The sequence below is a fragment of the Kitasatospora sp. NPDC101108 genome, assembly GCF_055584725.1.
This window is the reverse complement of record NZ_JBVJLM010000009.1, coordinates 1-57,058: the sequence shown is the minus strand read 5'-3', so window position 1 is coordinate 57,058 and position 57,058 is coordinate 1. Positions and strand designations below refer to the sequence as shown.

The following is a 57,058-nucleotide window of genomic DNA, read 5'->3' as shown; positions in this document are numbered from 1 at the left end:
GGCTGCACGAGGAGTCCCGGCTGACGACGGCCCGGATCGTCGCCTCGCCGAGCGTGGTGAACCGGCTGCTGCCCGCCGTGGTCAGCCGCGCCGAGCAGGAGCTGCCCGCGCTCGACACCGCCGAACTCGCCGTCGACACCGGGCAGGTCTCGGCGACCCTGGCCGCCGAGCTCGCCGACATCGGCCTCGGCCGCTTTCTGGAGGACACGCCCGGCTACCGGCTGGAGCGGATCGCCGACGAGCCGGTCCGGGTCGCCGTCGGCCGGGACCACCCGCTGGCCGGGCAGGCGAGCCTGCGGCTGACCGAACTGCGCGATCTCCCCCTGCTGTTGTGGCCGCGCGAGCAGCACCCCCGGTACTACGACCACGTGCTCGGCCTGTGCGCGGAGCACGGCGTCGACCCGCCGGTGCTGGTCAGCCCGCCGCGGATCGTGGGCTCCCGGCTCTACCTGCTCGCCCGCAACCGCGCCTTCTCGCTGGTGCCCGGCTCGATGACCGGCCACCTCACCGAGGACGTGGCCACCGTACGGCTGGAGGGGCGGGCCACCCTGCCGCTGGAGATGCAGTGGCGCACGGACGACCGTCGGCCCCCACTGGCGACGCTGCGCAACGTGATCCGGCAGGAGACGGCGAAGCTGGAGGACCGGTAGCGGCCACCGGACCTCCAAGCAGCCGCACGGCACCCATCGGCCGCGTCGGCCGCAGCGCCCGCAGCACCCGCAGCGGCCACAGTGCCCACGACAGCCGTAGTACCCGCAGAAGCCACTGCAACTACAGGAGTTGTGAAGGCCGCGGGACCTCCGGCAGCGACCCTTGACGCTCACATGCCAGCGCCGAAAGGATGCCCGGATCACCCACCCGGCCCGTCGCGCGCCGACGGGCCGCCCGACGACCCCGGGGACCCACCTTGGCCCTGCGCCCCCTGCTCCGCCGCGCCGCCGGACTGATCGGCGCCGTCGCCCTCTCCCTGGCCGGCATCCTCACCGCCGCCGCCCCCGCCCACGCCGACTTCGGCAGCGACTACCACGACCCGATCACCGCCACCAAGCCGCTCACCCGCCCCGACACCCGCTCCTGCACGGTCGACGTGATGCACGACCGGGAGTTCCGCAACGGCTACGGCAACCCGCCCGACACCCCCTACACCGCCACCCTCACCCCGCCCGCCGACTGCGCCGGTCCCTGGTCCGCCGTCGTCCTCGACCTCCACGGACAGGTCGCCGGACGGCAGTTCGACCGGATCTTCAGCGTCCGCATCGGCGGCGTCCAGGTGCTGCTGTCCTCCACCCCGGAGCCGTCCAAGGACGGCATCCAGTGGAACGTCGAACGCGATCTGACCCGGTACGCCCCGCTGTTCAAGGCCGGACCGCAGCCCTTCTCCTTCGACCTCGCCAACGTCACCGACTCCACCTACACCGGCGTCTACAGGATCTCGGCGAGCCTGACCTTCTACACCGCGAACGACCGCTGGCCCGCCGCCCGGGCCGCGGACCAGGTGCTCACCACCGGCCCGTTCTCGCTCACCCAGAACGCCCCGAGCGCCACCAAGGACCTCACCTTCCCGCCGAACCTGGAGCGCCTGAGCGCCGAGGTCTACGCCCGCGGTGGTGGCGCCTGCGAGGAGTTCGCGTACGCCTCCGCACCGGACGCCTTCGTCGCCGCCAACCCGTCGATCGGCGCCTGCGGCAAGGGCCCCTTCCGCGAGCTGCGGCTCACCGTGGACGGCCGGGTGGCCGGCGCGGTCTGGCCGTACTCGGTGATCTACACCGGCGGCTGGGACCCGCTGCTGTGGCGACCGGTCCCGGGCATCTTCGCCTTCGACCTGCCCGCCTACCGGCTCGACCTCACGCCGTACGTCGGCCTGCTGCTCGACGGCCGCCCGCACAGCCTCGGCATCACGGTCAACGCGACCGAGGCGCAGAGCAACGACGTCTGGACCGGCCAGGTCAACCTGTTCGCCGAGGTCGACCACGGCACCGACCGCACCTCCGGGCAGCTCACCGACTACCGGGTCGCCCCCGAAGCGGCCGTCGGCACCGAGCTCACCGACCACGGCGGCGGCAGCGGCGACTGGACCGTCACCGCCGCCCGGCACGACCTCGCGCGCGGCTGGGTGCAGACCTCGCACGGCCGGATCACCACCGAGGTCCGGGACGACCTCACGTTCAGCTCCGCCCAGCAACTGCGCGACAGCGGCAACGACGTGACGCTGCACAACGGCACCGACCTGACCCGCACCACCGCCACCTGGGGCGGCGGACCGCACCGCACCACCACGGTGCACGAGGGCGAACCGCTGGACGTCACCTACAAGGTGACCCACGACGCGGCCGGGAACACCGACCAGAACACCGCGATGGACCTCGGCTACCACCGCGAGGCCACCACCGCGACCGGCAACCACGTCACCGAGCGGTCCACCGTCGACCACACCCTGCGACCGACCGCCCGGCGCCACGACGGCGACCGCACCGTCCGCACCGGCAGCAGCACCGAGGACTACCGCAGCACCGGTCCGGACGGGCCGTACCACCGGACGCTGAGCTTCGTGGACGGGTGGCCGAGGCCGTAAGTGGCAGCCGAAGCCCGTGAGCGGCGGCCGGAACGCGAGGTCCGAGCACCGGCCGCCGACTTGCGAAATTTGCCTGAATTCGGCCCGTTGACCCCTGGTGCACCCGCCGTGGGAGGCGCATGATGGGAGATGGACCTGCGAGGTAGCTGAAGGAAGTTCGACCGCAGGAGGCAGTGGCGACAGGTCGAGACGGATCAGGGTCTGCCGCTGGTACTACCTCGGTCGACGATCGAACTACCGGCCCGGAGGACACCATGTCCGGAGGCCACCCCCACCTCGCAGGTTCCGCGCGTCCACGGAGCATCCCCTCGGTTCCGTGGACGCGCGCATGCGCGCGACCGCACCCGTGACCGCCTGCTACTGCGGCACCGGGTACCCCATCTCCCAGGCGTGCACCGCGATCCCGACCCGGTTCGCCACGCCCAGCTTGCGCTGGATGCTCGCCACGTGGGTCTTCACCGTCCCCGCGGAGATGAACAGTTCGGCCGCGATGTCGGCGTTCGTCCGGCCCGCCGCGACGTGCCCGGCGATCTCCACCTCCCGCTCGGTCAGCGCCGCCACCGGCGCGGACGACCGCGCGGCCGACCGCGCGGGCCGGCGCGGCGCCGTCACGTGCTTCAGCAGCCGGACCGTGACCGACGGGCTGATCAGGCTCTCGCCGTCCGCCGCCGCCCGCACCGCCTCGGCCAGCAGGGACGGACCGGAACGCTTCAGCAGGAACCCGGACGCGCCGTGCTGCAGCGCCGGGTAGACGTACTCGTCCAGGTCGAAGGTGGTCAGCACCACCACCCGCACCGAGCCGGACAGCCGTCTGGTCACCTCCAGCCCGTCCAGCCTGGGCATCCGGATGTCCACAAGCGCGACGTCCGGCCGCAGTTCGGCCGCCAGATCCAGCGCGGCCACCCCGTCGACGGCCTCGCCCACCACCTCGATGTCCGGCTGCGCCTCCAGGATCCGCCGCACGCTGCGCCGCACCGCCTCCTGGTCGTCCGCGATCAACACCCGGATCACCCGCGGACACTCACCGTTCGCACTCGCCACGTCCGGCAGTCTCCCGCACCACCCGACGCGCGGGAAAGTTCACGCCGCCGGCGGAGGCGCCGGCCCGTCGGCCGGGGGCGCCAACCGGTGCCCCCGGCCGACGGGCCTAGATGTGCGTCCACCCACCGTGGGCGAGGAGTCCGATGGGGCCCGCGGCGAGCAGCGCGGCGATCACCGTCCCCACCCAGCCGCGGTTCCGCCGGCCCGTGAGCAGCAGCATGACGCCGGACGGGAAGGCGAAGACGAAGATCGGCAGCGGGATCAGGAGGAACGGGGTCGAGAACAGGGCCTCGATCCCGAGTTGCAGCCAGCCGACGCCGAGGCAGGCGCGCCTGAACCCCGGCTCGCGCGGTACGGCCAGAGGCAGCAGGGTCAGCCCGAGGAACCCGCCGAACAGCACCCAGTACCACCCGGTCTCGCCCCGTCCGGCAACTCCCCACGGCACCCACGCGACACCGGCCAGTGCGACGAGCACCCGTCCGCCGGGCCTGACCCGCCCCCACACGGGCGCCGCCCGCGGTGCGACGGGCCGGTAGAACAACCCGGCCTCGTTCGCATAGCCCGGCTGCGCCGGCAGTGACTCGCTCATCCGATACCCCCGAACATGATTTGAACGCGTTCAATGGCTTGAACGCGTTCAACTTACCGCGCTGTCCGTCCCGACGAGAGCCCGGGGTACGGGTTGCCGCTACCGCCCCGGCAGGGTGCAGCACACCTGCCAGCCCGACGGGTCGCGCGCGCCCGAGGTCAGGGTGCCGCCGTGGGCGGCGGCGCGGGCCGCCAGGCCGGCCAGACCGGTCCCGCCCGCACCGCGGCGGCGGGGCAGCCGGAGCCTGCCGGCGGCCGGCCCACCCGCGTCACCGACGGTCACCCGTACCGCGCGGCCGTCCGGCTCGGAGGCCACCCGGACCGTCACCTCGGTGGCGTGCGGGGCGTGCCGGCGGACGTTGGTCAGGGCCTCCAGGACGACGGCGTACGCGGTGGCCTGGGCCTCGGCGGAGAGCAGTCCGACGGCCTCCGGGGCGAGGTCGACGGTGGCCCGCGGACCACCCTTCGTGCCGAAGCGGGCCACCAGCTCCGGCAGGTCGGCCAGACCCAGACGTCGGGTGGTTCCGGCCGCCTCCTGGTCCTCGCGCAGCGCGCCGACCATCTCGTCCATCGAGTCGAGCGCGCGCAGCCCCGCCTCCTCCAGCCGGCGCAGCAGCGCGGCGGTCTCCTCCGCTTCCTGGCCCGGGAGTTGGCCGGCCTGGGCCTCCAGCACGATGCCGGTGATCTCGTGGGCGACGAAGTCGTGCAGCCCACGGGCGACTTCGAGCCGCTGCTCGCGCCTGGCCCCGACCACGGCCCGCTCCCGGCGGGCGTCCAGGACGCGCAGGTAGAGGCTCGCCCCGGCGACCCCGAGCACCGGCAGCAGCGAGAACAGCACGCCACCCACGGGCCCGGCCGCGCCGCCCTGGGGCATCCGGAGGGCGAAGCGCAGCGGCAGCACCACGGCCGCGAGGCCGACCGCTCCGCCGATCGGCCCGGCCCAGCGGTCGGGCAGCCTGCGGACGGCCCGGAAGAGCAGGACGATCAGCGCCAGCCATTCGAACGGGGTCCAGAACGCGGGCAGCCGGTACGGCCCCGAGTAGCACAGGTCGACCAACAGCGAGGCCACAGCGGCCGCGCCGGCCGCGGTGGCGAGCGTGACCCGACCGAGCGGCCACGGGAGCAGCACCACCACCGCGACCGAGGTGGCCGTCAGGGCGAGCAGCAGGGCCGCGCCGTGGTCCCCCGGGTGCGCGAGCGCGACAGGCGTGAGCAGCAGGAGTGCGGCGGTGACGGCGGGCCAACACCGGGGCCGGGACCGGGGCCGGTCCGGGCGGGTCAGCAGATCGGTACGCACACCGCCGAGCCTACGGGCAGCACTCCCGGGGGAGTCGGTACTCCTCCCCGCGACGGAGTCAACTCCCCTCTCCGGGGGGAGGTCCGCCCAGCCCGCCGGTGCCAGACTCGATGCCGTCGGCACGACTCGCGGATCGGCTGGGTCCGGGGCTGCTGCGGCCCACCGGTCGCGGCCTGCCGGGCAGGGTACCGTTCATCCGCACCACCGGTGGCGACTCACCGCGCACGGCTGACCAGCGCCTGCCCCCCGGCCCGACCAGGGCCTTCCGGCGTCCGGCCGGGCCGGGGTGTCACCGACCGCCCGACCACCGGACCCCCTGGAGGCCCCGATGCTCCCCGACCGCCCGACCGTCCCGGGGTTGGCCGTCCCCGGGTTGCCCGAAGCCGGGCCGGCGGAAGCCGGACCGACCGAAGCCGGCGCGGGGTCCAACGACCGCACAGGGGACGGCCGTTGAACCCCGCGCCCCGACCCCGACCCCGGTCCCGGTCCTGGCCAAGCCCCTCCCGCCGGCCGGACCGCTCGCCCGACCACCCCGACTACGCCCGACTCGCCGCCGCCGGCCCGTACTTCGCCCTCGACACCTCGGGAACGACCCCGCCGCCCGGCTTCCGCCCCCTCCCCGAGCTGTACGGCACCGGCCCGGACGCCCCGCTCGCGGCCCGGGTCCGGGTGGTCGCGCAGCGCCTGGGCACGGCCGAACTCCGGGTCGCCGCCTCGATCCTGCACCTCGGCCTGGCCGCCCGCTTCTGGTCGGTGGGACTCGGGTCGGCCGTCCTGCTGGGGACGGTCCCGACGCTGGAGCGCGCCTGGGTACGGATCCCGGACCAGGGACCGATCGATCTCTGGACGCCGCCGGAACCGGCCCGCCCCGCCTCTGAGAGCCTCGCCGATCAGCTCCACCAGGCCGTCCTGATCGGTCAGTTGGAGCCGCTGGCCGCAACGGTTCGCGCCGCCGTGCCGCTCTCTGCGCGCCTGCTGCACGGCAACGCCGCCTCCGCGCTGGCCGGCACGCTCCGGGTGCTGGACGCCCATGCGGCGGGCCCGGCCCGGGAGTTGGTCGCGCAGCTGCTGGACCGTCCGCCGTTGAAGGGCTCCGGCGAGCTGGTCACCGGCCCGCGCGGGCCGGTGTTCCGGCGGACCAGCTGCTGCCTCTACTACCGGATCGGCCCGGGCGCCGGGCTCTGCGGGGACTGCTGCTTCACCCGCCCGCCGGCCCGGCGGCAGTAGCGCGGGACCGAGAACAAGATCGAGAACGAGAATCACGGGCGAGATTCACGAGCGGGAATCACGAGCGGGAATAACGGGCGGGAATCACGAGCGAGATCGAGAGCGAAACGGGCCCGCGCCCGGCTTGTCCAAGGCCGGGCGCGGGCCGCCGGTCCCCACCCGGCGCGATGCCCGTGGCGCCGGGTGAAGTCTTCGAGGCCCCCGCAGTCGTACGGTCCTCAGACCGCGACCGCCTCCTCCATCTCCTCCTCGGCCTCCGCCGACATTCCCGCCGACGCCCCGGCCGTCCCCACGGAGCGGCGCCCGCGGCCCTCGTACATCGCCGCGGCCACCAGGGCCGCGCCGCCCAGCAGCAGCCAGACCACCAGCGTCAGCACGTGACCGCCGAGCCCGGCACCGCCGTCGAAGTACATGATGCTGCGCGCGCCCTCCAGGTAGCCGGCCCCGGTCCAGAAGCCGTGCAGGGCCCCGAAGAAGCCGTTCTGCAGCTCGGGCCGGTAGATGCCGCCGGAGGAGGTGAAGTTGAGCATCACGAACAGCACCATCAGCGCGAGCGTGGTCCACCTCTTCAGGAAGCTGTGCAGGCCGATGCCGATCAGGACGATGCCCGCGGAGTAGAGCCAGCCGAGCGCCCAGATCGCGGCGTAGTCGTGGTCGACGACGTGGAAGACCGGCCCGGCGGTGACGATCCCGATCACGCTGACCACCACCGAGACCGCCACGCCGACCAGCGCCCGGATCCGCAGGCTCAGCCCCGCACCGGCGGCGCCGATCGCCGCGACGCTGGCGTACGAGCCGATGCTCAGCGCGACCAGCAGGAAGAAGAGGCCCTGGCCGGTCGGGTCGCCCTCGGCGAGGGTGGTGAGGTCGGTGACGTGCAGTGGCACGCCCTGCTTGTCGGTGACGTTGGTGAACACTGCCGTGGCGGCCACCACCGAGGTGTCCGAGTTGCCCTTGGCCACGATCAGCTCGGGGTTCCTGGCGTCGGGCACGAAGGCGCCCACCAGGTCCCGGTCGCGCAGCTGCTGCTCGGCGGCGGCGCGGTCGTCGACGGTGCGGACGTCCAGCGCGTCGCCCGCCTTGCCCTGGATCGCCTGGGCGAGGCCGTGCGCCTGGGGGCCGGCGCCGACCACGGCGACCTTGAGGTGGTGGGGTTCCGGCTGGTGGAAGGCACCCTGGTAGGCGAGGGCCATGCCGAGGCACATCAGCAGCGGGGTGAGCAGGTGGACGGCGAGGTGCTTGAGCGAGTGCCCCAGGGTGGGCGCTGCGGCGGTGGTCTGGGGTGTGCTCATGGCGTTCGTACCGTCCTCCGGCGACATGCGAAAACCTCCGATCAAGGTGGCAAATACAACTAATTCAGGTGGTAAATGCAACCATCTATGAATGTAGCTTACAACCATCCGATGCCGATCGGAAGCCGCCCGTCCGCTCAGGCCAGCTCGAACACGCCGTACGAGAAGCCGTCCGCCCGCAGTTCGCCGTCCACCACCCGCACGCCCTGCACCTCCAGCGGCCGCCCGACGCCCCGGCCGGGGCCGTCCGCCAGCCGGACCGCGCCCGGCTCCCGGCACGGGTTGACGGCGACCAGGTACCGCCCGGACCGGACGTACACCAGCGGGTACCCGGCGTGCCGCACCTCCACCCCGCCGGACGAGCCCAGCCCCGGGTGCGCTCGGCGCAGCGCGATCAGCCGCCGGACGGTGTGCAGCAGCGACGTCGGGTCGGCGCGCTGGGAGAGCACGTCCGGGCGCCGGGGGTCCGGGTCCACCGGCAGGTAGAGCCGCTCGGGGAGCGCGGTGGAGAACCCGGCCGTGGGGCCCGGCGTCCACTGCATCGGGGTACGGGAGCCCGCCCGGTTGTAGCGCGGTCCGAGCACGCTGCCCTCGACGTCCGGCAGCCCGGGCAGGTAGCGCATGCCGATCTCGTCGCCGTAGTACACCGCGGGCAGCGTCGGCCAGGTGAACAGGAAGGCGAAGGCGGGGGCGAGTTGTTCGCCCGAGCGGGAGCCGGAGGCGAGCCGGGAGAAGTCGTGGTTGGCGGTGGGCAGGACGATGTGCCCGTTGCCCTCGGTGAGTTCGGCGGCGCAGCGCCAGGCGTCCAGGAAGGTCTGCGGGGTGCCGCGCCCCTCGGCCTCGAAGTAGCACGGGCCGTGCTGCCAGAACTCCTCCACCGTGCCGCCGCCGTTGTTCCACAGCGAACGCAGCGGGAGGCCGTGGTCGTCCCCGCCGAAGTGCAGGAAGAAGTCCGCGTGGAAGCCCGCCGCAACGGCGGCGGCCGGCTCGCCCCACTCGGCGAACAGCGCGGCCCGGGGGTGGGAGCGGTCGAGCCAGTCGCGAAGTTCGGTCCAGAGCTTGGCGGTCTCGATCCGGCCCGGGTCGTCCTTGACCAGTGAGTACGCCATGTCCACCCGGAATCCGGCCACCCCGAGGTCCAGCCAGTGCGCCATGATCCCGCGCAGGGCCGCCCGGTTGGCGCGCGGGCCCTCGGCGTCCACCGGCTGGCGCCAGGGCTCCTCGGAACTGCCGCGGGCGTAGCCGAAGTTGAGCGCCGGCTGACAGTCGAAGAAGTTCGGCAGGTACCAGCCGGGGCGGCTGCCGGGTGAGGCGACGAAGCCGTCCACCTGCCGGTCCGACCAGATGTAGCGGTGGTCGGCCGGGTCCTCCGCGGCGGCCAGGAACCATGGGTGGCGGTCGGAGGTGTGCCCGGCGACCAGGTCGAGCAGGATGCGGATGCCCTTGGCCCGGGCGGCCTCGACCAGGGCGACCAGGTCCTCGGTACGGCCGTAACGCGGCGCGGGCGTCAGGTAGTCGGTGACGTCGTATCCGGCGTCGCGGAACGGCGAGGCGAAGCAGGGGTTGAGCCAGACCGTGTCCACGCCGAGCCAGGAGAGGTGGTCGAGGTGCTGGGCGATCCCGGCGAAGTCACCGATGCCGTCGCCGTCGGAGTCCGCGAAGGTCTGCGGGTAGATCTGGTAGAGGACGGCGTCGGCCAGCCAGTCGGGGCCGGGGCGGGTCGAGGTCATGGGGGTGGGTCCTCCTGCCGGGTCCGGGGGCCGCGCGGGCCGAGAGCCGAGGGGCCGGGCTGAGCCGGGTGCCACCGATTCTCGTCCAATCCCGGCCGTCCCGACAGCCCTCCTCGCGCCTTCACGGAACCACCCCCGTACCTGCCCGCACCCCCACCGCCCCGGCACGCCGGCCCGCTCCGCTCCACCACCCGGCCGCCGGCGCCCCCGCCACGCCCCCGGCCGCCCGGTGCCCCCGCTACGCCCCCGCCGCCGCGCACGCCTGGGTGAACTCCCGGGCCCGCCTGGTGATCTCCGCCCAGTCCCCCGCCTCGACCGCCGCCGGCGGCACCACGTCCGTGCCCGCGCACACCGCGAGCGCCCCCTGCGACAGGAACTCGGCCGCGTTGCCCGCGTTGACCCCTCCCGAGGCCACCAGCGGCACGTCCGGGTACGGGCCGCGCAGGTCCTTGAAGTAGCCGGGCCCGAACGACCGGGCCGGGAAGATCTTCACGGCCGCGGCGCCCAGGTCGACGGCCCGGGCCACCTCGGTCGGGGTGAGCGCCCCCAGCACCACCGGCACCCCCCGGGCCCGGCCGGCCTCCGCGACCGCGGGCCGGCAGCCGGGCGTGACCAGGAAGGACGCCCCGGCGTCGATCCCCCGCTCGGCCTGCTCGGCGGTCAGCACCGTCCCGACCCCGACCCGCCATCCGGCGGCGGACGCCCGGGCCAGATGGTCCGTCACCTGTGGTGTGGTGTACGTGAATTCGGTGAAGGCGATGCCGCCTTCGGCGAGTGCGGCGCACAGCGCGGCGGCGTCCGGGATCCGGGGTGCGCGGACCACCGCGATCACCGGGTCGTCCGACAGCTCGGAAAGGTCGTTCATCGGGCCAGAGTCCCTCGGTCGGTGCGGCGCAGGGCGCGCCCGGGCCTGGCGCCCGTGGTGCGACCCTGCCGGACGACGGCGGTGCCGTTGACGTACACGTACTCGATGCCCTCGGCGGGCATCCGGGGTCGCTCGAAGGTGGCGGCGTCCCGGACGCGTTCGGGGTCGAGGAGCACCAGGTCCGCGTGGAAGCCGGGGGCGATCCGGCCGCGCCGGTCCAGTCCCAGCCGGGCCGCGGGTCGGCCGGTCATCCGGGCGACCGCCTCCTCCAGGGTGAGCACGCCCAACTCCCGGCTGTAGTGGCCGAGGTAGCGGGCGAAGGTGCCCCAGGCCCGCGGGTGCGGCCGGGCACCGACCAGCAGCCCGTCGCTGCCGACGGTGTGCGCCGGGTGGCGCATGACCGCCCGGACGTTCTCCTCGTGTCCGACGTGCTGGAGCACGGTGGTGCCCAACTCGTCCTGGCGCAGCAGGTCGAGGAAGGTCTCCGTCCCGCTCCGCCCCTGTTCGGCGGCGAGTTCGGCAACGGTCCGGCCGACCGCCCCGGCGAGCCGCTCCGAGCGGACACCGGAAATCTGGATCGTCGCCCAGTCCGCGACCACGCCGTGGCAGCCGTCGCTGCCCTGCTCCTCCATCGCGCACCGGATCCGCTCGCGGTCCGCCGGGGTGGCGAGCCGGACCAGGGTCGCACCCGGTCCGCCCTCGGTGGCCCAACTCGGCAGCAGGGCGGCCAGGGTGGTGGATCCGGGCAGGTAGGGGTAGCTGTCCAGGGTGACGTCGACGCCCTCGGCGAGCGCCCGGTCGACCAGCTCCAGCAGCTCGCCGGCCCGGCCGCGGTTGACCCCGAAGTTCATCGTGGCGTGGGTCAGGTGCAGCGCGCAGCCGGACCGCCGGGAGATCTCCACCATCTCCGCGTATCCCTCCAACGCGCCGCGCCCGTAGGAGCGTTGGTGCGGCGCGTGGAAGCCGCCGTAGGCCGCGACCACGGTGCACAGCTCGACCAGTTCGGCGGTGTCCGCGTACATCCCGGGGGTGTAGCTGAGGCCGCTGGACATGCCGACCGCGCCGTCCAGCAGGCCCTGCGCCAACTCCTGGCGCATCCGGTCGAGTTCGGCCGGGGTCGGCGGGCGATTGTGCCAGCCCACGGCGAGCATCCGCAGCGAGCCGTGCGGAACCAGGTAGCAGGCGTTGACGGCGGGCCGGGTGCGGTCGATCCGGTCCAGGTAGCCGGCCACGTCGCGCCAGTCCCAGTCGAGGTCCGCCGGATCACCGTTCCAGCCCGCCAGTTGGCGGCGCAGCGCGGGCAGGGTGGTGTCGTCCACCGGGGCGTAGGACAGGCCGTCCTGGCCGAGGACCTCGCAGGTGACGCCCTGGGTGACCTTCGCCGGGTGCTCGGGTTCGAGCAGCAGGGCGAGGTCGGAGTGGGCGTGCATGTCGATGAAGCCGGGGGCGAGCACCAGTCCGTCGGCGTCCACGGCCGAGGGGCCGTTCAGGCCCGGGCCGATCTCGGCGATCAGCCCGTCGGCGATCCGTACGTCGGCGCGGTAGCGCTCGGCGCCGGTCCCGTCGACGACCGTTGCCCCTTTGAAGACCGTGTCCCCTTTGACGGCAGTCGCCCCTGTGACGACCGTCGCCCGATCCGTGGAGCCCACGCCTCTCTCCGTCTCCGCCTCCGCCATCAGAAGAACGTCCTGACCAGCCCGGTGACCTTCGGCTCGGCCGCGTCCGCGGAGTCCAGCACCGGAACGGCCGTCCACTTGTCGAAGGCCGTGCACGGGTGCGAGACCCCGAGCCGCACCACCGCGCCGACGGGCGCAAGGTCGCCCGCGTCGCGGAGGAAGGCGTGCTGGTCGTTGAGCGCGGTGATCCGTGCCGCCGTACCCGTCAACTCCGCTCCACCGCGGACCCGTTGCGGCTCGGGCAGTCCTTCGTCGAAGGGCAGGTCGCGCTTGCCCGTGTCCAGCAGCGCCAGCTGCGGCTCCGGCCGGGAGACCACCCGGCCCCAACCGTGCAGCGCGCCGCGGAACCGGGAGCCGCCGCAGCGGGCGAGCGGCGAGACGCCCCGGTAGAAGCCGTCGTCGTGGGCGATGTACGCGCCCGAGCGCAGCACCACCAGCGCCTCCGGCAGGGCGGCCAACTCCTCGACCACCAGGTCGAAGTAGGCGCTGCCGCCGGCCGAGACCACCGGCGGCGCACCGTCCGGGTAGGCGCCGGCGAGCCGGCCGTGCAGCTCGCCGAGCGCCTTCAGATAGCCGCGTACGGTGGCCAGCCCCTCGGCCGTGGCGTCGTGCGCGAGGGCACCCTCGTACCCGCCGACGCCGGCCAGTCGCAGGGTGGGCGCGCGCCGCACGGCGGCGGCGACCTCGACGGCCGCGTCCACTCCGCGCACGCCGGTCCGCCCACCCGGACCGCCGAGTTCGACCAGCACCTCGACCGGCCGTTCGGCCCCGGCCGCGCGCAGGGCTTCGTCCATCAGCCGTACGCCCCTGGTGGAGTCCGTCCAGCAGAGGAAGGCGAAACCCGGGTCGGCGGCCAGTTCGGCGGCGAGCCAGGCGATTCCGGCCGGGTCGAGCAGGGTGTTGGCGAGCAGGATCCGCCGGACGCCGAAGGCGCGGGCGACCCGCATCTGCGGCAGGTTGGCGAGGGTGATGCCGTGGCTGCCGGCGGCGAGTTGGGCCTGCCAGAGCTCGGGCGCCATGGTGGTCTTGCCGTGCGGGGCGAGGGCGACGCCCGCCTCGGCGCACCAGTCGGCCATGGTGCGGACGTTGTGGTCGAGCGCGGCGCCGTCGAGGGTGAGCAGCGGGGTGCCGAGCGAGGAGAGGGTGGGCCCGGTGGCGAGCCAGTCGCGGACGGTGTGCCCCCAACTCTCCGGCGGGAGGGCCTTGAACCGCCAGTCGAGGATCTCGTCGGCCAGGGCCGCGACCGCCCCTTCCGCGATCCCCGGCCCGGCTGCGCTGCTCGCAAAGGCACTGCCGCCCACCGGACTTGCGTCGCCTGCGGGGGCGCTGCCGCCTGCCGCCCCCCGGTCGCCCGCGGAGGCACTGCCGCCCACCGGGCCGCGGTCGCCCGCGAAGGCCTGCTCCACCGCCACCGTCTCCTCCGTCCGCCATGTTGCAACATGTGCAACGAGGGTTGCACATGCTGGCAGCACGGTTCTAGCATCGGCGCCGGATCACGGTCAACGAAACCGACTGCCCCGAGGAGCCCAGCAGATGTCGCGACAGGACACCCCGGCCCCGAATCGGCCCGGGCCTCCCCCGACGGCCGTCTGCGTGGGCGAGTCGATGGCCGTGCTGCTGCCCGACCGAACGGGCCCGCTGGAGACCGTGGAGAACTTCCGGCTGTCCGTCGGCGGCGCGGAGTCCAACGTGGCCGGGTCGCTGGCCGCGCTCGGCGTGCCGACCGCCTGGATCAGCCGGGTGGGTGACGACGGCTTCGGCCGCCGACTGCTCACCGAGCTCGCCGCCCGCGGCGTGGACGTCTCGGCCGTCACCGTCGACCCGCACCGCCCGACCGGCCTCTACCTCAAGGAGGTCGGCGGCGCCACCGGCCACCGGCACGACCTCGGCCCCGGCCGCAGCCGCCTCCACTACCACCGGCGCGGCTCCGCGGCCGCCGCGCTCTCCCCCGCCCTGCTCGCCGACCCGGCCGCCGCCGCCCTGCTGGCCGGTGCCCGCCTGCTGCACCTGTCCGGCATCACCGCCGCGCTCTCCGACGACTGCCTCGCCCTGCTGCGCACCCTGCTCGCCGACCGCCGCCCGGACCGGCTGGTCAGCTTCGACCTCAACTGGCGCCCCGCGCTCTGGCAGGACCGCGACCCGGCCGTGCTCCCGCCCCTGCTGGACTCCGCCGATCTGCTGCTGCTCGGCGCCGACGAGGCCCTGGCCGCCTTCGGCACCGACGAACCCGGGGAGCTGCGCCGCCGCTTCCCCTCCCCCGCCACCGTGGTGGTCAAGGACGCGGACCGGCTGGTCACCGCCCTGGAGCGGGACGGCACGGCGGTCGCCGAACCGGCCCTGGCCGTCGAGGTGGTGGAAGCCACCGGCGCGGGCGACGCCTTCGCGGCCGGCTACCTGGCCGGCACCCTCCACGGACTGGACCAGCGCAGACGGCTGCGGCTCGGCCACCTGGGCGCGGCCTGCGCGCTGACCGCCCACGGCGACCAGGCCGAGCTGCCGCCCGCCCCGGTGGTGGCCGCGCTGCTCGGCGCCTCCCCGGCCGACTGGGCGGCCACCCGGGTCACCGCCGGGGGCATCACCTCCCCCGCCCTGCCCTCCGGCCTGGCCTGCACCGCGGCCCCGACCGGGCCCCGGCCCGGGAAACCCGCGGATCGCCCGGATCCCTCCCATCCCTCCCATCCGGCCGAAGCGGCCGATCCGGCCCGGGCACAATGAGCACGACCTGCAGCCACCTGACCGGAGCACGAGCCCGATGAGCCAGACCGTCACCCGCGCCCTGCGCATCCTCGCCCAGCTCGGCGAGGGCGAGCGCTCCCTGGACCAGCTGGCCGAGGTCCTCGGCGTGCACAAGACCACCGTGCTCCGGCTGCTCCAGAGCCTTGAGGAGGAACGGTTCGTCTACCGCGACGCGGCCTACCGCTATCACCTCGGCGCGGGCCTGTTCGCCCTCTCCGGCCTCGCCCTGGAGCAGCGCGGCATCCGCCGGATCGCCGCCCCGCACCTCGCCGAGCTGAACTCCGCCACCGGCCAGACCGTGCACCTGGCGGCCTACGAGGGCGGCGAAGTGGTCTACATCGACAAGTTCGACTCCCGCCACCCGGTCAGGATGTACTCCCGGATCGGCCTGCGCGCCGCCCTGCACAGCGCCGCCGTCTCCAAGGTGCTGCTGGCCGACCTGCCGCTGCCGGAACGCCGCCGGGTGGTGGCCGGGATCGACTTCACCCCGCACACCGAACGCACCCTCACCACGCCCGAGGCGCTGCTCGCCGAGCTGGAGCAGGTCGCCGCCCAGGGCTGGGCACAGGACCACGCGGAGCACGAGGCCTTCATCAACTGCGTCGCCGCCCCGATCCGGGACGCCACCGGCCGGGTCGTCGCCGCCGCCTCCATCTCCGTCCCCGACGTCCTCCTCCCGTACGAACAGGTGCTGGACCTCCTCCCGCAGCTGCTCGCCACCACCCGCGCCGTCTCGGCCGACTGCGGCCACCCCGACCACATCTGACGAACCGTCATCGATCGACAAGGAACGCCATGTCCCCCGCGCCCTCCGACAAGACCGAGATCCGCACCGACGGCGCCCCCGCCCCTGCCTGGATGTTCTCCCAGGGCGTCCGGAAGGGCCCGATCCTTCAGGTCTCCGGCCAGGGCCCGCAGGACCCGGCGACCGGCGAGTACCTCCACCACGGCGACGTGAAGGCGCAGACCCGCCGCACCCTGGAGAACGTCAAGGCCGTCGTCGAGGCGGGCGGCGCCACCGTCGAGGACGTGGTGATGTTCCGTGTCTACCTCACCGAGCGCGCCCACTTCCCGCTGATGAACGAGGCCTACGCCGAGTTCATCGAGGAGAACGTCGCACCGGGCGGGGTGAAGCCCTGCCGGACCACCGTCTTCGTCGAACTCCCCCAGGAGCCCATGCTGGTGGAGATCGACGCCCAGGCCGTCGTCGCCTGAACCGCCACCGGCACCACCGAGGGCCCGGACGCCACCACGGCGCCCGGGCCCTCCCCGCTTGCCACACCCCGGCACGAACATTAGGTTAGGCTCACCTAACTACGAGGAGGTCCGTCCATGAGCCTGCAGAGCGGCGACGCCGAGGTGCCCGAGCCCACCACCGCCGACCGGGTCCACAGCCTGCTCAGCGCGACCTCCTCGCTGACCGTCCGCGCCCTCGGCGAGCACCACGACCTGGACACCCCGGTCTCCGTCCACGGCTCCCGCCTGCGCCTGTGCGCCCCGCTGGACGCTCCGCTCACCGCGGCCGCCGCCGGCGCCACCGACGGCCTGGCCGTCGTCCTCGACGTCACCGACGTCTCCCCCGTCGCCGTCCGCGACCGCATCCGCGCCCGGCTCACCCTGGCCGGCCGGCTGCACCTGGCCCACCTCGCCGACGACGGCCTGAGCGTCCACCTGCGGGTGGACGTCGCCCACGCCGTCCTCGCCACCCCGTACGGCACCGGCGCGCTCACCGCCGCCGACCTCGCCCTCGCGACCCCGGACCCGCTGGCCCGCCACGAGGCCGCACTGCTCACCCACCTGGCCGACGACCACGCCGACGCCCTCGACCTGCTCGCCCGACTCCTCGACCCGGCCCTGCTCACCCACCGCCCCGCCGTGCGCCCGCTCGCCCTGGACCGCCACGGCCTGGTGCTGCGCCTGGACCACTCGCACGGCCACCGCGACGTCCGCCTGGTCTTCCCCGAACCCGCCTGTGACACCGAGGACTTCGGCCACCGGATGCACGAGCTCCTCACCGCCGCCCAGCACGGCCTGCCGGCCCACCGGAGCTAGGGCCGGCGGCACACGGGACCCGCCGGGCAGGCCCTCGGTCGCCCTCCGCCGCGCCGTTCAGGCCGAACGCCACCCGGAACCGAGAACGGCAAATGGCCGGCCCGGCTGGAGGGGAGATGTCCCCTGCAGCCGGGCCGGCCGTGGGCGTGTCCCGCGCCCATGTCCACTACCGCGGCGATCATCCGGTCGAGCGGTCACCCGACATGACCATCCCGGAGGATCGTTTCGCCCCCGCGACAGCGGTGGTTCCTGAAACCCTGCTGGGTCAGAGCGCGACGCCGTGCGCCCGCAGGTAGGTGACCGGGTTGATGTCCGAGCCGTACTCCGGACCGGTGCGGATCTCGAAGTGCAGGTGCGGGCCGGTCACATTGCCGGTCGCGCCGGAGAGGCCCAGCTGCTGGCCGACGGTGACGCTCTGACCGATCTTCACGCCGATCATCGAGAGGTGCGCGTACTGCGCGTACTTGCCGTCGGCGAGCTTGATCTCGACCTCGTTGCCGTAGGCGCCGCCGTTGCCGGCCTTCACCACGACACCGTTGGCGACGGCGCGCAGCGGGGTGCCGGTGGAGGCGACGAAGTCCTGGCCGGTGTGGTGGCCGGAGGCCCACATCGCGCCGGCCACGCCGTAGGCCTCACCCAGCACCGGGTTGGCGAGCGGGGCCACGTAGCCGGCGGTGGCGGCGACGGGGGCCGCGGTGACGGCCTGGGCCGGGGCGGCGGTCTGAACCTGGGTCTGCAGCTGGGCGCCCGGCTTGGCGGCCTCGGTCTGGACCTGCAGCTGGGTGTCCGCGGCGGCGGCGTCCTGGGTGGCCGGCGCGGACGGCTTCGCCGGAGCGGCGGGCTTCGCGGCGTCAGCGGCGTCAGCGGAGTCAGCGGCACCCGAGGCCCCGGCGGCGTGGCCCACGAGGACGAGCTGCTGGCCGGGGAAGATCAGGTTCGGGTCGGTGCCGACCACCGAGCGGTTCTGCTCGTACAGCGCGTGCCAGCCGCCGTCGACGTTCTTGACGTCGGCGATCTTCGAGAGGGTGTCGCCGCTGACGACGCGGTAGCTCTCGTGGGCGATGGCCGAGGCGGCCGAGGAGGGAGCGGCGTGCGAAGCGGCCGCGGCGGTGTTCGCCTGGGCGCTCATCGCGGTCACCAGCGGCAGGACGAAGGAGACACCTGTGACGGCGGTGGCGATGCCGATGCGGGCGGCACGGGGCAGGGTGATACGACGAGCCTGTGCAGGCATGGAACTTTCCTCTCCGACGCCTGCGAGGTGAGCTGTCGGGTTCGGGCTGGAGTTGCCCGGCCGCATGCGCGGCTTCACCCCGAGCCGGTCCTGGACGTCCGCGCTCCGAAAAGCGCGAACTCCGGTCCGGCGACTTACCTGTGGGTCCCCCGCTCCTGCCGTACAGAGTTCAGTTCGAACCACCGGGCAGCGGCAGGACTCGGCGTTCCACCCGGCGGATCCGTCCGGACTGGCCGGGCGGTCGCTGAACTAAAACTCATCCGTTCGGGTGAAGCAATGTCGATCTCTTGAACGGGCAACCAACCCCCGACAGGCAGTGACCCTCCGGATGGTCCGCTGTACCGTACGTGCACAATCCATTCACTCGGCGCCACTGATCCACGACCCTGCGCCGACCGCCGCACCCCAGCGCGCCGGTCCGTTCACGCACCGTCGCCGACCGACACGCCTCCCGGTGACCCTTGTCACGTGCGCCCCACCGGGCGCAGGATCGGGCCGTGACCACCTCCGAAGCCGGCTCCCTGCGCCTGGGCACCGCGCAGGGACGCTGGGTACTGCTCGCGACGGTGCTCGGCTCCAGCATGGCGATGCTCGACGGCACCGTGGTGAACGTCGCCCTGCCCCGGATCGGCACCGACCTCGGCGCCTCCCTCGCCTCCCTGCAATGGACCCTGAACGCCTATCTGCTCACCCTGGCCGGCCTGATCCTGCTCGGCGGCGCCCTGGGCGACCGCTACGGGCGGCGCAAGGTCTTCCTGATCGGCGTGGTCTGGTTCGCCGCCGCCTCCGCGGCCTGCGCCGCCGCGCCGACCATCCACGTGCTGATCGCCGCCCGCGCCGTCCAGGGCATCGGCGGCGCGCTGCTCACCCCGGGCTCGCTCGCCATGCTCCAGGCGGTCTTCCACCCTGACGACCGCTCGGCCGCGGTGGGCCTGTGGTCCGGCCTGGGCGGGGTGGCGGCCGCCATCGGCCCCTTCCTCGGCGGCTGGCTGGTGGACGGGCCCGGCTGGCGCTGGATCTTCCTGCTGAACCTGCCGCTGGCCGCCGCGGTGATCGTCGTCACCTCCCGGTACGTCCCGGAGAGCCGGGACGAGTCCGCCACCGGCCGCTTCGACGTGCCCGGCGCCCTGCTCGCCGCGCTCGCCCTCGGCGCGATCACCTACGCGCTCACCGCCGCCGGGGAGGGGCTGTCCCCCGGCGTCTGGGTCAGCGGCGCGCTCGGCCTGCTGCTCGCCGCCGCGTTCGTGGCTGTCGAGCGGCGGGCGCCCGATCCGATGCTGCCGCTCGGACTGTTCTCCTCCCGGCTGTTCACCGCCGTGAACCTGGTCACCCTGTGCGTCTACGCGGCGTTCAGCGGGGTCTTCTTCCTCCTGGTGGTGCAGTTGCAGATCGTCGCCGGCTTCTCGCCGCTGGTCTCCGGCTTCGCCCTGGTGCCCATCACGCTGCTGATGCTCACCCTGTCCGCGCGCGCCGGACGCCTCGGCAAGCGGATCGGCCCGCGCGTCCCGCTCACCGTCGGCCCGATGCTCTGCGCCGCCGGGGTGCTGCTGATGCTGCGCATCGGCCCCGGCTCCTCCTACTGGGCGGACGTGCTGCCCGCGGTCGCGGTGATGGGCTCCGGGATGACCCTGCTGGTCGCGCCGCTGACCGCCACCGTGCTGGCCGCCGTCGACGTGCGGCACGCGGGCATCGCCAGCGGCGTCAACAACGCCGCCGCCCGGGCGGCCGGCCTGCTCGCGGTGGCCGCCCTCCCGGCGATGGCCGGGCTGAGCGGCGACGCCTACCGGGTGCCCTCCTCGGTGGACTCCGCCTTCCACACCGCGATGCTGATCTGCGCGGGCCTGCTGGTCGGCGGCGGGCTGATCGCCTCCGTCACAGTCCGGGGCAACGTGCTCGCGCCCGAGGAACAGCCGGTGGCCGAGCCGAGCTGCGACTGGCCGTGCTCCACCACCACCCCGCCGTTCGACCCCGGCCACTCCCGGACGCCCGAGGGCCCCGCCACCGGAACGGCGGCAGGGCCCTCGCCGGAGAACTGAGTCCCCCGTCAGTCAGCTGAGGCTCCGTCAGAGGATGTCGGCAGGAGCGTACTTGGCCGCCTCGGGGTAGGCCGCAGCGACGGCCTCCACCTGGCGGACGACCTCGGCGACCTGCGCCCCGGCCGCCCCGGTGAAGGACAGCTTGTCGGCCAGCAGCGCGTCCAGCGCGGCCCGGTCCAGCGGGATGCGCTCGTCGGCGGCGAGGCGGTCCAGCAGCTCGTTCTCCCGGGCACCCGCGCGCATCGCCAGCGCGGAGGCGACGGCGTGCTCCTTGATGACCTCGTGGCCGGTCTCCCGGCCGACGCCCGCGCGCACCGCACCCATCAGCACCTTGGTGGTGGCCAGGAACGGCAGGTAGCGGTCCAGCTCCGCCTCGACCACGGCCGGGAAGGCGCCGAACTCGTCCAGGACGGTCAGGAAGGTCTCCAGCAGGCCGTCGAAGGCGAAGAACGCGTCCGGCAGCGCGACCCGGCGCACCACCGAGCAGGAGACGTCGCCCTCGTTCCACTGGTCGCCGGCCAGCTCGCCGGTCATCGAGGCGTAGCCGCGCAGGATGACGGCCAGGCCGTTGACGCGCTCGCAGGAGCGGGTGTTCATCTTGTGCGGCATCGCGGAGGAGCCGACCTGGCCCTCCTTGAAGCCCTCCGTCACCAGCTCGTGGCCGGCCATCAGACGGATGGTCTTGGCCAGGCTGGACGGCGCGGCGGCCAGCTGGACGAGGGCGGTCAGCACCTCGAAGTCCAGCGAGCGGGGGTAGACCTGGCCGACGCTGGTCAGCACGTTGTCGAAGCCGAGGTGCGCGGCGACCCGGCGCTCCAGCTCGGCCAGCTTGTCGGTGTCGCCGCCGAGCAGGTCCAGCATGTCCTGGGCGGTGCCGACCGGGCCCTTGATCCCGCGCAGCGGGTAGCGGGCGATCAGCTCCTCCAGGCGGCGGAAGGCGACCAGCAGCTCGTCGGCGATCGACGCGAAGCGCTTGCCCAGGGTGGTGGCCTGCGCGGCCACGTTGTGCGAGCGGCCGGCCATGACCAGCTCGGAGTGCTGGGCGGCCAGGTCGGCCAGACGCACCAGGACGGCGACGGTACGGTCCCGGACGTGCTCCAGGGACTGGCGGATCTGCAGCTGCTCGACGTTCTCGGTCAGATCCCGGGAGGTCATCCCCTTGTGGATCTGCTCGTGGCCGGCGAGTTCGCTGAACTCCTCGATCCGGGCCTTCACGTCGTGGCGGGTGACCCGCTCACGGGCGGCGATCGAGCCGAGGTCGACCTGGTCGATCACTCGCTCGTAGTCGGCGACGGCGTTCGCGGGCACCTCGACACCGAGGTCCTGCTGGGCCTTCAGGACGGCGAGCCACAGGTGGCGCTCAAGGACCACCTTGTGCTCGGGGGACCACAGCTGGGCCAGGGTCGCCGAGGCGTACCGGGAGGCCAGGACATTGGGGATCTGGGGCTTCGCGCTCACGCTTCGCAAGCCTAACAGCCGAGGTCACGCCGAACGTCGGCGGATGGGCTACGCTGGGCCGGTTCGACACTCGTCAGAATCGACCCTACAAACTCCTCGCCGCAAGAATACCACACCGATGAACGGAACTCCAGCGGAACCCACCGGCCCGGCCCGGCCCGCCGACTCCGCGGACCCGGCGCTCGCCGAGGCCCTGCGCACCGAACAGGCCCACCTCGACCGGCTCTACACCCACCTGGACGCCGCCCGCGAACGGGCCCGCCGCACCAGCGCCGCCGCCCACCGCGGCGCGTCCGCCGGCGGCCCCCACCAGGCCCGGCTGGAGCGCGAGGTCCGCGCCCACGAGGCCGCCCGCCACGCCGCCCGGCTCGACGCGGTGGAACGCGGCCTGTGCTTCGGCCGTCTCGACGAGCGCGACGGCACCGTGCACTACATCGGTCGTACCGGCCTGACCGACGAGGCCTACGAGCCCCTGCTGCTCGACTGGCGCGCCCCCGCCGCCCGCCCGTTCTACACCGCGACCCCCGCCCGCCCGGGCGCCGTGCTGCGCCGCCGCCACCTGCACACCGAGGGCCGCACCCTCACCGGTCTGGACGACGAGGCACTCGACCTCGCCGGGCTGGACGAGTCCGGCCGCCGCACCCTGGTCGGCGAGGCCGCGCTGTTCGCCGCCCTCGCCCGCGAGCGCACCGGCCGGATGGGCACCGCCGTCGCCACCATCCAGGCCGAGCAGGACCGGGTGATCCGCTCCCCGCTGCCCGGCGCCCTGGTCGTCCAGGGCGGGCCCGGGACGGGCAAGACCCTCGCCGCCCTGCACCGCGCCGCCTACCTGCTGTTCACCCACCGCGCCGCCCTGGAGCGCCGAGGCGTACTGGTCATCGGCCCCACCACGGACTTCCTGCGCTACATCGAGGAGGTGCTGCCCGCCCTCGGCGAGACCGAGGTGGTGCTGCGCACGGTCGGCGAACTGTTCCCGGACGTCACCACGAGCCGCACCGACGCGCCCGCCACGGCCGTCGCCAAGGGCGGCCCGTGGATGACCGAGGTGCTCCGACGGGCCGTCGCCGCCCACCAGTCGGCGCCCGCCGAGGGCCTCGACCTGGGCGACGGGCTGCGCGTCTCCGCCCGTGCCTGCGGCCAGGCCCTGGACGCCGCCCGCGGCCTGCGGGCGCCGCACAACCGGGCCCGCGCCCACTACCTGCGCACCCTGCTGGACGCCCTGGCCATCGCCCAGGCGCTCTCCCTCTGCCGCCCGTACGACGAGGAGGAGGCGCACTACGCCCCGCGCGAGCTGTGGGCCCGGGAGGACGTCCGTGCCGCACTCGATCCGCTCTGGCCCGCCCTCACCCCGCAGCGACTCCTCGAACGGCTGCTCACCGACGGGGAGTTGCTCGCCGAGATCGCCCCCGAGCACGCGGCCGCCCTGCTCCGCCCGCCCGGCTCGCCCTGGACGGTCGAGGACGTCCCGCTGCTGGACGAGGCCGCCGAACTCCTCGGCGAACTCCGCCCCGCGGACCGGAGCGAGCCCGAGGACCCGAAAGAACTCGCCTTCGCCCACGGCGTGCTGACCATCACCGGGCAGACCGACGACGTCCTGCTGGACGCCGCCGCCCTGGCCCGACGGTTCCACGACGACGGCCCGTACCGCTCCACCGCCGAACGCGCCGGCGCCGACCGCACCTGGGCGTACGGCCACGTCGTGGTGGACGAGGCGCAGGAACTCTCCGCGATGGCCTGGCGCACCGTCCTGCGCCGCGTCCCGACCAACTCGCTCACCGTCGTCGGCGACCTCGCCCAGACCGGATCGCCCGCCGGCGCCCGCAGTTGGGCCCAGATGCTGGACCCGCACCTGCCCGGCCGCTGGCGCGAGGAACGGCTCACCGTGAACTACCGGACGCCGGAACCGATCATGGCCCTCGCCGCCGCCGTGCTGCGCACCGCAGCCCCCGGCCGGCAGCCGCCCGAGTCCGTCCGCCCGGGCACCGAACGGCCGCGCGCCGTGCCCGTCCCGAACGGCGACTTCGCCACGGCCCTGGCCGAACTCCCCACACGGGTCGGCACCTTGGGCGTCATCGCAGCGGACGGCCCAGCGCCGGCGCTGGGCGCGCTGACGGTCACGGCGGCCAAGGGCCTGGAGTTCGACCACGTCGTGGTGGTCGAGCCGGCCGCGCTGGCCCCGCGGGACCTGTACGTCGCACTCACCCGCGCCACCCGCACGCTCACCCTGTTGCACCACCGGCCGCTGCCACCGGAACTCGCCGGGGCGCTCTGAGCACCCCGGGACGGGCGGCCCGCTACTGCTGCGCGCCGCCCGCACGGCCGGCCAGCACCGGCAGGACCTGCCCGCAGATCGAGTGCAGGGCGATCCGCTGCTCGTCGGTCATCGCCTCGAAGGCCTGGTGGGTGCGGGCCATCTCGCTGCGGATCCGGCTCAGGATGTCCCGGCCCTCGGCCGTGATCACCACGATCTTCACCCGGCGGTCACCGGCGGCCGCCTCCCGGTTGGCCAGACCGAGCGACTCCAGCCGGTCCACGATGCCGGTCACGTTCGACGCGTCGCAGCCCAGCCGCCCGGCCAGCGCCCGCATCGGCACCGGCTCCTGCACCGCGCCCAGCGCCTTGGCCTGCGAGGAGGACAGCCCGTGCCGGGCCGCGGCCGCCGCGAAGTCCTGGAAGTACGCGGCGCCGACGGCGGCCAACGCCTCCATCAGCTCGGCGTTGGTCGGTACGGTCGTCGTCGAGGTCGAACCCATGGGGCAAGCGTACGACCCAGTGCTTCAGTAACTCAAGCTTTGACCACGGCAACCGTCCGCGAGCCACCTCACACTTCCACCGTCGGGAGCACATCCGCCGCACGGCCCCCGGCGCACCCGGGAACGGTCAGAGCACCAGCTGGTCGAACAGCCGCCGCAGCTCGGCATCCGCGTCCGCGGTCAGCCCGGTGTGCACCGGCCCCGGCTGGACCATCGCACTGCGCGGCGCGGTGAGCCAGCGGAACCGCTGCCCGGGGCTGTCCGAGGCCGCCGGACCGGCCTGCGGCCCGCCCTGGCAGACCGCCTCGATCCCCTGCAACGCCCGGCGCACCCCCTGCACGTCCGCCACCGGGTCCAGCGCCAGCAGCCGGGCCTGGTCCAGATGGGTACGCGCGGCCAGATGCGCGCTCTGCCGGCAGTACAGCAGCACCCCGACGTTGACGCACTCGCCCCGCTCGACCCGCGGCACCGCCCGGATCACGGCGTACTCGTAGTCGTGCAGCTCGACGACGGCCGGCAGCCCGGCCGACGGCCCGCCCGACAGCGGCTGGTTCATGCGGGCACCTCCGGCAGCCAGTCACGCGGACCGGCCAGTCGCTCGATCAGTTGGGCGCGGTACGCGGCGCGCACGTCCTCGGGCGAGTCGAAGCCGAACTCGTCCACCAGCCACACCTCGGGGATCTGCGCCACGGCCGCCTCCACCGCCGCCTCCGCGAGCGGCGCGAGCGCCTTGTCCGCCGCCGCCAGGTCCGGCCGGGCCCGCAGCAGCGCATGGTCGGACGCGTCGTACGGGCGGCGCACCCAGCCGGCCGCACCGGCCCAGTTGTGGTGGAAGATCAGGCTCGCGCCGTGGTCGATCAGCCGCAGCCCGCCGGTCGCCACCAGCAGGTTGGGGTTGCGCCAGGAGCGGTCGACGTTGCCGATCAGCGCGTCGAACCAGAGCACCTGACCGGCCAGTTCGGGGTCCACCTCGAAGCACAGCGGGTCGAAGTTGAGCGCGCCGCTGACGAAGGCCATCCCGAGGTTGGTCCCGCCGCTGGCCCGCATCTGGTCCTGGATCTGGTGGTCCGGCTCACTGCGCGCGAGCACCGGGTCCAGGTCGATCGTCACCAGCTCCGGCACCGGAAGGCCGAGCCGCCGCCCCAACTCCCCGGCCAGCACCTCCGCGACCAGCGCCTTCCGGCCCTGCGCCGCGCCGACCCATTTCAGCGCGTACAGCCGCCGGTCGTCGGCCTCGACCAGGCCCGGCATCGAGCCGCCTTCTCGCAGTGGCGTCACGTAGCGGACCGCCGTCACCTCGGGGAGCACGCCGGACAGCTTATCCGGGCCTGCCCTTCCTTCCGCCCCCCTCACCCCGTCCACCCGCCCCGGTGGCACCACCCGCCACTCTGCCCCCTTCCGTCCCACCGCTCCCCCTCACCCCGTCCGCCCCGCCCCGGTGGCAGCCCCCGCTGCTCCGTGCGAGTGTGGCGGACAGTAATGGGGACCTTCCGGTACGACCCGCATGACAAGGGATGAGCGATGGAACGACCTCGGATCCTGATCGTGGGCGGCGGCTTCGCAGGCCTGGAGTGCGCCCGCCGCCTCGAACGCAAGCTCTCGCCGGCGGAGGCCGAGATCACGCTGGTCACTCCGTTCAGCTACCAGCTCTATCTCCCCCTCCTCCCCCACGTCGCCGCCGGCGTCCTCACCCCGCAGTCCGTGGCCGTGTCCCTGCGCCGGAGCCTGCGCCGCACCCACATCGTCCCCGGCGGCGCCATCGGCGTGGACCCGGTCTCCAAGGTGTGCGTGGTCCGCAAGGTCACCGACGAGGTGATCGCCCAGAAGTACGACGTCCTGGTGCTCGCCCCCGGCAGCGTCACCCGGACCTTCGACATCCCCGGCCTCACCGACTACGCCCGCGGCATGAAGACGCTCGCCGAGGCGGCGTATGTCCGCGACCACGTGATCGCCCAACTCGACCTCGCCTCGGCCACCCTGGACCAGCGCGAACGCGAGTCCCGGCTGCAGTTCGTGGTGGTCGGCGGCGGCTACGCCGGCACCGAGACGGCCGCCTGCCTCCAGCGCCTCACCACCGCCGCCGCCCGCCGCTACCCGCGCCTGGACGCCCGCCAGATCAAGTGGCACCTGATCGACATCGCCCCCAAGCTGATGCCCGAGCTCGGCGAAGCGCTGGGCACCGCCGCCCTGGAGGTGCTGCAGGAGCGCGGCATCGAGGTGTCGCTGGGCGTCTCGGTGGCCGAAGTCGGCGCCGAGACGGTCAAGTTCACCGACGGCCGGGTGCTTCCCTGCCGCACCCTGATCTGGACCGCCGGCGTGGCCGCGAGCCCGCTGATCGGCACCCTGGACGCGGAGACGGTCCGCGGCCGGCTCGCCGTGACGGCGGAGATGCGGGTGCCGCAGTTCGAGGGCGTGTTCGCGCTCGGTGACGCGGCGGCCGTCCCGGACCTCGCCAAGGGCGACGGCGCGGTCTGCCCGCCCACCGCCCAGCACTCGGCCCGCCAGGGCCGCGCGGTGGCCGACAACGTGATCGCCTCGCTCCGCAACCAGCCCCTGGAGCCGTACTACCACAAGGACCTGGGCCTGGTGGTCGACCTCGGCGGCAAGGACGCGGTCTCCAAGCCGATCGGCGTCGAACTGCGCGGCGTACCCGCCCAGTTGGTGGCCCGCGGCTACCACCTGATGGCGATGCGCACCAATGTGGCCAAGCTCCGGGTGGGGGCGAACTGGCTGATGAACGCGACCGCCGGGGACGACTTCGTCCGCATCGGCTTCCTCGCCCGCCAGCCCGCGCGGCTCCAGGACTTCGAGTACACCGACGCTTACCTGAGCCGGGACCAGGTGCGCGCCCACGCCCAGTCCCTGCTGGCCAAGGGCTGAGCGGAGCAGGACACTTCGGCGCCCCGCCACGGTGAGGAACCACCGCGGCGGGGCGCCTCGGCGTGCGCGTCCGTCAGCGCGCCGCCAGGGCCCCGACCACCCGCCCCCGCCGCGAGCCACCCCCCGATCCTTCCCCGCCCCCGCCGCGAGCCGCCCCCGCTCACACCAGCCGGGAGGCTCCCCCGCCCGAACCCAGGACCTCCGCCAGGTCCTCCGCCAGCCGCCGAGCCTCCACCGCCTCCAGCCGCGCCGTGGTGAACCGCAGCCCGGGCGGCGACTGGATCCGGTACCGCGCCCCGGGCGCCGCCACCCACCCGCGCTGTACCAGCGCCGCCAGCGCCGAGGTCTCGTCCGGCACCGGCACCCACACGTTCAGCCCGCTCTCCCCGTGCGCCTCGATGCCGCGCGCCGCCAACTCGCCCAGCAGGGCGTCCCGGCGCGCCCGGTAGACGGCGGCCACACGCGCGGCGGGCGCCGCGTCGGCGCGCCACAGCTCGGCGACGGTGCGCTGCAGCAGGTGGCTGACCCAGCCCGCGCCCAGCCGCAGCCGCCCGGCCACCCGCCCCACCGTCTCCTCGTCGCCGACCATCACCGACACCCGCAGGTCCGGCCCGTACGCCTTGGCGGCCGAACGCACCACCGCCCAGTGCCGCGACCCGGCGCCGACCAGCGGGTGGTACGGCTGGTCGACCATGCCGTGCCCGTGGTCGTCCTCGATCAGCAGCACGCCGGGGTACCCGGCCAGGACGGTCCGCAGCGCCGCGGCCCGGCCGGCGGTGAGCGCCGCACCGGTCGGGTTCTGCGCCCGGCTGGTCACCACCACCGCGCGGACCCCCTCGGACAGCGCCGCGGCCAGCGAGGCCGGCAGCAGACCCTCGTCGTCCAGCCGGACCGACACGGGCCGCAGCCCCATCGCGGGCAGCAGGTCGAGCAGACTGCCCCAGCCGGGGTCCTCGACCGCCACCGCGTCGCCGGGGCGCAGCCAGGCCCCGAGGGCGCGCTCGATGGTGTCCAGCGCGCCGGAGGCGACGGCGATCGGGCCGTGCAGCCCGTCGGCCTCGAAGGAGGTGCGGGCGAGGTCGAGCAGCCCGGCGTCGATGCGCGCGTGCCCGTACAGCACGGGCTCGGCCCGCAGGGCCTCGGCGGCGGCCGTGAGCGCCGGGCCGAGGTCGGGCAGCAGGGCCGGGTCGGGGTTGCCGGTGGACAGGTCGCGGGCCCGGGCGGGGACGGGGACGCGGATCTGGTCGCGGGGGGTGAGCGCGGGCCTGGGGAGGATCCGGCTGCCCCTGCGGCCGGCCGTCTCGATCACGCCGCGGTCGCGCAGCAGCCGGTAGGCGGCGGCCACGGTGTTGGGGTTGACGCCGAGTTCGGCGGCGAGGTCGCGCAGTGGGGGCAGCGCGGTTCCGGGTGCGAGCCGCCCGCTGCTCACGCCCTGTTCGATGTGGGCAGCGATTTCGCTGGCGCGTCGCCCTTTCAGCGGATAGTCTCCTAGCACAAACCAAATTATGCACTAGTACATAGAGGTTGTCATGTCGACCACGCCGACGAACACCGGGGACACCAGCTACTCCCGGACGCCGCGCACCACCCCCACCCGCTACAAGGACCGCGCCACCTGGGAGAAGGAGGCGATCCACGCCATCCTGGACGAGGCCTACGTCTGCCACCTCGGCTTCGTCGCCGACGGCGCCCCCGTCGTCCTCCCGACGGTCTTCGCCCGGGTCGGCAGTCGGCTCTACCTCCACGGCTCCACCGGCAGCCGCCCGATGCGCGGGGCCTCCGACGAGCAGGGCATGCAGGTCTGCGTCACCGTCACCCACGTCGACGCCCTGGTGCTGACCAAGTCCGCCTTCAACCACTCGGTGAACTTCCGCTCGGTGGTCGCCCACGGCACCGCCCACCAGGTCACCGACCCCGAGGAGCTGGACGTCGCGCTGGCCGCCCTGGTCGACCAGGTCGTCCCCGGCCGCTCCGGCGAGATCCGCCCGGCCAACCCCAAGGAGCTCGCCGCCACCGCGGTGATCCGGCTGGAGCTGGACGAGGTCTCGGCCAAGACCCGCTCGGACGGCGCCAACGACGACCCGGAGGACGCCGACCTGCCGCACTGGTCCGGCATCGTCCCGGTCACCACCGTGCACGGCACCCCCGAGCCGTACGACCGCGACATCCCGCTGCCCGCGCACATGCGCCGCTTCCCCCGCTGAGGAAGGCCGACCGATGCTGATCAGGTCCTGGGACCGCGGGGACGAGGACGAGTGGCGCGCCTGGCTCGCCGAGGGCCGCGACTTCGGCCTGCTCGCCGCCAACGGCGGCCCCGACGAGGGCCCGGTGCTCGTCCCGACGCACTTCCTGCTGGACGCCGGGCGCGGCGAGATCCTGCTCCACCTCGCCTCGCCCAACCCGCTGCTGACCGCCGTCCGGGCCGACCCGAACGTCACCCTCGCGGTCACCGACGGCTACGCCTTCGCCCCCGGGCACTGGCGCGGTGAGCCCGGCACGCCCACCAGTTACTACGCCTCCGTCCACTTCCACTGCACCGCCGAGGTGGTCGAGTCCGCCGAGGGCAAGGCCGAGATCCTCAACCGCCAGCTGGCGCACTTCCAGCCGGAGACCCCGGACGTCCGGGTGGTCCCCGGCGCGAACGAGTTCGGCCGGCTGCTGCCGGGCCTGCGCGGGCTGCGTCTGACGGTCCGCGAGGTGCGCGCCAAGTTCAAGTACGACGACAAGAAGCCGGCCGAGGTGCAGTACGCGATCGCCGACCGGCTCGCCGAGCGCGCCGGAGGCCCGCCCGGTCGCCGCGACCAGGACGCCGCCGCCCGCACCCAGCTGCTGCGTCGCCACCGGCGGCGCGGTGCCGGGGCGGGGGGAGCCTCGGGAGCGGTCCTCGCCCGGCGCGCGTCCAGGCCACGCGCCGGCGACTGACCCTCTTTCACCCGATCGGCCGCACAGGGCGGGCAGGCCGGCCGCCGCGCTGCTCGAATGTGAGACGAGTCCTGCCCAGTCGTCAAGGACGGGCCTGTCCACCTCGGGGAGCGCGCGTGTCCACAGTCCACAGTCAACGGGCGGCCGGCGAGGCCCACCTCGGGCACGTCATCTTCATCTCGGCGGCCGCCGCGATGGGCGGCTTCCTGTTCGGCTACGACAGCGCCGTGATCAACGGCGCGGTCACCGGCATCCAGCGGCACTTCGCGGTGGGCAACGGCACCACCGCCTTCGTGGTGGCCATCGCGCTGCTGGGCTCGGCCCTGGGCGCGGTGTGCGCCGGCCGGCTCGCGGACCACTTCGGCCGGGTCCGCACCATGCTGCTGGCCGCCGTGCTGTTCGCGGCCAGCGGCATCGGCTCGATGTTCCCGCCGAACATCGAGGCGCTCGCCGCCTGGCGCGTGGTCGGCGGCATCGCGATCGGCATCGCCTCGGTGATCGCGCCCACCTACATCGCCGAGGTCGCCCCCACCGCCTACCGCGGCCGGCTCGCGTCCTTCCAGCAGATGGCGATCGTGCTCGGCATCACCATCTCCCAGCTCGCCAACTGGGCGCTCAACCAGGCCGCCGGCGGCGAGTCCACCGGCCATCTCGCCGGCATCCAGGCCTGGCAGTGGATGCTCGGCGTCGAGACCATCCCGGCCCTGGTGTACGGCCTGATGGCGCTGGCCATCCCGGAGTCGCCGCGCTACCTGATCGCCGACCGCCGCGAGGCGCAGGCCCGCAAGGTGCTGGTCGAGGTCGAGGGCGAGGACGTCGACCTGGACACCCGGGTGGCGGAGATCCGCGCGGTGCTGGCGTCCACCCACAAGCCCCGGCTCAAGGACCTGCTCGGCGGCCGCTTCGGCCTGCTGCCGATCGTCTGGGTCGGCATCGGCGCCTCGGTGTTCCAGCAGTTCGTCGGCATCAACGTGATCTTCTACTACTCCTCCTTCCTGTGGCAGTCGGTCGGCATCAACGAGTCCAACTCGCTGCTGATCAGCCTCTCCACCTCGATCATCAACGTGATCGGCACGGTGATCGCGATGGTCCTGGTGGACCGGATCGGCCGCAAGCCGCTGGCCCTGGCGGGTTCCGCCGGCATGGCGCTCGCGCTGGGCACCGCCGCCTGGGCCTTCTCCTACCGCAGCGGCACCGGCGACACCGCCACCCTCGACAACACCCACGCCACCGCCGCCCTGATCGCCGCGCACGTGTTCGTGCTCTGCTTCGCCTTCTCCTGGGGCGTGGTGGTCTGGGTGCTGCTCGGCGAGATGTTCCCCAACCGGATCCGCGCGCTGGCCCTGTCGGTCGCCGCCTCGGCCCAGTGGATCGCCAACTGGGCCATCACGGTCAGCTTCCCGAACCTCTCGGACTGGAACCTCTCCGCCACGTACGTCATCTACGCGGCCTTCGCGCTGCTCTCCATCCCGTTCGTGGCCTTCTGCATCAGGGAGACCAAGGGCCGCGCCCTGGAGGAGATGGGCTGAGCGCCCGCTCCCGCACACCCCGCCGCACGCGGCCCGACCCACCGAGAGGAAGCCATGCCTGACCAGGGCGGCTCCCGGCAGAACGTCAGCTTCCCGAGCAACGGCCGCACCGCGCACGGGTACCTGGCCCTCCCTCCGCAGGGGGCCGGCCCCGGCCTGGTGGTGGTGCAGGAGTGGTGGGGGCTCACCCCGCACATCGCGGACATGGCCGACCGCTTCGCCGCCGAGGGGTTCACCGTCCTCGCCCCCGACCTGTTCGGCGGCGCCACCACCCACGACCGCACCGAGGCCGCCCGGCTCAAGCGCGAACTCCCGGTCGAGCAGGCCGTCGAGGACCTCTCCGGCGCGGTCGACTTCCTGCTCTCGCTGGACGGCGTGGTCGGCGACGCGGTCGGCGCGGTCGGCTTCTGCATGGGCGGCGGCTTCGCCCTGGTCCTGGCCGCCCGGGCCGGCGACCGGGTCGCCGCCGTGGTCCCCTTCTACGGCCTCCCGCCCGACCCGGACTTCGACTACCGCGGCCTGACCGCCCACGTCCTCGGCCACTTCGGCGAGCTCGACCGCTCCAACCCGATGGCCGCCGTGGACGAGGCCGCGATCCGGATCGGCGAGGCCACCGACGTCCGCCCGGAGATCCACTTCTACCCGGCCGGGCACGCCTTCATGAACGACGAGAACCTGCTCGGCACCTACGACCCGCTCCAGGCCAGGATCGCCTGGCAGCGCACCGTCACCTTCCTCCGGGGCCACCTGGGCTGACGCCCCGCCCGGCCGGAGCCTGCCCGAAATCCGGATGACACCTGTACGAACTCCGGCGATAGTCACTGGGTGCCGACCCCACACCCCCGCCGTCCCGCCTGGGCCAGCCGCAACTTCCGCATCCAGACCACCGCCACCGTGGTCAGCGGCCTCGGCAACGCCGGAGCCCCCATCGCCACCGCCTTCGCCGTCCTCGGCAACGGCGGCACCACCGCCGAGGTCGGCTACGTCACCGCCGCCCGGCTGCTGCCCACCGTCCTGCTCCTGGTGCTCGGCGGCACCCTCGCCGACCGGCTGCCGCGCCACCGCATCATGGTCGCCGCGAACCTGTTCAGCGCCGCCGCCCAGGCCGTCCTGGCCGTGCTGGTCCTGGCCGGGAGCGTCCAGCTGTGGCAGCTGCTGGTGCTCTCCGCCGCGGGCGGCGCCGGGTACGCCCTCTACGCCCCGGCCGCCGGGGGCATGATCATGCAGGCCGTCCCCCAGGAGCACGCCAACCGGGCCTTCTCGGTCTTCCGGATGGGTCAGAACGCCTCCCAGATCGGCGGCGCCGCCCTCGGCGGCGGGCTCACCACCGCCTTCGGGCCCGGCTGGGTGCTCGCCCTGGACGCCCTGTGCTTCCTGGTCGCCGCCGCCCTGCGCTTCTTCCTGGAGCCCGAGAGCGCCCCCGCCCCCTCCGGCGGCAACATGCTGCGCGACCTGCGCGAGGGCTGGCGGGAGTTCTCCTCCCGCCGCTGGCTCTGGGTGGTCGTGGCCCAGTTCGCCGTCCTGGTCGCCTGCGTCAACGCGGTCGAGTCGGTGTACGGGCCGACCGTGGCCGACCAGCGGCTCGGCGGCGCGGGCGCCTGGGGCCTGGCGATGTCCGCCTACGGGGTCGGGCTGGTGGTCACCGGTCTGCTGATGGCGCGCTGGCGCCCCCGCCGGATCCTGCTGGTCGGCAACTGGGGCGTGTTCCTGTTCGGCGTCCCCGCCCTCGCGCTGGCCCTCGAAGCCCCGCTGCCGCTGCTCATCGCCGCAATGTTCCTCTCCGGGGTCGGCGTCACCGTCTTCGCCGTCAACTGGATGGTCGCGCTCCAGCAGGAGATACCGGAGGAGATGTTCTCCCGGGTCACCGCCTACGACGAGCTCGGTTCCTACTCACTGGCGCCGGTCGGCACCGCGCTGGCCGGCCCGGCGGCGGTCGTGCTCGGCCTGTCCGGCGCGCTCTGGGCCTGCGCCGCGCTGTGCCTGGTGCTCAGCGCCGTCGTCCTGGTCGACCCCCAGGTCCGCCGGCTCACCCGCCGCGGCCCGCGCCGAAGCACCCCGGACGCACCGGTGTCCGCCGTCGAGCCCGCGCCCGCGCCGTGAGCGCCCTGTGCGCCCCGCGTGCGCCCGTCGCCGAGCAACCACCGGTGCGCGTGGTTCGTCCGACCAGGTAGGAAACACCATCCACCTGGGGGGCCCGCCGGTGCCTAAGCCACTGCTGTTCCTGGACGTCGACGGGGTGCTCAACCCGGTCTGTCCGCATCCGGACGCCGGGTTCGACTCCCACACCCTGCTCGGCTACGCCGTCCTGCTCGCCGCCAAGCACGGCGCCTGGCTGCGCGAACTCGCCGGAACGTACGAGCTGGTCTGGGCCACCACCTGGGAGGAGCACGCCAACACCCACATCGCCCCGGCGATCGGCCTGGACCCGCTCCCCTTCGTCCGCTTCAGCGGGTACGTCCCCCAGCCCGGCGACCCGCGCGTCCCGCTGATGGAGCTGTTCTCCGCCGCCAAGTGGGCCCCGCTGTTGCGCTACGCCGGGGGCCGGCCCTTCGCCTGGGTGGACGACGTCATACCCTCCCGGCTGGTCCACCGCTCGCTCTGGCGCCGGGACCGGCTGCTGCTGCCGATCGACCCCGGCCAGGGCCTGGAGCGCCGGCACGTCGAGCGCCTGCTGGCCCGGCCGCCGCGCACCCTCCCGCTGCCGGGGCCACAGGTCAGGGGGTCGGCAGCCAGCTGACGTGCCCGGCCAGCAGCGCGTACCCGACGAAGGCCACCGTGTCGATCAGCGCGTGCGCGGCCACCAGCGGCATCACCCGGCCCCAGCGCCGGTACAGCAGGCAGAACACCGCCCCCATCACCATGTTGCCGACCAGCCCGCCGACCCCCTGGTACAGGTGGTACGAGCCGCGCAGCACCGAGCTGGCCGCCACCGCGGCCGGCCAGGACCACCCCCGCTGCCCCAGCCGGCGCAGCAGGTAGCCGAGGACGACGACCTCTTCCAGGATCGCGTTCTGCCAGGCCGACAGCACCAGCACCGGCACCCGCCACCACACGTCCGGCAGCCCCGAGGGCGCCACCGTCAGGTTGTACCCGGCTGCCTGCGAGGCCAGGTACAGCGCCAGCCCGGAGCCACCGATCGCCGCCGCGACGCCCGCGCCCCGGCCGAGGTCGCGCAGCTTCTCCCGCAGGTCGAAGCCCAGCACCCGCAGCGAGGCGCCCTCGCGCACCAGCAGGTAGCCGACCAGCGCCACCGGCATCAGCCCGCGCCCGATGTAGTACAGCTGCCACACCAGGTCCAGCCAGGGCCGTCCGGGGGCGCGCGAGCCGTTCAGCGTGGCGACCTGCTGGCCGAGCCTGAGCGGTTCGGTGAGCGAGCCCGCGAAGCTGATCAGCGCGCTGATCCCGCTGGCACCGAGGGACAGGCCGAGGACGACCAGCAGCTCCGTGCCGAGCAGCCGTCGGGTGGGCTCCGCGGTCTCCGGGACGGTCGGGCTGGTTGTCACGGGCGCTCCATCGAACGGACGATCGCTCCGGCGGTCGGCCGACGACCGGAGCGATCATCCTGACACAGCGGGCGGAGCCGTCAGCCGACCGGCCAGGTGTGCACCGGCTCACCGCCGCGCATGTGCTCGGCGTAGCGCCGGGTCATCGCGGCGAGCGCGGCCGGGCGGTCCATCCCGTACTGCTCCCGCAGCCGGTGGAAGGTCGCGCTCTGCCAGGCGGCGCCGTTGGTGCGGCGCAGGCAGCGCTGCTCGATGATCCCCAGGTAGCGGTCCCGGTCGGCCGGCTCCACGCCCCACTCGTCCAGCCCCTGGTAGGCCATCGGCAGCAGCTCGTTGAGGACCAGGTCGACCGCCGACACCGTCTGCAGCCCGCCGCCGCGGCCCGCCCGGCCGGGGCGCGGCCACTGGAACACCGCGTCGATGCCGTACCGGGCGCCCTGCCGGAAGTTCTCGTCCGCCCGCTCGAACGGCAGCCGGGTCCAGACCGGCCGGGGCTGCTCGGCGAGCACCCGCACCAGCCCGTAGTAGAAGGCGGCGTTGGCCAGGGTGTCGGCCACCGTCGGTCCGGCCGGCAGCGCCCGGTTCTCCACCCGCAGGTGGGCGACGCCGCCGGCGACGTCGTACACCGGGCGGTTCCAGCGGTAGATGGTGCCGTTGTGCAGCCGCATCTCGGCGAGCCTGGGCGCGCCGCCGGAGGTCAGCACCTTCAGCGGGTCCTCGTCGTCGCAGATCGGCAGCAGCGCCGGGAAGTAGCGCAGGTTCTCCTCGAACAGGTCGTACGCCGAGTCCACCCAGCGCTCGCCGAACCAGGTGATCGGGCGCACGCCCTGGGCCTTGAGCTCCGCCGAACGGGTGTCGCAGGCCTGCTGGAAGAGCACCGGACGGGTCTCCCGCCACAGCTCCCGCCCGAACAGGAACGGGGAGTTGGCCCCGAGCGCGAGCTGCGGCCCGCAGATCGCCTGGGCGGCGTTCCACACCGAGGAGAACCGCTCCGGCGTCACCTGGAGGTGCAGCTGCAACGAGGTCGCGGCGGCCTCCGCCACCATGGTGATGGACTCCAGCTGGAGGTGTTCGACGCCCTCGATGTCCAGGGCGATGTCCTCCCCCCGGGCGGCCAGTATCTGATCGCTGAGCAGGCTGTACCGCTGGTTGTGGCTCATCGCGTCGAGCCCGGTGTGGTCGTTCTCCAGGGTCGGCAGGATGCCCACCATGACGATCCGGGCGCCGGCCTCGGCCGCCTGCCGGTCGGCGTAGCGCAGTCCGGTGTCGATCTCCTCGCGCAGCTCCTCGAAGACGTGCCCGCACAGCCGGTGCGGCACGATGTTGACCTCGATGTTGAACTGGCCCAGCTCGGTCTGGAAGTCGCTGGAGCCGATCGCGCTCAGCACCTGGGCGTTGCGCATCACCGGCAGGCCCTGGTCGTCGGCCAGGTTGAGCTCGATCTCCAGGCCCATCACCGCCCGTGGCCGGTCGAAGCGGTCCTCGCGCAGCATCCGCCCGAGCGCGTCCAGACAGGCCTGGAGCTTGAGCCGGTACTGCTGCCGGTCCGCCAGATCCGCCCGAGTCGCCACGACCTTCTCGCCCACGGTCCCCTCCTCCTGAGACACCCGGCCGGTCGACCGTGCCAAGCATCATGCCCACCTCGAAGATCGATACCCGAATGCTTGTACTGGCTTGCAATGCAAGGCATCTGACGGGAATTCAGGCCAACTGCAGACTTGCTCGGCGCCACGGCCTGTGATAAACAGATCACCCTGCGCATTTGTTCGATGAGTTCGCTGAGTTCGCACTGCGTTCCGGCAGGTCCGTTTCCCGCCCCGAGGCTCCCGTCGAGGGCGGCGACCGCGCCGGCGCCGCGATCCTGCACAACCGGACAAGGCCGGCCCCCGTCAGCGAAGACGCACCGCGCCGCGCCGGTATGCCGCACTCGCACGCCGATCTCGCTTGGAGAGGCGGACCCCGCCATGACCCTGCAGACCCCCCAGCCCCCGCCGAGTGCCCTGCGCGCGGTCCTTGGCGCGCTCGACTCGGAGACCGCGCTGCGCCAGCCCGCCGCCGCAGCGCTCCGTCACCCGACCGGTCCACTGCTCCCCGCGCACCCGCTCGCGGTGCACGTTCTGGACGGCCCCTATCCGGAACTGCCCGCCGCCCGCCGGACCGGCTGGCGCTTCCTGATCAAGGACGGCCCCGAGGTGGCCGCCGCCGCCGAGGTGGTGCAGAGCGCGGAGGGCCACACCTTCTCCCACTTCACCGCCGGCCCGTACCTCTCCTCCACCGTCCGGGCGCTGCGCGAGGCCTGGCAGCTCGCCCAGGGCTCCCGCTCCCGCTGCCAGCCCCGGTTGCTCACCTTCCCGGGCCAGTACGCCACGGCGCTCTGGCTGCACAGCCCCGACGCCGGCCCGTCCGCCGACCTGCTGATCCCGCTCGCCCCGGCCCCGCTCGGCGTCACCGCGCACCGCGCCTACCCGGCCGCCGAGCTGCTACCGCTGCTCGTCCGCGCCCCGCTCGCCGGACCGCCGCCGCTGCTGCTCGGCTCCTCCTGACCCGACCGGGAGCCGAAGCGCCACACCGCCGCCGGGTCGCGCCGCCCGGCGGCCCTTCGCCGTGCGCTCCGACGCCCCCGGGGTGGGCTCACCCGAACGGCTACCACCCGGTCGGGCCACCCGCCATGGCCCCGCCGGGCCATCCCCCGGCTGACCCGGTGGTGCGCCGTTTCCCCTGGGCGCCACCTGAACGGGTGATCTATGCCCGGGAGTTGTGGCGCATGTCACGAAATCGCTGCGCGCACGTCCGCAGATGCCGACACTGGGAACCAGCGTGGAAGGACCACCTGTCCTACCCACTTGAGCGCCGGTCCACACCTGGTCGGCGCGCGGACAGGATCCGACCACCACGGCGGCTCCGGACGGCTCGACCTCCGGTGACCGCACCACGGGGAGGATCGCAGAGCGAAGCGAGGGTACGCGTATGTGCCAGCACCGTCCTGAGTGCCCGACGGCCGAGTCCGAGGACCGCGAAGCGGCCGTGCCGGTGGCCTGCCACCCGGAGCAGGGCTGGAGCCTGCTCTGCAACGGCGTCGTCCTGTTCGAGGACACCGGAGAGCTGCTGCCGGACGGCCGGGTGATCGCCCCGCGCCGCCCCGTCGCCCACGCGGCCTGACCGCACGCGGCCCCAGCCCGTACGGCCGGAACCGTACGGCCCGGGACCGCCCAGCCCGGGACCGCCCGGCGGGGGCAACCGCCGACCCGACCGCGCGAAGCGCGACGCGAGGCGCTTCGACGCGAAGTGCACGACGAGAAAAGGCCGGGGCCCCGGCGGAAACGTTCCGCCGGGGCCCCGGCCCTGTCCGTCCGACCGGGATCAGACGCCGTACTCGTCCAGCGGCGGGCAGGAGCAGACCAGGTTGCGGTCGCCGTACGCGCCGTCGATCCGGCTCACCGGCGGCCAGTACTTGTCCGCCGGGTTGACGCCCGCCGGGAAGACCGCCTCCTGCCGCGAGTAGCCGTGCGCCCAGTCGCCGGCCAGCGTGGCGGCGGTGTGCGGGGCGTTGCGCAGCGGATTGTCGTCGGCGGCCCACTCACCCGAGCCGACCTTGTCGATCTCGCCGCGGATCGCGATCATCGCGTCGCAGAACCGGTCGATCTCGTGCAGGTCCTCGGACTCGGTCGGCTCGATCATCAGCGTGCCGGCCACCGGGAAGGACATCGTCGGCGCGTGGAAGCCGTAGTCGATCAGGCGCTTGGCGATGTCGTCCACCGTCACGCCCGTCTCCTTGGTCAGCGGGCGCAGGTCGATGATGCACTCGTGCGCGACCAGCCCGCCCGGGCCGGTGTAGAGCACCGGGAAGTGCGGAGCCAGGCGCTTGGCGATGTAGTTGGCGTTCAGCACCGCGACCTGGGTCGCGCGCTTGAGGCCCTCGCCACCCATCAGCCGGACGTACGCCCAGGAGATCGGCAGGATCGCCGCCGAGCCCCACGGCGCGGCCGAGATCGGGCCGACGCCGGTGGCCGGGCCGGCCTCCTCCTGCAGCGGGTGGTTCGGCAGGTACGGCGCCAGGTGGGCGCGCACCGCGACCGGGCCGACGCCCGGGCCGCCGCCGCCGTGCGGGATGCAGAAGGTCTTGTGCAGGTTCAGGTGCGAGACGTCCGCGCCGAACTTGCCCGGCTTGGCCAGGCCGACCAGGGCGTTCAGGTTGGCGCCGTCCACGTAGACCTGGCCGCCGGCCTCGTGCACCAGGGCGCAGATGTCGGTGATCTGGGTCTCGTACACGCCGTGGGTCGACGGGTAGGTGACCATCAGCACCGAGAGGTTGTCGCGGTGCTGCTCGATCTTGGCCTTCAGGTCCTCGACGTCCACGTCGCCGTCGACCAGGGTCTTCACCACGACCACGCGCATGCCGGCCATCACCGCGGAGGCGGCGTTGGTGCCGTGCGCCGAGGACGGGATCAGGCAGACGTCGCGCTGGGTGTCGCCGTTCGCGTGGTGGTAGGCGCGGACGGCCAGCAGGCCGGCCAGCTCGCCCTGGGAGCCCGCGTTCGGCTGGATCGAGACGGCGTCGTAGCCGGTGACCTCGACCAGCTGCTGCTCCAGCTGACGGATCAGGGTCAGGTAGCCCGCGGCCTGGTCGACCGGAGCGAAGGGGTGCAGCTGGCCGAACTCCGGCCAGGTGACCGCCTCCATCTCGGTGGTGGCGTTGAGCTTCATGGTGCAGGAGCCCAGCGGGATCATGCCGCGGTCCAGCGCGTAGTCCCGGTCCGACAGGCGGCGCAGGTAGCGCAGCATGGCGGTCTCCGAGCGGTGGCTGTGGAAGACCGGGTGGGTCAGGTACTCGTCCTCGCGCAGCACCGCGGCCGGCAGCGTCCCGGCGGCCTCGGCCACCTCGACGGCGGGGACGCCGAAGGCGGCCCAGACACCGGCCAGGTGCTCGCGGGTGGTGGTCTCGTCGGTGGAGACCGAGATCCGGTCCTCGCCGTCCTGGTACACGTTGATGCCGTTGGCGCGGGCGGCGGCAGCGATCTCGGCGGCGCGGCCCGGGACGACGGCGGTGACGGTGTCGAAGAACTCGCCGTGCAGCAGCTCGACGCCGCCGGCCCGCAGGCCCTCGGCGAGGGCGGCGGCGTAGCGGTGGGTGCGGCGGGCGATGTCGGCCAGGCCGTCCGGGCCGTGGTAGACGGCGTACATCGAGGCCATCACGGCGAGCAGCACCTGGGCGGTGCAGATGTTGCTGGTGGCCTTCTCGCGGCGGATGTGCTGCTCGCGGGTCTGCAGCGCCAGGCGGTAGGCGCGGTTGCCGTCGGCGTCGACGGAGACGCCGACCAGGCGGCCGGGCAGCGAGCGGGCGTACTCGGCGCGCACCGACAGGTAGCCGGCGTGCGGGCCGCCGAAGCCCATCGGCACGCCGAAGCGCTGCGAGGTGCCGCAGGCGATGTCGGCGCCCAGCGAGCCCGGGGACTTGAGCAGGGTGAGCGCCAGCAGGTCGGCGGCGACGGCGACGATCGCGCCCAGGCCGTGCGCCTGCTCGATCACCGGGGCGAGGTCGCGGACCACGCCGGTGGCGCCCGGGTACTGCAGCAGCACGCCGAAGACGCCGCGCTCGGCGATCTCGGCCGGGATGCCCTCGGACAGGTCGGCGACGACGACCTCGACACCGGTCGGCACGGCGCGGGTGTTGATCACCGCGATGGTCTGCGGCAGGGTCTCGGCGTCGACCAGGAAGACGCCGCCCTTGACCTTGGTGACGCGGCGGGCCAGCGCCATCGCCTCGGCGGCCGCGGTGCCCTCGTCCAGCAGCGAGGAGCCGGAGGTGGGCAGGCCGGTCAGGTCGGAGACCAGGGTCTGGAAGTTGAGCAGCGCCTCCAGGCGGCCCTGCGAGATCTCCGGCTGGTACGGGGTGTAGGCGGTGTACCAGGCCGGGTTCTCCATGACGTTGCGCAGGATCACCGGCGGGGTGAAGGTGCCGTAGTAGCCCAGGCCGATCATCGGCTGGAGCACCTGGTTGCGGCCCGCCAGCTCGCGCAGCTCGGCGAGGACCTGGGCCTCACTGCGGCCTGCGGGCAGGTCCAGGGCGGTGATGGAACGGATGGCCTCGGGAACGGCCGTGGCGGCGAGCTCGTCCAGCGAGCCGTAGCCGACGGACGCCAGCATCTTCTCCTGGGCGGCGGCGTCGGGGCCGATGTGGCGGTTCTCGAAGGGGCTGGCCAGCTCAAGCTCGGTGAGGGTCGGGGCGCCGGTGGGGCGTCCCGCGTTCGGCTGGGCGTTCATGGTGGTCGAGGCCTCCTGGTCACGGACCAACGGGGGTACGCACGCCGGCCGGCCAACGCCGCTGCGGACAGCGGACCGGCCTGGGCGGACGGACCCGAAAGGCCTCCCCCTCTGTCATCGGGACCTGAGAGCTTCGCCCGCACGTCGCGCTGTGGCGCTCCGTCGGCTTGCACCGTCGGTGAGGGTGGTGATCGCCGGCTCCCGCGCCGACGGTCCTGCCCTGCTTTCCAGAGTGACCTATCCCGCACGGTACGGATGCCTGAGAGATTCCGGGGAGGAGTTGCTCCTTCGGCGCCCCGACCAGTGGTTTTCGCTGACGGGGACTCTCCCGAGCGGGCTCGGCGGTCGCCGCCCAGGGTACCAGCGGGAGGCCTTCCGATCACGGGTGCGTCGGATCACTCCGGGTCTACGCGCGTCCCCCGGACGGCCCAGCGCCGACCCGTCCGGCCGCACCCCGGTCGCGTGGGCCCGATTCATGGCTTTTGGTGTGAAGTGGCGGACGGGACGGGTGCCCCGGCCGCCGATCTGCGGGCGTGCCGCAGGCGCAGCGCACTGGAGGAAAGCGTGCAGACCGAAATCGACCCCCGCGACCTCATCGGCCACAAGGCGGTCGACCGCAACGGCGACAAGATCGGCACGGTCGACGAGGTCTACCTGGACGACGCCACCGGACAGCCGGAGTGGGCGGCCGTCCGCACCGGCATCTTCGGGCGGGACGCCTTCGTCCCCCTCACCACGAGCGAGTTCTCCGGCGACGAGCTCCGGGTGCCGTACGACAAGTCGCTGGTCAAGGACTCGCCGGACTTCGGCGTCGGCCAGCACCTGTCCCCCGCCCAGGAACTCCAGCTCTACCGCTACTACGGCCTCGACACCGCGGTGGACGGCCGCCCGACCGCCGGGGCGCCCGGCCCGGCCGCCCAGCCGGACCTCGACTTCGGCACCACCTCGGCCGTCCCCGTGGCCGCGGCCGCCGAGCCGGTGGCCCACCACTCCCCCGACTCCGGCACGACGATGACCGCCACCGCCACCAGCACCGCCACGGAGGCCCCCGTGCGAACCCTCGGCACCCCCGCCCCCTTCCCCGGCCACGCCGTCGAGCCGATGCCGCATCCCGCCCAGGCCGCGCCCACGCCGGTCGCGACCACCCAGGCCGCGACCGCTCCCTTCGCGACCGACACCGCCGCCGCCTCGGCCCCCAGCGACCCGGTGGAGATCACCTGCCGCGAGGAGCGGCTCGACATCTCCACCGAGTGGCACGTCCTGGGCACCGCGAAGCTGCGCAAGTACGTGACCAGCGAGCAGGTCGAGCGCCGCGTCCCGGTGGTCCGCGAGCGGGTCCGGGTGGAGCGGATCCCGGTCAGCGAAACCGAGCTCGCCTCGCTCACCGAGAAGGAGATCGACGAGGCGGTGGAAGAGGTCACCCTCCGCGAGGAACGGCCGGTGGTCCGCAAGTACCTCGCCCCGATCGAGCGGGTCCGTCTGGTGGTCGAGCGGTACACCGAGGAGGAGGTGATCCGGGACGAGCTCCGCCGCGAGAACGTCGAGGTCCACGACACCACCGCCGAGGCCGTCGCCGCGCCCAACCCGACGAACGGCTCGATGTCCCCGGCCCCCGAGGGCGCCCGCCCCGCCGCCCTGCACCCCCTGGCCTGATTCCACCGCCCCGACCAGCGTTCCCGATGGGCCCCGGACTCCGGTCCGGGGCCCTCGACGCGCCCGCGATCCGCCGGTCCACCGCACCCGAACCTTCACCTTTGCCAAACCTTAACCAGTCGATATTTGACACTCTGAAGTATCTTCCGGCAGAGTTACTTCAGTTCATTCACTATGTACGGGAGGAAGCAACCGTGAGTGAGGCACCACAGCCCACCACCGCGGCCAAGAAGCAGAGCAACGCCCGGGTCCTGCCGGCCCTCATCCTGGCGATGCTGTCGTTCAGCGTGGTGCAGACCGCGGTCGTCCCGATCCTGCCGTCGCTGGCCAAGGAACTGGACGTCTCCGGCTCCAACATCACCTGGCTGATGACCGCCAACCTGCTGTCCGCCGCCGTGCTGACTCCCCTGCTGGGCCGCTTCGGCGACCTCCGGGGCCGCAAGCCCATGCTGCTGATCTCGCTGGCCGGTCTGGTCGCCGGTTCGGCCCTGGCGGTCAGCACCCACTCCTTCACCTGGCTGGTCGTCGCCCGCGTCCTCCAGGGCGCCGGCGGTGGCGTGATGCCGCTGGCGATCAGCATCGTCCGCGACGAGCTGCCCAAGCAGAAGGTCACCGGCGGCGTCGCCGCCATCAGCGCCTCGATGGGCGTCGGCTCCGGCCTCGGCCTGGTCGCCACCGGCCTGCTGCTGGAGCACTGGAACTACAAGTCCATCTTCTGGATGGGCCTGATCTTCGGCCTGATCGCGGTCGCCCTGGTCGCCTTCCGCGTCCCGACCGACCCGGTGACCGACAAGGAGGGCGGCGCCGACCCGCTCGGTGCCGTCACTCTGGCCGCCTGGCTCTCCGCCCTGCTGGTCGCCGTCAGCCAGGGCAACCACTGGGGCTGGACCTCCACCAAGACCCTCGGCCTGTTCGCCGTCGCCGCCGTGGTGGCCCTGGTCTGGGGCATCATCGAGACCAAGGTCTCGCACCCGCTGGTCGACCTGAAGATGATGTCCCGCCCGGCCGTGGCCTTCACCAACCTGGCCGGTCTGCTCATCGGCTTCGGCATGTACGGCTCGTTCATGGTCATCAGCAACTTCGCCCAGACCCCGGAGAAGTACGCCCACTACGGCTTCACCGCGACCGTCCTGCACGCCGGTGTGATGCTGCTGCCGTCCGCCATCGGCTCGATGGTGGCCGCCCCGGTCGGCGCCCTGCTGATCGCCCGCCGCGGCCCCCGCCTGCCGCTGGTCCTCGGTGGCGTCCTGGGCGCGGTCTCGATGGCCTACCTGGCCCTGCGGCACAGCGCCGAGGGCGACATCTACACCGCCTCCGCCATCTTCGGCCTCGGCATCGGCCTCGCCTTCGCCGCGATGCCGGCCTTCATCAACGGCGCCGTCCCGGTCGAGCAGAGCGGCATCGCCAACGGCATGAACTCCGTGCTGCGCACCGTCGGCGGCGCGATCGGCACCGCCGTGATGACCGCCATCCTGACCGGCGACGTCATGAAGCTCCCGATCCCGGTGCTGCTGCCCACCCTGGACGCGTACAAGCACGCGTTCTGGACCACGGCCGTCGTCTGCGTCATCGCCGGCGCCGTCCCCTTCCTGATCCGCACCGCCAAGTCGGCCACGGCCGTCGCCGGCGGCCCGGCCCGGCAGGACTCCAGCCCCGAGCTGGCCAAGACCGACGCCTGACGAGGCGTCCGGCCCGCGCGCTCAGGGACAGGACGCGCGGGCCCCGGCCTCCGCTCGGTCGCGAGGGCATCACGACCGTCCGGAGTCCGGCACGGTATGCGGCCCCACCCGGTACTTCCACCGGGTGGGGCCGTTCCGCGTCCTCCCGCCTCACTCCCCCTCGGCGCCGGGCTCCTCGACCTGCCGCAGCGGCAGCGGCCGGGCCGGCTCCAGCGCCGGATCGTCCACCGCGAAGGTCCGCACCCGCCCCGGCCCGCTCCACGGCGTCTCGAACCGCACGGTCACCCGCCCGACCCCGCTGCCCTGCACCCAGCCCGGCCCCCACTCGGCATGGCGGACGTCCTGCCCGGGCATCCAGCGGCGCACCACCGCCTCCTCCGGCTCCTCCTCGGCCTCCGCCACCTCGGCCGCCTCGGCGGCGTGCTCCGCCGCCTCCTCCCGCAGCGCCTGGGCGAACAGGTCCTCCTGGGTGTAGTCGGCCAGCTGGGCCACGCCCACCCCGAGCAGCCGGACCCCGCCGGTGATGTCCACCTGCTCGGCGAGGCGCCGTGCCGTCGAGGTGATCACCGCCTCGTCGTCGGTCGGCCCGCCCAGGGTCTCCGAGCGGGTCAGCGTCGAGAAGTCGAACCGCCGGACCTTGAGCACCACCGTCCGCCCCGAGCGCCCGGCCGACCGCAGCCGCCGGACGCACCGGCCGGCCAGCGCCTCCACCTCACGCAGCACCCGGTCCCGGTCGGCCAGGTCCACCTCGTAGGTGTCCTCCACCGAGACCGACTTGGCGTCCTGGTCGGCCACCACCGGCCGCTCGTCCAGCCCTGTCGACATCTGGAAGATCCCGGCGCCGTGCGCCCGCCCGAGCAGTTGGACCAGCTCCGCCTCCCCCGCCTCCGCCAGGTCGGCCACCGTGCTCAGCCCGGCCCGCCGCAGCACCTGCTCGGTGGCCGGGCCGATCCCCGGCAGCGCCCGGACCGGCATCGGGCCGAGCACCGCCCGCTCCTCCCCCGGCTCGATCAGCACCAGCCCGTCCGGCTTGGCCTGCTCCGAGGCGATCTTCGCCATCAGCTTGGAGCCCGCCGCCCCGACCGAGCCGGTCAGCCCGGTGAGCCGCTGGATGTCCGCCCGCAGGTCCTCCGCCAGGGCGAGCACCAGCCGCTCCCCGGTCTCGTGGTCCGCCTCCGTCAGCACCGGCCCGTAAGGACCGGCCTCCAGGTCGACGAAGGCCTCGTCCAGGCTCAGCGGCTGCACCAGCGGCGACAGCTCGCGCAGCAGCCCCATCACGATCTCGCTGTTCTGCCGGTACGCCTCGAAGCGCCCGGTCAGGAAGGCCGCGTTCGGGCACAGCCGGCGCGCCTGCGCCATCGGCATCGCCGAGTGCACCCCGAACTTCCGCGCCTCGTACGAGGCCGTCGAGACCACCCCGCGCCCGCCGAGCCCGCCGACGATCACCGGCTTCCCGCGCAGGCTGGGCTTGGACGCCTGCTCCACCGCCGCGAAGAAGGCGTCCATGTCGAGGTGGATGATGCTCGGCAGAGATCGCACCCGCCGATCATCGCGCACGGGTCCGACAGTGCGTACGAACCCGGCCGACGCCCCGCGCCCGGCGCTACCGCTCCGCGGCCTCCGCCAGCGCCTTCGGGATGCCGTCCTCCTTGGGCCCGAGGAACTCCGGGTCCGGCCGCAGCCAGACGTTCACGGCCGCCTTCCCCGCCCCGGCGACCTCCCGGAACCCGCCGTACAGCCAGGTGACGTCGTGCGGCTCCGGCACACCGACCGCGTAGGAGCGGATGCCCGCCGCCTCGCACAGCGCCAGCGCCCGCCGGACGTGGAAGTCCTGGCTGACCAGCACCGCGCGGTCCACCCCGAAGATCCGGTGCGCCCGGGTGCAGGAGTTCCAGGTGTCGAAGCCCGCGTAGTCCCGGACCACCCGGTCCCCCGGGATCCCGTGCTCGGTCAGGTACCGGTACATCGCGTCCGGCTCGTCGTACTCCACCCGCCCGTTGTCCCCGGTCACCAGGACGGCCTTCACCTTGCCCTCCCGGTACAGGTCCAGCGCCGCCACCAGCCGGTGCTCCAGGTACGGCGACGGCTTGCCCTGGTCCAGCCCGGCGCCGAACACCACCGCCACCGGCGCCGACGGCGCGCTTTCCACCGTCCCCACCCGGTCGCTCGCCGCGAACCACAGCCAGGCGCTCGGTGCCAGCGCCAGCGCGCACAGCAGCGTCGTCACCTGGAAGACCCTGCGCTGCGTCCCGCGCTCCCGCAGCCGCGCCCGCAGCCCCCCGGCCCGACGCCGCAGCATCCCGGATATCCCGGTACCGGCCTCCACGTGCCCCTCCCTCGGTCGCTCCACCAGCAACACGACGAGGCCGTGGCCCGGAACGGTTCCCCGTTCCGGGCCACGGCCCCGTCGACCGGACCGCTCCGTCAGACCGCCCGGTTGCGCCGCTGCGCCAGCTCGTCCGCCGGATCGTTGCCCACCAGCGTCTCGCCGGTGTCGGTCCGCTCCGCGTGCAGCCGACCGAGGGTCAGCTCCAGCTCCTGCCAGACCGCTCCCACCGCGATGCCGAAGACCCCCTGACCGCCCTTCAGCAGATCGACCACCTGCTGCGGCGTGGTGCACTCGTAGACCGTCGCCCCGTCACACATCAGCGTCAGCCCGGTCAGGTCGGCCTGCTCGCCGGACTGCAGATGGGCGACGGCCACCCGGATGTTCTGCAGCGAGACGCCCGCGTCGAGCAGCCGCTTCACGATCTTGAGCAGCAGCACGTCACGGAAGCTGTAGAGCCGCTGACTGGTCGCCGGGTACGCGGTCCGGACGCTGGGCTCCAGCAGTCCGGTGCGGGCCCAGTAGTCCAACTGGCGGTAGGTGATGCCGGCCGCCGCGCAGGCCGTCGGGCCGCGGAAACCGAGCAGTTCGGACGTCGGGGCCAGCCGCTCGATCGCGGGCTGGCCCGGCTGCACGGCCGGGAACCTGCCCATCCTCGGCAGGTCCGACACGGTGCGAGCGGTGCGCGGCATGTGCACGGCGCACAGGCCTCCCACGGCCGCGTCATCGCCGGTGCTGCTCATGCCTACCTCCGTCCGCTCGTGCTGCGGGCAACCCGACTGCGGGCATCGGCCACCCGGACAGCCACTCCTGACGGTAGGCAGTCCCCTATGACCCGTCAACGATCGCCACGCCGGGCCAGACAAACCACATCACTCAGGAGAGTGGTTTTTCGTGCCCCTAGTGTGGGTAGATGGACGGATTTTGGCAAAACGGCACGCTGAAGAGCTGACCCGAACCGACCCGAACCGTCCGCGCTACTGCGGCCCGCCACCGCCGAAGTCCTCGGGCGACACCTGGTCGAGGAACTCGCGGAACTTCTCGACCTCGTCCTCCTGCTCGTCCGGGATCGCGATGCCCGCCTCGGCGAGCACCTCCTCGCTCCCGTAGATCGGCGTGCCGGTGCGCAGGGCCAGCGCTATGGCGTCGGACGGCCGGGCACTCACCTCGACCCCGCCGGCGAACACCAGCTCGGCGTAGAACACGCCCTCCCGCAGGTCGGTGATCCGGACCTCGGTGAGCTGCTGGCCGAGCGCCTCCAGGACGTCCTTGAACAGGTCGTGCGTCAGCGGGCGCACCGGCGTCATGCCCTGCTGGGCGAAGGCGATCGCGGTCGCCTCGCCGGGGCCGATCCAGATCGGCAGGTATCGATCTCCCCCGACCTCCCGCAGCAGCACGATCGGCTGGTTGGAAGGCATCTCCACTCGGACACCCACGACGTCGAGCTCATTCACACAGGCAACCCTATGGCTCCGACCCCGGATATGAAAGCGCAGGGCCGACGCCGCTGGTCAGCGCGGTGCACCGGGCACGCCGAGGACGCTTCGGGGCCCCTGCCGGGCCGCGGCACACGCCCTAGCCGCGGGCGCGCAGACCGGCCTGGACCATGGCCGCGTGCAGCCGCACGGACAGCGTGGCCAGCTCCCGCGCGGTGGCCTCCGCGTGCGCCCGGGTCTGCGGGTTCCGGTGCCGCCGCAGCGGTGCCACCACCTGCTCCACCAGCGCGATCTCGCGGTCCGCCGCCGCCTTCATGGCCCTCAGGTGCCGCGGCTCCAGCCCGTACCGGCCGAGCTCTGCGACCAGCCGGGCCACCTGCAGCGCCTCCCCGTCGTACCCGCCGTCCGGGCCGGGCGCGATCAGCCCGTACGACTCCCACGCGGCCAGCTCCTGCTCGCCGGCCTCGGCCGCCGCCAGCAGCTCGGCGCGCCCCAGCCGGACCCCGGAGGAGACGTCCGCCGAGGCCACCAGTTCGCGGTCGGCCTCCTCCAGCGGCCCGGGCCGGGTGTCGGCCGCGGACGGCAGCGCGGGCGGGGCCTCACCGCGCTCGATCGCGTCCAGGTGCTCGCGGATCACCCGCAGCGGCAGGTAGTGGTCCCGCTGCATCCGCAGCACGTAGGCCAGCCGCTCGACGTCGGACGGGCTGAACTTGCGGTACCCCGAGGGGGTGCGCTGCGGCTCGACCAGGCCCTCCGCCTCCAGGAAGCGGATCTTGGAGATGGTCACCTCGGGGAAGTCGTCCCGCAGGAAGGCCAGCACCGCACCGATGCTCAGCAGTTCGTCACCGCCGCGCCGCCGCCCGGCGGGCCGGTCCGGCCGGACCGGCTGCCTGGGGCCCGCGACCACCCCGCGTCCGCCCCGGTCCGCCTGCGGACCTGACGACGACGCAGGGTTGGCCGCCCCGAGAGAAGAGGAAGGGGTATTCGTATTCACTCGGGCTCCCGCCGACGTTGGTTTCAGTACCCCCGGTTGTGGCCGGCGAAGAACACCAGCCGGTACTTCCCGATCTGCACCTCGTCGCCGTTGTTCAGCGGCACCTCGTCGATCCGCTCCCGGTTGACGTAGGTGCCGTTCAGGCTGCCCACGTCGGCGACGCTGAAGCCGGCCGGGGTGCGGCGGAACTCCACGTGGCGCCGGGAGACCGTGACGTCGTCCAGGAAGATGTCACCCTGCGGGTGACGACCCGCCGTGGTGACGTCCGAGTCCAGCAGGAACCGGCTGCCCGAGTTCGGGCCGCGCTGGACGATCAGCAGCGCCGAACCCGGCGGCAGCGCGTCGATCGCCGACAGCACCTCGGCCGACAGGGCCGGCGTGGTACCGGTGCCGGTCGTCGCGGACGGGTCGTAGGACTCCAGGCCGGAGATCGAGATGGTCGACGTGGTCTCCGCCGCCCCCTCGGGCAGCACGCCGCCGCGCAGCGGGGTGCCGCAGTTGGAACAGAAGCGGGCCGCGGCCGGGTTCTGGTTGCCGCACCTGGGGCACGGAGTGGGGCCAGCCATGTTCACAGCCTCCTGGCGCGGCACACCCGACGGGTTGTGCCCGGCGTACGGGTCCGGTGCAAACCCTCCAGCAGAGGTTGAGGGTCCTGACGGGAAACCTATGCGCGGGTCGCCGGAGGGGTCAACCGACGCGCCGTAGCCCGCCGGATTCCCCGCGTACTGGGCGGCGGCACCGTCCCGGTACAGCTGCTGTCCGGCGTACGTGCCGGCCTCGGGAGCGGGACGCATGCCCGGCACCGCGGGCTCGTCCTCCGCCCGGCGGTGCCGCGCGGTCGGCGCCTCGACGGCGGCGGCGTCACGGCCCTTGTTGCGGCCGAACAACTTCGAGAAGAAACTCACGGGCGAATCCCCTTGCGTGTGACAGACCCGCCCGCGGGGCAGGGTGAGAACCTCGGACAGGCTGCGGGCCCGGTCGCGGCCCGGGCCTGCTGGAGTGGTACTCCGACGGTTGTTGCTGCGGTTGGTGCTACGGAGCGTACTGGTGCGAACCAGTCTCTCCCACGCGACGACGGCGCCCCGCACCGGGTGCCGCCCGCCCTTGACGGGCCGTTCGCCGAGCGCGTCACTTCGAAGCCGGCTTGGCGTACTGCGGCGACTTCAGGTCGACCAGGGCGTCGACGACCACCTTCTGCTGCTGGGTGATCGTCGCCCGCGCCTGGTGGCTCTCAAGAGTACGGACGACGCCTCCCGGGATGTTCAGCGCGGGCGTCAGATCCTGCGGGTTCCCCACGACGGTGAACCGATAGGGCTGCGAGACCTTCTTCCCGTCGATCTGCACCCCACCACCCGACAGGTCGGTGAAGTAGGTGTTGACCACCACGCGCACATCGTTGATCTGAATCGCCTCCGCCCCCGCCGCTCGAAGTTCCTGCAGGGTGTCCAGCAGCATATCTGCCTTCACCAGCCCTTGGGGATCGTCGACCGTGAGTACGATGCCCGGACCTGTGGCTTTGACCGTACCGGCCAGCACACCCAGTTCCGTCATCTTCTTCCTGGTCTGCTCCTGGGCCTCCTTGGCCTGGTTGGAGCTGTTCTCCAACTTGCCCAGGGACTGCTCCAGCTCCGCCTTCTCCTGCTGGAGACGCTGCTGACGGCTGTCCAGTTCGTCGAGGATCCGGACCAGGTCCTCCTGCCGGGCTCCGCGCAGCTGGTTGTGGTGGTCGTTGGTCGAGCGCACCTGGATCGCCAGCGCCAGGCCGAGCGAGAACAGCAGCAGCGCCACCACCAGCTGGCCGCGCGACAGCCGCGGCGGCCACAGCGCGGCCTGCAGCCGCCGCCGACCGGCGGTCCGGTCCACAGCCGGCGGCTCCTCGGCGGCCCCCGACGGTTCAACGGCCCCCGACGGTTCGACGGCTTCCGTCTCGGCCTCGACCGCCTCGGCCACGACCGGCTCAACCTCGACCGGCTCGGCCTCGGGTTCGGGTTCCTTCACCAGCCGGACGGACGGCTTCAGCTCCTCCGCCCCGCCCTCAAGCTCAGCCTTAGCGTCAGACTCCTTCGGCTCCGGCTCCGGCTTGGGCTCCGGCTCGGCCACGGCTTCGGCGGGCACAGCCGCCGGCTCCTCCTGCGCCTCCGGAGCGGCCTCCGCAGGCGCCTTCTCGACCGGCTCCTCGACGGGCTCCTCGACGGGCTCGTCGACCTGCTCCACGACGGACTCCTCGGCCACCGGCGCCTCCGCCCTCTTCTTCTCCTCCTCCGTCGCCGCCGTCTCGCGGCCCGGCTCAGGCCCGGAAGACATGACGCCGGATCGCGGCAGCGTTGGAGAAGATGCGGATGCCGAGGACGACGACCACACCCGTGGACAGCTGCGAACCGACGCCCAGCTGGTCACCCAGGAAGACGATCAGAGCCGCGACCACCACGTTCGACAGGAACGACACGATGAAGACCTTGTCGTTGAAGATCCCGTCCAGCATCGCCCGGACGCCGCCGAACACCGCGTCCAGCGCCGCCACCACCGCGATCGGCAGGTAGGGCACGACGGCGTCGGGCACCTCGGGTTGGACGAAGAGGCCGACGACCACCCCGATCACGAGACCCAGTACGGCAATCACGGTCTAGCTGCTCCTGTCCCTGTGGTGGTCTTGGCGGATCCGCCGGCCGGACGCCGCTTCGTGGTCGGTGCGCCGCTGGTCGCGGATGGTGAAACGGCTCCCGGGCTCTCCGAGGTTCCCGGCCCGGACGTGGAGCCGGCCGACGAGGTCGCCGAAGGCGTCGGAGTCGGAGTCGGAGTTGGAGTTGGAGTCGGAGTCGGCTCCGGTGTGACCGGCTGGGCGGTCCGCAGCGTCACACCCACCGCCGCCGGAAGCGTCAGGCTCTTCTGCGCGGAGAGCGTCGACTTGATGCCGTACTTCTCCTCCAGCAGCCGCAGGTACTGCCCGGCCATGTCCTTCTCGAAGGCGGTGAGCAGCTTCGGCCCGTCCCCGATCGCCTGGATGTTGTACGGCGGCACCAGCGGCCGGTTGTCCACCAGCACGGCCTCGCCCGCCGCCCGGACCGCCGACAGCGCGGTCAGCCGCTGCCCGTTGATCGAGACGGCCTCCGCGCCGGATCCCCACAGCCCGTTCACCACCAGCTGCAGGTCGCGGTCGCGCAGCCGGCCGCTGTTGGAGAAGCCCTGCCCGGCCCGCGGATCGACGTTGCCCCCGCTCCCCGTGCCCGCGGCGTCCTCCAGGACCAGCTTCACCCCGGGCCCGGTGACCTCTCCCAGCCCCACCTGATCGGTCAGACCGGCCGCTCCGCCGTCGCCGGAGGCCAGCGCCTGCTGCTGGGTGTCGTCGACCTTGCGCCGCAGGTCCTGGACCTCCTTCTGGAGGTGGTCCGCCGAGCCGTTGCTGTCGTTGATCCGGTGGATCAGCGCGTCCCGCTCCTTGGCCAGCGTCGGCTCCGCCTTGTGCGCGTTCACCGCGCCGACCGTCACCACCGCCCCGACCAGCGCCAGCCCGGCACCCAGCGTCAACAGACCCCGCAGGGTCCGGGGTATCCGGCTGTCGTGCTCACCGCCCCGGGCCGCGGCCGCCTCCGCGTAGCCCTCGTCCAGGCTGTGGTCCATCACGTTGGTCAGCAGGGACATCGAGGCGTCCGGGCGGTTGTACCGTCCGTTCGGGGCACTCGGCGTCGGCGTCGCTGGCATGCGGACCATCGTCCCATGACGGCCGAGGGGCCCGCGCACGGCCCCTGAGCTGCACACACACCGCACACATCGACGGAAAGTGACGGACCCTTCCGAATGATGTGAAAACGGACAACGGGGCGCGCGGGCCGAACCGCACGCCCCGCCGTTCGGGGATTCCTCCGATCAGAAGACCCGTCCGCTCAGGCCGTCACCGGCCCGCGCCCTCGACCACCGACGCCCACTCGTCCAGCAGCGCCTCGGTCGCCTCGTCGTCCGGGCCCTCGGCCCACAGGTGGGTGACCGCCTCGGCCGGGTCCGGCAGGACCAGCGTCCAGCGCCCGTCCGCCTCGACCACCCGCACGCCGTCCGTGGTGTCCAGCCGCCGGTTGCCGGCCGCCTCCACCACCGAGCGCATCACCATGCCCTTCGCCGCCCAGGGCGTCGCGATGTCCCGGCGCCGGATGTGCGCCTGCGGAATCCGCGCGTCGATCTGGCTCAGCGTGAGCTGGGTCCGGGCCACCAGGCCGACCAGGCGGACGAAGGCCGCGGCACCGTCCAGCACCCCGCTGAACTCGGGCACCACGAAGCCGCCGCGCCCGTCCCCGCCGAACACCGTGCCCTCGGCGGAGGCCGCCTTCGCGAGGTCGTCCGGCGTCGTCGTGGTCCAGATGACCTGGGTGCCGTGGTAGGCGGCGACCTGCTCGGCGATCCGGGTCGTGGTCACCGGCAGCGCCACCTGACCGCTGCGCCGCTCGGCCGCGACCAGGTCCAGCAGCACCAGCAGCGCCCGGTCGTCGTCGATCACCCGGCCGAGCTCGTCCACGAACGCGACCCGCTCGCCGACCGGATCGAACCGAACGCCGAAGGCCGCCCGCGAGGAGGCCACCAACTCGCCGAGCCTGGCCAGCCCGGCCCGCCGGGTCTCCGCGTCCTCGGTCGGCCGCGCCTCGTCCAGCCCGGTGGAGACGGTGAGCGCCTCCACCCCGAGCCGGCCGAGGATGCTGGGCAGAACGAGCCCGGCGCTGCCGTGCGCGGTGTCCACCACCACCTTCAGTCCGGCCTCCCGGACCCCGGTGGTGTCCACCGTCCGCAGCAGGTTGCCCGCGTAGGAGTCGAACACGCTGGACGGGAAGGTCAGGTCCCCGATCTCGCCCGGGAAGGCCCGCCGGTACTCCTGGCGCGCGTAGACGCGGTCGAGCTTGCGCTGCCCGGCCTGGGAGAGGTCCGCCCCGCGCTCGTCGAAGAAGAGGATGTCCAGCGAGTCCGGCACCCCTGGCGTGGTCCGCAGGAAGATCCCGCCCGCGCTCCCCCGTGCGGTGTGCTGCCGGGCCACCGGCATCGGCACGTTCTCCAGGTCGCGGACGTCGATCGCCGAGGTCTGCAGCGCCGAAATCATCGCCCGTTTGAGCGCACGCGCACCACGCGAGTGGTCACGCGCAATGGTGACGGTGGCGCCCTTCTTCAACGTCGTGGCATAGGCGCCGGCCAGCCGGACGGCCAGCTCCGGGGTGATCTCGACGTTGAGGACGCCGGAGACGCCGCGGACGCCGAAGAGGTGCTCCTGCCCGCGCGACTCCCAGATCACCGAGGTGTTGACCACCGCGCCGGCCTCGATGGTCTTGAACGGGTAGACCCGGACGTTGGCCCCGATGATCGACTCCTCGCCGACCAGGCACTCGTCCCCGATCACCGCGCCGTCCTCGATCCGCGCGGCCCGCATCACGTCGGTGTTCTTGCCCACCACGCAGCCGCGCAGATTGCTCTGCGGCCCGACGTACACGTTGTCGTGCACCACCGCCTTGTGCAGGAACGCACCGCGCTTGACCACCACGTTGCTGCCCAGCACGGTGTGCTCGCGGATCTCGACGCCGGCCTCGACCTTGGCGTAGTCGCCGATGTACAGCGGTCCGCGCAGCACGGCCTCGGGGTCGACCTCCGCGCCCTCGGCCACCCAGACGCCCGGCGAGATCTCGAAGCCCTCCAGCTCGACGTCGACCTTGCCCTCCAGGACGTCCGCCTGGGCCTTGCCATAGCTCTCGTGGGTGCCCACGTCCTCCCAGTAGCCTTCGGCGACGTAGCCGTAGACCCGCTTGCCCTCCTTCAGGAGCTGGGGGAACACGTCGCTCGACCAGTCGACGGACTCACCCGCCGCGACGTAGTCGAAGACCTCGGGCTCCATCACGTAGATACCGGTGTTCACCGTGTCGGAGAACACCTGCCCCCAGGTCGGCTTCTCCAGGAAGCGCTCGACGCGCCCTTCCTCGTCCGTGATCGTGATACCGAACTCCAGGGGATTCGGCACCCTGGTGAGACAGACCGTGACCAGTGCGTTCTTACTACGGTGAAACTCGATCAATTGAGTGAGGTCGAAATCGGTCAGCGCGTCGCCGGAGATCACCAGAAAGGAATCGTCCTTGAGCGCGTCCTCGGCATTCTTGACACTCCCCGCGGTGCCTAGTGGCGTCTCTTCATGGGCATAGGTCAGGTGCATGCCCAGTTCCTCGCCGTCACCGAAGTAGTTCTTGACGAGTGACGCCAGGAACTGGACGGTGACGACGGTGTCGGAGAGGCCGTGTCGCTTCAGCAACCGCAGCACGTGCTCCATGATCGGCATATTGGCGACCGGAAGCAGCGGCTTCGGCATGCTGGAGGTCATCGGGCGGAGACGGGTGCCCTCGCCCCCTGCCATGACTACGGCTTTCATTACGGGTGCGTCCTCCTTCGCGGTGGTGGACCTACAGGTCCATCAAACCGTTCCAGAGGGTTCTCTACCCGGAAGCCCTCGTCCGACGCACCGAGGCGACGTGGGACTTCTCTCAGATCACGTCTCAGACTGTGGACGTCGAGCCCGCGGCGGCGCCCTTGATGATCTGCCGCGCCTGAACCGCGTAAAGAATCGCCGACCACCAGTACAGCGTGGTCCCCCACCAGATGAAGGCCCAGCTCACCACCTCGGCCGGCCGCGCGATCCAGCTGTCGATGCCACCGAGCAGCAGAAGCGGAAACGCGTACATCAGATTGAAGGTCGCGGCCTTCCCGAGGAAACTCGTCTGCAACGGCCCGTAACCGTGCCGGTTGAGCAGCGGCAGCAGCGACGCGATGAAGACTTCGCGGGCCAGCAGAATCGCCGTCACCCACCAGGGCAGGAACTCACGCCACGTCAGTCCGACCAGGGTGGACAGCACATAGAGCCGGTCGGCCAGCGGGTCCAGCAACTGCCCCACCCGACTGATCTGCCCCCACCGCCTGGCGAGCTTTCCGTCCAGGTAGTCACTGACCCCGCTGAGCGCGAGGATCAGGAGCGCCCAGCCGTCGTTCTTGGGCCCGCCGAACGCGGGCCACAGGATGAGCCAGAGAAAGAGCGGAACACCGACCAGCCGGGCCATGCTCAGCAGGTTGGGGATGGTGAGGACGCGATCGGTCTGGACCCGCGTCTCCTGGACCTCCACCCGGGGGCCCTCCTGTCCTGTGTCACAACAATGCACGTTGACCCTACAACAGAGAAGCCCCCGTCCGGTTCACCCGGCGGGGGCTTCTCTCGAAGAATTGTTCGGCGGCGTCCTACTCTCCCACAGGGTCCCCCCTGCAGTACCATCGGCGCTGTGAGGCTTAGCTTCCGGGTTCGGAATGTAACCGGGCG

The 57,058-nt window shown here is 73.2% G+C and carries 48 protein-coding genes, 1 rRNA gene and 3 riboswitches (1 of these 52 cut by a window edge); of the genes, 20 read left to right on the top strand and 29 right to left on the bottom strand.

Annotated elements, in window-relative coordinates; all coding sequences use genetic code 11:
• Both ACZ6Z8_RS20630 and ACZ6Z8_RS20625 read left to right on the top strand, forming a co-directional pair.
• Positions 1-650, top strand: partial view of a LysR family substrate-binding domain-containing protein gene (locus ACZ6Z8_RS20630; protein WP_465611485.1) — the 3' portion only. 133 nt of this gene lie to the left of the window's left edge; the window shows 650 of its 783 coding nt (coding positions 134-783); its start codon lies beyond the left edge, outside the window; it ends in the stop codon at positions 648-650.
• Between the two features lie 257 nt (positions 651-907).
• The gene (locus ACZ6Z8_RS20625) at positions 908-2,572 is read left to right on the top strand and encodes a peptide-N4-asparagine amidase (RefSeq protein ID WP_465611484.1); all 1,665 of its coding nucleotides are present in this window, start codon (positions 908-910) and stop codon (positions 2,570-2,572) included.
• Positions 2,573-2,929: 357 nt separating this feature from the next.
• Here the strand turns inward: ACZ6Z8_RS20625 and ACZ6Z8_RS20620 are convergent, their stop codons facing one another.
• The 3 genes from ACZ6Z8_RS20620 to ACZ6Z8_RS20610 all read right to left on the bottom strand — a co-directional run bounded on the left by ACZ6Z8_RS20620 (position 2,930) and on the right by ACZ6Z8_RS20610 (position 5,498).
• Positions 2,930-3,613, bottom strand: coding sequence for a response regulator (locus ACZ6Z8_RS20620; RefSeq protein ID WP_465611483.1), 684 nt, complete (start codon positions 3,611-3,613; stop codon positions 2,930-2,932).
• A gap of 106 nt (positions 3,614-3,719) precedes the next feature.
• On the bottom strand, positions 3,720-4,202 hold the full coding sequence (locus tag ACZ6Z8_RS20615) for a hypothetical protein (RefSeq protein ID WP_465611482.1): 483 nt from the start codon (positions 4,200-4,202) through the stop codon (positions 3,720-3,722).
• Between the two features lie 99 nt (positions 4,203-4,301).
• Positions 4,302-5,498, bottom strand: coding sequence for a sensor histidine kinase (locus ACZ6Z8_RS20610; protein ID WP_465611481.1), 1,197 nt, complete (start codon positions 5,496-5,498; stop codon positions 4,302-4,304).
• Between the two features lie 450 nt (positions 5,499-5,948).
• Here ACZ6Z8_RS20610 and ACZ6Z8_RS20605 point away from each other — a divergent pair, with 450 nt between their 5' ends.
• Positions 5,949-6,725: a (2Fe-2S)-binding protein gene (locus ACZ6Z8_RS20605; RefSeq protein ID WP_465611480.1), complete on the top strand. Its 777-nt coding sequence runs from the start codon at positions 5,949-5,951 to the stop codon at positions 6,723-6,725.
• A gap of 218 nt (positions 6,726-6,943) precedes the next feature.
• Here ACZ6Z8_RS20605 and ACZ6Z8_RS20600 read toward each other — a convergent pair whose 3' ends face one another.
• The 5 genes from ACZ6Z8_RS20600 to ACZ6Z8_RS20580 all read right to left on the bottom strand — a co-directional run bounded on the left by ACZ6Z8_RS20600 (position 6,944) and on the right by ACZ6Z8_RS20580 (position 13,700).
• Entirely contained in the window at positions 6,944-8,017 is a 1,074-nt protein-coding gene (locus ACZ6Z8_RS20600) for a hypothetical protein (protein ID WP_465611479.1), read from the bottom strand.
• 137 nt (positions 8,018-8,154) lie between these two features.
• On the bottom strand, positions 8,155-9,747 hold the full coding sequence (locus tag ACZ6Z8_RS20595; protein WP_465611478.1) for an alpha-amylase family glycosyl hydrolase: 1,593 nt from the start codon (positions 9,745-9,747) through the stop codon (positions 8,155-8,157).
• A gap of 238 nt (positions 9,748-9,985) precedes the next feature.
• Positions 9,986-10,612: a bifunctional 4-hydroxy-2-oxoglutarate aldolase/2-dehydro-3-deoxy-phosphogluconate aldolase gene (locus ACZ6Z8_RS20590; protein WP_465611477.1), complete on the bottom strand. Its 627-nt coding sequence runs from the start codon at positions 10,610-10,612 to the stop codon at positions 9,986-9,988.
• On the bottom strand, positions 10,609-12,261 hold the full coding sequence (locus tag ACZ6Z8_RS20585; protein WP_465611476.1) for an N-acyl-D-amino-acid deacylase family protein: 1,653 nt from the start codon (positions 12,259-12,261) through the stop codon (positions 10,609-10,611). Before ACZ6Z8_RS20585 ends, ACZ6Z8_RS20590 begins: the two co-directional genes overlap by 4 nt.
• 26 nt (positions 12,262-12,287) lie before the next feature.
• The gene (locus tag ACZ6Z8_RS20580) at positions 12,288-13,700 is read right to left on the bottom strand and encodes a type III PLP-dependent enzyme domain-containing protein (protein ID WP_465611475.1); all 1,413 of its coding nucleotides are present in this window, start codon (positions 13,698-13,700) and stop codon (positions 12,288-12,290) included.
• A gap of 121 nt (positions 13,701-13,821) precedes the next feature.
• On the opposite strand from ACZ6Z8_RS20580, the gene ACZ6Z8_RS20575 reads away from it, so the two are divergent.
• The 4 genes from ACZ6Z8_RS20575 to ACZ6Z8_RS20560 all read left to right on the top strand — a co-directional run bounded on the left by ACZ6Z8_RS20575 (position 13,822) and on the right by ACZ6Z8_RS20560 (position 17,076).
• Entirely contained in the window at positions 13,822-15,003 is a 1,182-nt protein-coding gene (locus ACZ6Z8_RS20575; RefSeq protein WP_465611474.1) for a sugar kinase, read from the top strand.
• 37 nt (positions 15,004-15,040) lie between these two features.
• Complete coding sequence (locus ACZ6Z8_RS20570) at positions 15,041-15,790, top strand: IclR family transcriptional regulator (protein ID WP_465611473.1); 750 nt, start codon at positions 15,041-15,043, stop codon at positions 15,788-15,790.
• A gap of 29 nt (positions 15,791-15,819) precedes the next feature.
• The gene (locus tag ACZ6Z8_RS20565; protein WP_465611472.1) at positions 15,820-16,239 is read left to right on the top strand and encodes a RidA family protein; all 420 of its coding nucleotides are present in this window, start codon (positions 15,820-15,822) and stop codon (positions 16,237-16,239) included.
• Between the two features lie 117 nt (positions 16,240-16,356).
• A complete protein-coding gene (locus ACZ6Z8_RS20560; protein WP_465611471.1) occupies positions 16,357-17,076 on the top strand; it encodes a DUF2470 domain-containing protein in 720 nt (239 codons plus the stop codon).
• Between the two features lie 265 nt (positions 17,077-17,341).
• Here the strand turns inward: ACZ6Z8_RS20560 and ACZ6Z8_RS20555 are convergent, their stop codons facing one another.
• A complete protein-coding gene (locus ACZ6Z8_RS20555; protein WP_465611470.1) occupies positions 17,342-18,307 on the bottom strand; it encodes a M23 family metallopeptidase in 966 nt (321 codons plus the stop codon).
• Between the two features lie 2 nt (positions 18,308-18,309).
• A riboswitch (cyclic di-AMP (ydaO/yuaA leader) is annotated at positions 18,310-18,492 on the bottom strand.
• 312 nt (positions 18,493-18,804) lie between these two features.
• On the opposite strand from ACZ6Z8_RS20555, the gene ACZ6Z8_RS20550 reads away from it, so the two are divergent.
• Positions 18,805-20,343 (top strand): MFS transporter, encoded by a 1,539-nt coding sequence (locus ACZ6Z8_RS20550; protein WP_465611469.1) that lies wholly within the window; start codon positions 18,805-18,807, stop codon positions 20,341-20,343.
• 27 nt (positions 20,344-20,370) lie between these two features.
• Here the strand turns inward: ACZ6Z8_RS20550 and purB are convergent, their stop codons facing one another.
• A complete protein-coding gene (gene purB / locus ACZ6Z8_RS20545; protein ID WP_380413757.1) occupies positions 20,371-21,810 on the bottom strand; it encodes an adenylosuccinate lyase in 1,440 nt (479 codons plus the stop codon).
• Between the two features lie 109 nt (positions 21,811-21,919).
• Here purB and ACZ6Z8_RS20540 point away from each other — a divergent pair, with 109 nt between their 5' ends.
• Positions 21,920-24,073, top strand: a complete 2,154-nt coding sequence (locus ACZ6Z8_RS20540; RefSeq protein WP_465611468.1) for a HelD family protein — start codon at positions 21,920-21,922, stop codon at positions 24,071-24,073.
• 22 nt (positions 24,074-24,095) lie between these two features.
• Here ACZ6Z8_RS20540 and ACZ6Z8_RS20535 read toward each other — a convergent pair whose 3' ends face one another.
• The 3 genes from ACZ6Z8_RS20535 to ACZ6Z8_RS20525 form a co-directional block, all read right to left on the bottom strand.
• A complete protein-coding gene (locus ACZ6Z8_RS20535; RefSeq protein WP_396536386.1) occupies positions 24,096-24,554 on the bottom strand; it encodes a MarR family winged helix-turn-helix transcriptional regulator in 459 nt (152 codons plus the stop codon).
• Between the two features lie 127 nt (positions 24,555-24,681).
• Complete coding sequence (locus tag ACZ6Z8_RS20530; RefSeq protein ID WP_465611467.1) at positions 24,682-25,110, bottom strand: DUF3037 domain-containing protein; 429 nt, start codon at positions 25,108-25,110, stop codon at positions 24,682-24,684.
• Positions 25,107-25,862: a HipA family kinase gene (locus tag ACZ6Z8_RS20525; RefSeq protein ID WP_465611466.1), complete on the bottom strand. Its 756-nt coding sequence runs from the start codon at positions 25,860-25,862 to the stop codon at positions 25,107-25,109. Before ACZ6Z8_RS20525 ends, ACZ6Z8_RS20530 begins: the two co-directional genes overlap by 4 nt.
• A gap of 213 nt (positions 25,863-26,075) precedes the next feature.
• Here ACZ6Z8_RS20525 and ACZ6Z8_RS20520 point away from each other — a divergent pair, with 213 nt between their 5' ends.
• Positions 26,076-27,434 (top strand): NAD(P)/FAD-dependent oxidoreductase, encoded by a 1,359-nt coding sequence (locus ACZ6Z8_RS20520; protein ID WP_465611465.1) that lies wholly within the window; start codon positions 26,076-26,078, stop codon positions 27,432-27,434.
• Positions 27,435-27,594: 160 nt separating this feature from the next.
• Here the strand turns inward: ACZ6Z8_RS20520 and ACZ6Z8_RS20515 are convergent, their stop codons facing one another.
• Positions 27,595-28,929 (bottom strand): aminotransferase class I/II-fold pyridoxal phosphate-dependent enzyme, encoded by a 1,335-nt coding sequence (locus ACZ6Z8_RS20515; protein WP_465611464.1) that lies wholly within the window; start codon positions 28,927-28,929, stop codon positions 27,595-27,597.
• Positions 28,930-28,963: 34 nt separating this feature from the next.
• On the opposite strand from ACZ6Z8_RS20515, the gene ACZ6Z8_RS20510 reads away from it, so the two are divergent.
• The 6 genes from ACZ6Z8_RS20510 to ACZ6Z8_RS20485 all read left to right on the top strand — a co-directional run bounded on the left by ACZ6Z8_RS20510 (position 28,964) and on the right by ACZ6Z8_RS20485 (position 34,622).
• Positions 28,964-29,638, top strand: a complete 675-nt coding sequence (locus tag ACZ6Z8_RS20510; RefSeq protein WP_465611463.1) for a pyridoxamine 5'-phosphate oxidase family protein — start codon at positions 28,964-28,966, stop codon at positions 29,636-29,638.
• A gap of 13 nt (positions 29,639-29,651) precedes the next feature.
• Entirely contained in the window at positions 29,652-30,356 is a 705-nt protein-coding gene (locus ACZ6Z8_RS20505; protein WP_465611462.1) for an FMN-binding negative transcriptional regulator, read from the top strand.
• A 116-nt stretch (positions 30,357-30,472) separates the two neighbouring features.
• On the top strand, positions 30,473-31,885 hold the full coding sequence (locus tag ACZ6Z8_RS20500) for a sugar porter family MFS transporter (protein ID WP_465611461.1): 1,413 nt from the start codon (positions 30,473-30,475) through the stop codon (positions 31,883-31,885).
• 54 nt (positions 31,886-31,939) lie between these two features.
• Positions 31,940-32,641, top strand: coding sequence for a dienelactone hydrolase family protein (locus tag ACZ6Z8_RS20495; RefSeq protein ID WP_465611460.1), 702 nt, complete (start codon positions 31,940-31,942; stop codon positions 32,639-32,641).
• A 69-nt stretch (positions 32,642-32,710) separates the two neighbouring features.
• Positions 32,711-33,985: an MFS transporter gene (locus ACZ6Z8_RS20490; RefSeq protein WP_465611459.1), complete on the top strand. Its 1,275-nt coding sequence runs from the start codon at positions 32,711-32,713 to the stop codon at positions 33,983-33,985.
• A gap of 100 nt (positions 33,986-34,085) precedes the next feature.
• Complete coding sequence (locus ACZ6Z8_RS20485; RefSeq protein WP_465611458.1) at positions 34,086-34,622, top strand: HAD domain-containing protein; 537 nt, start codon at positions 34,086-34,088, stop codon at positions 34,620-34,622.
• Here ACZ6Z8_RS20485 and ACZ6Z8_RS20480 read toward each other — a convergent pair.
• Both ACZ6Z8_RS20480 and ACZ6Z8_RS20475 read right to left on the bottom strand, forming a co-directional pair.
• A complete protein-coding gene (locus ACZ6Z8_RS20480; RefSeq protein ID WP_465611457.1) occupies positions 34,600-35,388 on the bottom strand; it encodes a CPBP family intramembrane glutamic endopeptidase in 789 nt (262 codons plus the stop codon). The genes ACZ6Z8_RS20485 and ACZ6Z8_RS20480 overlap by 23 nt on opposite strands.
• 80 nt (positions 35,389-35,468) lie before the next feature.
• Positions 35,469-36,974 carry a glutamate-cysteine ligase family protein gene (locus ACZ6Z8_RS20475; protein ID WP_465611456.1) on the bottom strand — a complete coding sequence of 502 codons (1,506 nt, stop codon included), beginning with the start codon at positions 36,972-36,974 and terminating at the stop codon, positions 35,469-35,471.
• 378 nt (positions 36,975-37,352) lie between these two features.
• On the opposite strand from ACZ6Z8_RS20475, the gene ACZ6Z8_RS20470 reads away from it, so the two are divergent.
• Complete coding sequence (locus tag ACZ6Z8_RS20470) at positions 37,353-37,931, top strand: hypothetical protein (protein WP_465611455.1); 579 nt, start codon at positions 37,353-37,355, stop codon at positions 37,929-37,931.
• Between the two features lie 424 nt (positions 37,932-38,355).
• Positions 38,356-38,547, top strand: a complete 192-nt coding sequence (locus ACZ6Z8_RS20465; RefSeq protein ID WP_030288352.1) for a DUF5999 family protein — start codon at positions 38,356-38,358, stop codon at positions 38,545-38,547.
• A gap of 201 nt (positions 38,548-38,748) precedes the next feature.
• Here the strand turns inward: ACZ6Z8_RS20465 and gcvP are convergent, their stop codons facing one another.
• The gene (gcvP, locus tag ACZ6Z8_RS20460) at positions 38,749-41,649 is read right to left on the bottom strand and encodes an aminomethyl-transferring glycine dehydrogenase (protein WP_465611454.1); all 2,901 of its coding nucleotides are present in this window, start codon (positions 41,647-41,649) and stop codon (positions 38,749-38,751) included.
• 104 nt (positions 41,650-41,753) lie between these two features.
• Positions 41,754-41,885: riboswitch (glycine riboswitch) on the bottom strand.
• A gap of 1 nt (position 41,886) precedes the next feature.
• Positions 41,887-41,990, bottom strand: a riboswitch (glycine riboswitch).
• Positions 41,991-42,213: 223 nt separating this feature from the next.
• On the opposite strand from gcvP, the gene ACZ6Z8_RS20455 reads away from it, so the two are divergent.
• Positions 42,214-43,302, top strand: coding sequence for a PRC and DUF2382 domain-containing protein (locus ACZ6Z8_RS20455; RefSeq protein ID WP_465611453.1), 1,089 nt, complete (start codon positions 42,214-42,216; stop codon positions 43,300-43,302).
• Positions 43,303-43,496: 194 nt separating this feature from the next.
• Positions 43,497-44,981, top strand: a complete 1,485-nt coding sequence (locus tag ACZ6Z8_RS20450; protein WP_465611452.1) for an MFS transporter — start codon at positions 43,497-43,499, stop codon at positions 44,979-44,981.
• Between the two features lie 150 nt (positions 44,982-45,131).
• Here the strand turns inward: ACZ6Z8_RS20450 and ACZ6Z8_RS20445 are convergent, their stop codons facing one another.
• The 12 genes from ACZ6Z8_RS20445 to rrf form a co-directional block, all read right to left on the bottom strand.
• On the bottom strand, positions 45,132-46,520 hold the full coding sequence (locus ACZ6Z8_RS20445; RefSeq protein ID WP_465611451.1) for a DNA polymerase IV: 1,389 nt from the start codon (positions 46,518-46,520) through the stop codon (positions 45,132-45,134).
• Between the two features lie 64 nt (positions 46,521-46,584).
• Positions 46,585-47,280 (bottom strand): SanA/YdcF family protein, encoded by a 696-nt coding sequence (locus ACZ6Z8_RS20440; RefSeq protein WP_465611685.1) that lies wholly within the window; start codon positions 47,278-47,280, stop codon positions 46,585-46,587.
• Positions 47,281-47,405: 125 nt separating this feature from the next.
• Complete coding sequence (locus ACZ6Z8_RS20435) at positions 47,406-48,050, bottom strand: MerR family transcriptional regulator (RefSeq protein ID WP_465611450.1); 645 nt, start codon at positions 48,048-48,050, stop codon at positions 47,406-47,408.
• A gap of 234 nt (positions 48,051-48,284) precedes the next feature.
• On the bottom strand, positions 48,285-48,761 hold the full coding sequence (locus ACZ6Z8_RS20430; protein ID WP_030062493.1) for a bifunctional nuclease family protein: 477 nt from the start codon (positions 48,759-48,761) through the stop codon (positions 48,285-48,287).
• A gap of 121 nt (positions 48,762-48,882) precedes the next feature.
• Positions 48,883-49,578: a transcriptional regulator FtsR gene (gene ftsR / locus ACZ6Z8_RS20425; RefSeq protein WP_465611684.1), complete on the bottom strand. Its 696-nt coding sequence runs from the start codon at positions 49,576-49,578 to the stop codon at positions 48,883-48,885.
• A gap of 182 nt (positions 49,579-49,760) precedes the next feature.
• A complete protein-coding gene (locus ACZ6Z8_RS20420) occupies positions 49,761-50,303 on the bottom strand; it encodes an FHA domain-containing protein (RefSeq protein ID WP_465611449.1) in 543 nt (180 codons plus the stop codon).
• A 562-nt stretch (positions 50,304-50,865) separates the two neighbouring features.
• Positions 50,866-52,041, bottom strand: coding sequence for a DUF881 domain-containing protein (locus ACZ6Z8_RS20415; RefSeq protein ID WP_465611448.1), 1,176 nt, complete (start codon positions 52,039-52,041; stop codon positions 50,866-50,868).
• Positions 52,025-52,357, bottom strand: a complete 333-nt coding sequence (locus ACZ6Z8_RS20410) for a small basic family protein (protein ID WP_030062488.1) — start codon at positions 52,355-52,357, stop codon at positions 52,025-52,027. The genes ACZ6Z8_RS20415 and ACZ6Z8_RS20410 overlap by 17 nt, the downstream gene beginning before the upstream one ends.
• Positions 52,354-53,436, bottom strand: coding sequence for a DUF881 domain-containing protein (locus ACZ6Z8_RS20405; RefSeq protein ID WP_465611447.1), 1,083 nt, complete (start codon positions 53,434-53,436; stop codon positions 52,354-52,356). The genes ACZ6Z8_RS20410 and ACZ6Z8_RS20405 overlap by 4 nt, the downstream gene beginning before the upstream one ends.
• A 190-nt stretch (positions 53,437-53,626) precedes the next feature.
• Positions 53,627-56,122, bottom strand: coding sequence for a sugar phosphate nucleotidyltransferase (locus ACZ6Z8_RS20400; protein WP_465611446.1), 2,496 nt, complete (start codon positions 56,120-56,122; stop codon positions 53,627-53,629).
• A gap of 124 nt (positions 56,123-56,246) precedes the next feature.
• On the bottom strand, positions 56,247-56,867 hold the full coding sequence (locus tag ACZ6Z8_RS20395) for a CDP-alcohol phosphatidyltransferase family protein (RefSeq protein ID WP_465611445.1): 621 nt from the start codon (positions 56,865-56,867) through the stop codon (positions 56,247-56,249).
• A gap of 99 nt (positions 56,868-56,966) precedes the next feature.
• Positions 56,967-57,058: ribosomal RNA gene (gene rrf, locus ACZ6Z8_RS20390) — 5S ribosomal RNA — on the bottom strand; the annotation flags it as partial.

What these genes read in the sequence shown, in the direction of transcription:
- ACZ6Z8_RS20615 (WP_465611482.1), bottom strand. Translation starts at nt 4,202, where the DNA reads ATGAGCGAGTCACTGCCGGCGCAGCCGGGCTATGCGAACGAGGCCGGG.
- ACZ6Z8_RS20600 (WP_465611479.1), bottom strand. Translation starts at nt 8,017, where the DNA reads ATGAGCACACCCCAGACCACCGCCGCAGCGCCCACCCTGGGGCACTCG.
- ACZ6Z8_RS20595 (WP_465611478.1), bottom strand. Translation starts at nt 9,747, where the DNA reads ATGACCTCGACCCGCCCCGGCCCCGACTGGCTGGCCGACGCCGTCCTC.
- ACZ6Z8_RS20590 (WP_465611477.1), bottom strand. Translation starts at nt 10,612, where the DNA reads ATGAACGACCTTTCCGAGCTGTCGGACGACCCGGTGATCGCGGTGGTC.
- ACZ6Z8_RS20575 (WP_465611474.1), top strand. Translation starts at nt 13,822, where the DNA reads ATGTCGCGACAGGACACCCCGGCCCCGAATCGGCCCGGGCCTCCCCCG.
- ACZ6Z8_RS20570 (WP_465611473.1), top strand. Translation starts at nt 15,041, where the DNA reads ATGAGCCAGACCGTCACCCGCGCCCTGCGCATCCTCGCCCAGCTCGGC.
- ACZ6Z8_RS20565 (WP_465611472.1), top strand. Translation starts at nt 15,820, where the DNA reads ATGTCCCCCGCGCCCTCCGACAAGACCGAGATCCGCACCGACGGCGCC.
- ACZ6Z8_RS20560 (WP_465611471.1), top strand. Translation starts at nt 16,357, where the DNA reads ATGAGCCTGCAGAGCGGCGACGCCGAGGTGCCCGAGCCCACCACCGCC.
- ACZ6Z8_RS20555 (WP_465611470.1), bottom strand. Translation starts at nt 18,307, where the DNA reads ATGCCTGCACAGGCTCGTCGTATCACCCTGCCCCGTGCCGCCCGCATC.
- ACZ6Z8_RS20540 (WP_465611468.1), top strand. Translation starts at nt 21,920, where the DNA reads ATGAACGGAACTCCAGCGGAACCCACCGGCCCGGCCCGGCCCGCCGAC.
- ACZ6Z8_RS20535 (WP_396536386.1), bottom strand. Translation starts at nt 24,554, where the DNA reads ATGGGTTCGACCTCGACGACGACCGTACCGACCAACGCCGAGCTGATG.
- ACZ6Z8_RS20530 (WP_465611467.1), bottom strand. Translation starts at nt 25,110, where the DNA reads ATGAACCAGCCGCTGTCGGGCGGGCCGTCGGCCGGGCTGCCGGCCGTC.
- ACZ6Z8_RS20520 (WP_465611465.1), top strand. Translation starts at nt 26,076, where the DNA reads ATGGAACGACCTCGGATCCTGATCGTGGGCGGCGGCTTCGCAGGCCTG.
- ACZ6Z8_RS20510 (WP_465611463.1), top strand. Translation starts at nt 28,964, where the DNA reads ATGTCGACCACGCCGACGAACACCGGGGACACCAGCTACTCCCGGACG.
- ACZ6Z8_RS20505 (WP_465611462.1), top strand. Translation starts at nt 29,652, where the DNA reads ATGCTGATCAGGTCCTGGGACCGCGGGGACGAGGACGAGTGGCGCGCC.
- ACZ6Z8_RS20495 (WP_465611460.1), top strand. Translation starts at nt 31,940, where the DNA reads ATGCCTGACCAGGGCGGCTCCCGGCAGAACGTCAGCTTCCCGAGCAAC.
- ACZ6Z8_RS20470 (WP_465611455.1), top strand. Translation starts at nt 37,353, where the DNA reads ATGACCCTGCAGACCCCCCAGCCCCCGCCGAGTGCCCTGCGCGCGGTC.
- ACZ6Z8_RS20465 (WP_030288352.1), top strand. Translation starts at nt 38,356, where the DNA reads ATGTGCCAGCACCGTCCTGAGTGCCCGACGGCCGAGTCCGAGGACCGC.
- gcvP (WP_465611454.1), bottom strand. Translation starts at nt 41,649, where the DNA reads ATGAACGCCCAGCCGAACGCGGGACGCCCCACCGGCGCCCCGACCCTC.
- ACZ6Z8_RS20440 (WP_465611685.1), bottom strand. Translation starts at nt 47,280, where the DNA reads ATGCTGCGGCGTCGGGCCGGGGGGCTGCGGGCGCGGCTGCGGGAGCGC.
- ACZ6Z8_RS20435 (WP_465611450.1), bottom strand. Translation starts at nt 48,050, where the DNA reads ATGAGCAGCACCGGCGATGACGCGGCCGTGGGAGGCCTGTGCGCCGTG.
- ACZ6Z8_RS20420 (WP_465611449.1), bottom strand. Translation starts at nt 50,303, where the DNA reads ATGGCTGGCCCCACTCCGTGCCCCAGGTGCGGCAACCAGAACCCGGCC.
- ACZ6Z8_RS20415 (WP_465611448.1), bottom strand. Translation starts at nt 52,041, where the DNA reads ATGTCTTCCGGGCCTGAGCCGGGCCGCGAGACGGCGGCGACGGAGGAG.
- ACZ6Z8_RS20405 (WP_465611447.1), bottom strand. Translation starts at nt 53,436, where the DNA reads ATGCCAGCGACGCCGACGCCGAGTGCCCCGAACGGACGGTACAACCGC.
- ACZ6Z8_RS20400 (WP_465611446.1), bottom strand. Translation starts at nt 56,122, where the DNA reads ATGAAAGCCGTAGTCATGGCAGGGGGCGAGGGCACCCGTCTCCGCCCG.